Origin of the sequence: Cytobacillus stercorigallinarum (assembly GCF_014836495.1) — a bacterium.
GTDB lineage: Bacteria > Bacillota > Bacilli > Bacillales > Cytobacillaceae > Cytobacillus > Cytobacillus stercorigallinarum.
In genome coordinates this window covers 115344-173014 of the sequence record NZ_JACSQT010000001.1, presented here as the reverse complement: position 1 = coordinate 173014, position 57671 = coordinate 115344, and the positions used below count along the sequence as shown (strand labels likewise).

The window sequence follows — 57671 nt, the reverse complement described above, 5'->3', positions numbered from 1 at the left end:
AGGTGCATACCTAGCATAATAGCTCCTGTAACAAGTGTTCCAATAATCATCGCTGTATGCATCGCCTTTGAGTTTTTGTAAGACATTGCTCTGACAGCAATTTGCGGTAAACCAACAACACCAACACCAACCAAGATCCAAAAACTGGATACATATAAAGGCGTGAGTGAACCGTCCGCACCAAAAGGTGTAATCAGGTTAGGATTTTCAGCTGTTAATTTCTCCATAATATTCGGTACCCCACCACCAGCAATGATGGTGCCTACTAAAATAATAATGGTACCAATTAACATGATCATACCGAGAACTGTATCAGTGATGGCAACTGCACGAAATCCACCAATGACAACAAAAATGAGAACAGATAATGTAAAAATTAAAAGTGCTGATTGATACGACAATCCCATAAATGATTCTAATAATCGGCCACCACCAATCCACTGCGCCGACATAGAAGCAAATAGGAAAACAACTATACAAATTGACGATAAGATGACTACCCATTTACTTTGATAGCGTTCTCTTAAGAAATCATTTAAAGTAACCGCTTTTGTTTTCCTAGAGATAATCGCAAATTTTTTACCTAAGATTGCAAGTGTAAAGTAGCCTGTTACCACTTGTGACATGGACAATAACACCCAGCCAAGACCCATGTTATAAGCAATTCCAGGTCCACCGATGAAGCTTGACGCACTCCCATATGTAGCGACCATCGTCATCGCCAATAATAAACCACCAAGATTTCTTCCACCTAGAAAATATTCTTGTAAAAAATCGGGCCCATGTTTTAAATATTTTGTCGCATAAATACCAAAAAAGAATAGCGAACATAAAAAAATAATTAACGGTATAGCCACTCCCCAATTCATTGTTCTTCCTCCTCAAAAGGTACATCAGAGAATAAGAACTTCACAACCAACCAAACAATGACAGTAATCATTAGAAAACCTAACACGCAGCTATAGAAAAACCACGAAGGTAATCCTAAGATAAATTGATACTCTTCAACTGGCTTACTACCTAAACCGTAGGCAAAAGAATACCATATGAAAAAGTTGACCAGCGCAATACCGACACCGATAAGCGCTTCACGATTGGCAACTTTATATCTTGGATCAAGCTTTTTTTGCTCCATCTTCTTCTCTCCCTCTACTAAATCTTTCCCCTATCATACTATTCTAATATAAATTACGATTAATGGACATGACCTATATGCATTCGTGCCTTATCAACAATAGATCCATCACAAAAATTATTTTAACAATAAATATACGCTTATTGAATTTTTTGTTTACAAGCTCATATAAAAGGCGCTTGTCATATGACAAAACGCCTTTGTTTATTCAACTTAAATCATCTTCATTGTTTTCGTTCGTCAATTGTTGGCGACTAACTGCCCCACCGTTATATGCTTCCATTATTGAATCGCTAATGGATTGTTCTGCTTCATTTTCATCATACAATTGGTTCCATTCATTTCTTTCTTCTTTTTTCAAGATTGTTCACTCCTTTGTCATTATTTTTCTTTATTATTGTTTGAAAAATGGCTACATTTATTCATAAAAAGGGTATGTATAATAATAGATAAAGGAGGAGATTTAAATGAGTAAACATTATGAAAACATTTTAGTCGCAGTAGATGGTTCAGTAGAAGCAGATGAGGCATTTAACCAAGCAATTGAAATGGTGAAGAATAGTGATGCCACTCTCATTTTAGCTCATGTTGTTGATACTCGTACCAATGCTATTGAAGCCTATGATCACTCTACGTCTGTTAGAGCTACAGAATTTGCTGAAAACTTAATGGCACGTTATAAAGAAGTTTGTACACAGGCAAACGTTACTAAAGTAGAGTATTTAATCGAATATGGATCTCCCAAAATAATCATAACGAAAGATATCGCCAAAACAAAGCCAATCGATCTTATTATATGTGGAGCAACGGGGCTGAATGCTGTTGAACGTTTCTTAATTGGTAGTGTATCAGAATACATTACACGCCACGCCCCTTGCGATGTACTTGTGGTCAGGCCGAATAAATCCGCAAAGCAAAAAAGCGGAGAGGCAAGCGTAGCAGAGAAGCACTCATAAAAATAGCGAAGAAGAGCATGCGCACTTACGCATGCTCTTCTGTATTTAGCTTGGCTTTCGCTTTATCGATAGCGATTCTTACCTGGTCGAAGCCTGTTCCACCTGCGCTATTTCTTCTTTCAACAGCAGTATATGGATCAAGCACCCTATAAATATCTTCTTCAAATAAATCATTCACGTCTCTATATTCCTCAAGTGATAGATCCATTAAGAAACAACCTTTTTGCACGCAAGTAAGCACAAGCTTACCAACGATTTCATGCGCTTCACGGAATGGGACTCCTTTACTTGAAAGATAATCAGCTAATTCAGTTGCATTAGAGAAGTCATTCTTTGTCGCCTTCTCCATTTGCGTTGTTTTCACCTTCATTGTCTCAATCATGCCGACAAAGATTTTTAGTGAACCAACAACCGTTTTGACTGTATCAAACATGCCTTCCTTATCTTCTTGCATATCTTTGTTATAAGCAAGTGGTAAGCCTTTTAAAACAGTCAACATGCCCATAAGATTTCCGTATACTCGTCCCGTTTTGCCGCGTATTAACTCAGCCATATCCGGATTCTTCTTTTGTGGCATAATACTGCTTCCTGTTGCGAAACTATCATCTAATTCAATGAATTGGAATTCTTGACTTGACCAGAGAATGAGTTCTTCACTTAATCGGGATAGATGCATCATAAGTGTTGAACTTGTAGATAAAAATTCCAGAATAAAATCGCGATCACTCACAGCATCTAAGCTGTTTTCATAAATCCCTTCAAAACCAAGCAATTCGGCTGTTTGATAGCGATCAATCGGAAAAGTTGTTCCAGCCAATGCACCAGCTCCAAGTGGAGAAACGTTAATACGTTTCATGCTTTCTTCATAACGTTGTTTATCACGATCAAGCATCCAGAAGTATGCCATTAAGTGATGAGCAAATGAAATGGGTTGCGCTCTTTGTAAATGAGTATATCCTGGCATCACTGTTTCAACGTTCGCTTCCGCTTGTGTGAGTAATGCATTTTGCAGTTCTTCAACAAGCATAAGAATTGTTTGAACCTGCTTCTTTAAATATAAATGCATATCAGTAGCAACCTGGTCGTTACGGCTACGAGCTGTATGTAGCTTTCCACCAACAGGACCGACAAGTTCAGTTAATGCACTTTCTAAATTAAGGTGAATATCTTCAAGTTTAACTGAATATTCAATTTCCTCATTAGCAGCTTTTTCTTGTAATGTTTGCAAGCCAGATTTAATTTTTTCAGCATCCTCTTCGCTAATAATGCCATTTGCAGAAAGCATTGTCACATGAGCAATGCTTCCTTGCAAATCTTCTTGTACTAGCTCCTGATCAAAGGAGATGGATGCGCCAAATTCATCGACCCATTCTTCAGCAGATTTGGTGAATCTGCCTCCCCAAAGTTTCTTCACACTGTCACCTTCTTGTTGCCTTGCACCGCACTTTGTACTTTTGTTGGTAGACCCCATAATTTAATGAAACCGATCGCTGCATTATGATCAAATTCATCATCAGAAGTGTATGTGGCAAGTTTTTCATCGTATAAAGAATAAGGAGATTTTCTTCCTTCAACAATCGCATGGCCTTTAAATAATTTCACTCTTACTGTACCTGTTACGTATTTTTGCGACTCTTTTAAGAATGCTTGAAGAGCTGTTCTTAATTGAGAGAACCAAAGTCCGTTATAGATTAATTCAGCGACCTGCTTTTCAATAATTGGTTTAAAATGTGCTAATTCTTTTACAAGTGTTAAATCTTCCAGCTCTTTATGTGCTTTCATTAAAGTAGTAGCACCTGGCACTTCATAAATTTCACGTGATTTAATACCTACTAATCGGTTCTCCACATGGTCAATACGGCCAACGCCATGTTTTCCAGCAATGTAATTTAATTCTGTAATTAGCTGAGAAAGCATATATGATTTCCCGTTTAATGTCACAGGTACACCTTCTTCAAAACCGATTTCAATGATTTCTGGTGTATCTGGCGTATTTTCAAGACTATTTGTTAAATCATATGCATCTTCTGGTGGTGCTGCCCAAGGATCTTCGAGAATTCCGCACTCATTACTTCTTCCCCATAAGTTTTGGTCAATTGAGTATGGAGAATCTAACTGAATCGGTACAGGAATACCATTTTCTTTTGCATAAGCAATTTCTTCTTCACGAGACCATTTCCAATCACGCACTGGTGCTAAGACTTCTAAGTCAGGATTTAATCCCGCAATCGCCACTTCAAAACGGACCTGATCATTACCTTTACCCGTACAGCCGTGAGCAACAGCAACCGCACCTTCTTTTTCAGCTACTTCTACTAATTTTTTTGCAATCAACGGGCGAGAAAGCGCTGATACTAATGGATATTTATTTTCATATAAAGCATGTGCTTGTAAGGCTACAAGGGCAAATTCTTGCGCGAATTCCTCTCTTGCATCAATCACGTAAGAAGCAACTGCACCTACCTGAAGTGCTTTTTCTTTTACGAAATCAAGGTCTTTTCCTTCACCAACATCTAGACAACAAGCAACAACAGCGTAACCTTGATCTCCTAACCATTTAATTGCAACTGAAGTATCTAAACCGCCTGAATAGGCAAGAACAACTTTTGGATTTGACATTTTTTATTTCCTCCTTGAAGTAAGTACGTATAAATATTCAATAACTTATATTTTTATTCAACTGATTATGTTAATACTTTAACAACCTTTCCCTAAAATTGCAATAGGTTATCTACAATTTCTATAAAATATCCATAAATGCATAAACCCACATAAATATCCGTCCAATCGAAACAAGTGAAAGGGTAGAGAGGAAGCAAAAATTCCAGCATACATTACAAACTATTATAAAAAAAAGATAAAAACCTTATTGGCTTTTATCTTAGTTTCCTTACTCTCGTTTTTATTTATTTATAGCAATGATTGCTAAGAGATTATTGCCTTATAAATAAGGTCTATTACCTTCCCATAATTACTAATAGCTGACTGATCACCTGCAAAAACATTTGGATTCTTTTGAGGATCAATTACATGTGAGTGTCTTTTATTTGTTAGTAAACATATGCCAAGCTGATTTTCCTTATCAATGACCGTCATTGTTCCTGTCCAGCCTGTGTGACCAATGGCAGTGCTCGGTGCACTTTCACTAAAGAATTGATGCATATGATCGTCACTATTGATCCTCCAACCTAATGCAAAAGAAGAGCCAGGGGATGAAGGGGTTGTAAACTGATTGATAGTTGACTGATTAAAAAGTTCAATATTCCCGTAGCCGCCTCCATTTAACATCACTTGTAATAATACAGCCATTTCCCTACCAGTAGAAAATAGTCCAGCGTGCCCTGATACACCCGCCATACTATAAAATGCCTTCTCATCATGAACTTCGCCTTGTAATGTATGCTTCCTTATATGAGGAAAAGAAATGGCACCATCTCTTGTATTACCAAATAACTCGGTTGCGGCAAATTCATTTTGTCTTTCTCCTTTTTGTAAAGGATTATACTTAGTATGAATAAGGCCAAGGGGGTTATAGATTTCCTTTTCAACATAGTCGTCTAATGCTATATTCGTCACTTCTTCAATAATCATCCCTAATAGCATATAATCAATATCACTATATATTTGTGTTGTATGGGGCGGATGGTTCAGTGGTGTAGCTACGACCATCTTTTTAGTTAACTCTCTATCTTGAGAATATAGGACGCCTGCTTTTTTTGGATCGTGATAATGTATACTGCTTGGTAGTCCAGCAGTATGCTGCAACAGATCGGTTACTGTTATCGTTGCTTTTCCTTTTATCACATCATTGTCACTGTCTTTAAATGCTGGTAAATAATATTGGACAGATTGCTTCAAGTCAACTTTTCCTTGGGAAACCAACCGTTGCATAGCAAAATTTGTACTGAACATTTTTGTATTTGATGCGAGGTCAAAAATGGTTGTTGTTTTCATTTTTAATGGTTCCGATAATACGGAATGTCCAACATATTGTTTAGCAAAGCCATACGCTGATTCTTTAATAATTTTTCCATCCTTAATGATTACTAAAACAGCGCCTGGAAAACCACGAGATATTTCCGTTGTTATACATTCATCCACAACTTTTAAACGCTCACTACTGATACCAACATCTTCAGGCAGCCCTTTTTGCAATTGCCTATAATGTACTTTTTTTGCTTGCATGGTGTTTGTATTCGCTTTAGCATTAGAAGGGGATGGAGAAAGGCAAAGCAGAATAAATAGAAGAATCCAGAAGATATTTTTCATTACTTGCCATTCCTTTCTCAATATGATTACTTTTACTATATTCACTTGGCCAAGCAAATGGAAGGGTATATAGCTATGATTTGAAAAAGAAGATACACTTATAAATAATAAAGATTTTAGGGAGGGGGCAAACAATGCAACAACATTTTACGTTCAATCAAAGGTTATCTATTGATTTACCAACAATACAAAAGGATTGGGAGGCATTAACTTCAATTGAGCAACAACAAATTTTAGTTCATTGGGAAACCGTTCGTGGTAAAATCCCAGACCGTATAAAAAATATAGAAAGCATCATTAATAGGAAACAAGAAGAGCTCTCCAATGAAAGTGATTTTGAAACTTCTTGTAAACTCAATCACGAAATTGCCGAATTAGCCTCACAAATAAATGAATTATGGCTTTGGTTCCGGACTGACCAAGAGGTAACGCTTAAAGGTCACTTTTAATGAATAGGCCCGAACGCTAATGGTTCGGACCACTCTCTTTAATATAAATCTTTACGTAACTCTTTCACGACATGACTGATCTCAGGCAATATCAATTTGTTCATCGCTAATTTGACAGCACCAGAGGATCCAGGTGTACAAAACACCGCTTTATGTTTAATTACACCCGCTATCGCTCTCGACATCATGGCACTAGAACCGATATCCTCGGTATAACTAAGCATGCGAAATAGCTCACCGAAGCCATCAATTTTTTTATCAAACAAACGTTGCACCGTTTCAATTGTGACATCGCGTAAAGCAATACCTGTACCACCATTCGTTAATATTATATCAACATCCTCTTGGTCATATCCAGCTCGTACACTTTGTTCAATTGCCTCACTTTCGTCTTTGACAATTTCATAGGCATTCACTTTATGACCCGCTTGCTCAAGTAATGCAATCATTAATTGTCCACTTTTATCTGTTTCCTTATCTCTTGTATCACTGACTGTGATGACTTTACAGCCTACAGTTAACGAAGCCTTCATATGTTCCGTTACGCTCATCGTTTACAATCACCCTGACTTTTTTAATAAATAGCGATACTGATAATACTTATGAGCAAAGTCCGTTACATTTCTTGTTAATTGGTAATTAGTACCCGCGCCTATTGCCATACTGATGACTGGTATTCCTTGTAACGTCTTCTTTCTGAGTAAAACAATCGCTACCGCTTTAAACATTTGCTTCATCGGTTGTTCTAACCACGTAATATCTGTTAATTCTTCTTTTCCCTCATAAAAATATAAATCGTCATGCTGGTCTAAGTCCTTCATTAAGTCATCCCAAGCTTCTCCTTGGATTCTCCTTGGTAAGGTAGCGGCATGAAAGACTTTTAATGAACTCATCATTTCAAATGGTGTATTTACTTCGACACCATAAGTCATGGCAATTAACTGAACGGCTCTTAAATTGATGACAGCCATTGCCGGAATATCACTTCCTAGCATCATCAGCCCACCCGTTCCTGTCGCACCACCTTGTGCTAAAGAATACATACGGTGTCTAGCAATTTGCTGTTTAGCTATGTATGATAATTGATCAATCGTCAAAGTATGCATATCATGTAATGTATCAATATCCTTTTGGAAAATCCTACCTGAAGATAAAATTCTTTCTTTTGCATCAAGCTGTAATTGTGACCCTTGGATAAGTGCATGTAAATGAAACATCCAACTATCCATCAGAGAAAACACTTGTTTTTGTACATTTTCTGATAATAATGAAAAAGAGTATTCTAGATAATGTTCATATGAACGCTCAATATCATTCGCTTCGTAGCTATATAATTGATTTTCCCATTCACGGATTTCATTAAGTACCATTTGTTCACGTGTAGATAATGACATCTCCTTATCCTCCATTCGCTACTAGATTTTGTTAATAGTATAGCAAATTAACTAATAATAAGCACGTTGCTCTTATTAGCCAGACTGATTAGACTATCAGATTCTTTAGTGAAGGATAACTAAGTTAACGACTTGATATTCTTTATGGAAAGTGGAGAACGATCTACTGCTATCTTTCCTGGTCTTCTATCTGTTAATATAGCATTTCATTCCCTTAACTATTTTCTTCCAAATACAAAAACCGACTCCACCAAAAAGGGGAGCCGGAGCGAATGTTAATTACATTATGATATTAATTCAATCGTATCTCTTGCAATCATTACTTCTTCGTTTGTAGGAATGATGATGACTTTTACCGGACTATGCGGATAGTTTATAAACGCCTCACGACCACGGACTTTATTAAGTGCAGGATCCCAATAAACACCCATAAACTCCAGTCCCCTTAATACTCTTTCTCTTACAACATCACTGTTTTCACCGATACCAGCTGTAAAGATAATCGCATCGACACCATACATTTTCGCTGCATATGAACCGATATATTTATGAATATGGTTTGCGAATATTTCTAATGCTAATTCGGCACGATCATTGCCCTCTTCCGCCGCCGTCTCAATATCTCTTAAATCACTTGAAAAACCAGTAACACCAAGCATGCCACTTTGTTTATTTAACACATCTAACACTTCATCTGCTGACTTCTCCGTTTTTTGCATGATAAACGGAATAAGCGCAGGGTCAATATCTCCTGATCTCGTTCCCATCGTTACGCCAGCTAATGGTGTAAAGCCCATGGATGTATCAATAGACTTTCCACTTTCAATCGCTGCAATACTCGCACCATTACCTAAGTGGCAAGAAATTAATCGTAATTGCTCAAGCGGTCTCCCTAACAATTCAGCTGCTCGTTCCGATACATATTTATGTGACGTTCCGTGGAATCCATACTTTCTTATATCATACTCAGTATAATAACGATACGGAAGACTGTATAAGTAAGAACTTTCCGGCATGGATTGATGGAAGGCTGTATCAAAAACCGCTACTGCTGGAACATCTGGTAATGCCTGTTTGAATGCTAAAATCCCCGTTAAATTTGCAGGATTATGCAGCGGAGCTAAATCAGATAGTTTACTGATTTTATCCATCACTTCATCTGTAATCAACACGGATTGTGAGAAGTCTTCTCCACCGTGAACTACACGATGACCTACACCAACGATTTCGTCAAGTTCAGCAATAATTTCATGTGCTGTTAACTCATGCAAAAGTAATTGCACAGCTACTTCATGATTGGGAATCTCTAGTTCTTTTGTTCTTTTTTCACCGTTCACTACTATTGTAAAGACCGCATGTTCTAATCCAATTCTTTCTACTATTCCTTTTGTAATTACTTTTTCTTCTGGCATATCGAATAATTGAAATTTCAAAGAAGAACTACCTGCATTAATGGCCATAATTTTAGTCAAATGATTCACTTCCTTATATCTAATATTTCCTAAGTTATTTATAAAAACATCGTTTATTGATCGAAGTTTATCTCATCAAAAATTCATTTAAACATGAGTTACATCATATTTCAAGGAATTATAACAGGAAATAGAAAGTAGTTAAATTCGGAATATTGTATTAGATAAAATAGACTTCCGTATCACATAACTTAATAAGTATCATCTTTAGAATCTGCAAAAACGAAAAAGGACCTCGGCTATTTTTTACCGAAATCCTTCATCATTTTATGAACCTTTGTTTTCTTTAATCCAATTACTCACTTTTGTTAAAACACGATCAACGTCATCTGCTTTTGACAAGGAAGGCAGATTGACAAGTAATGACTCTTTCGGAGGTTTGACAGCTTTCCCTTTTTTCTGAAGGATAAATATACTTTTAGCTGCTTGTTCATTTTTGAATAAGTTCATTGGTAAATGTAATAAGCCTTGAATTATTGCGTACTTCTTCAAAAAGTCATGTAACTTTGGAGCTTGTGGACTTTCAAACAGACCGTTTGGAATTAATAAGAACAGAAATCCACCTTCTTTTACATGTTTAAAGCTTTGTTCTATAAATAAGTGATGGGCATACGCATGACCTTCATCAGCCTTAAGCTCATAATCTTGCGCGCGTAAATCGTTTGGATAATAGCCAACAGGTAAATCACTTACAACCACATCTACCTCATTGATAAATAACGGCTCTAAGCTATCTTGATTGTAGAAGCGGATTGGATGTTCCTGCCAGTTCGCATTCACATACGCAAGTTTAATCAAGAGGTCATCAATTTCCACACCTGTTGCTTCTACCATTTTACCAGATTGTGCATTCATCACTGTTGTAATGAGATTACCGGTTCCAACTGCTGGGTCTAATAAGGAAAAAGAAGATTGATCAATAAACTTATTTACTAAATACCCCATTAACAATCCTATAGAGTCTGGTGTCATTTGATGGTTAGGTTGAACATTTTCTTTCATGCCTTTAAGGATGGAAAGTTGAAATCCCTTTCTTAAATCTTCTTTTGTAAATTTACTCATATGAAAGGATTCATAACTTTTCTCAAGACGCTTCGTTGTCAGTTCACTCAGTTCCTCTTGAAGTATTGCACCTTGAAATACATTTTCTCCCGTTTCTGCTAATGCCTCAAGATATGTGATATTTAATTCTTCCTTCAATAACTCCGCCGTTTCATTTAATAATGTAAATACTTCTTCCACCGGCAAAACTTTCATTGGTCATCATCGCTCCCGTTCCTATACTATATCTCCTTATTGTACCTAGCTTTATCACCATTCTCAAGTGATGAAGTTTATTTCATATATTCTAACTATTGAATTCAATGAATGGTAGTTCTGTACTAGAGGAGGACCATGTTGTTCAGACGAAGCAGTGAATATTTTTTTTCAACGGGAGAGCTGCAAAGTGACAACTGATAGGACAGAAAATGGCAAAAGAAGGATTGTACTAAAAAAGCACAAGCCATTTCTGAAAATGATTCAGAAACTGCTCGTGCTTCATCAAATGATCCTACTTATTTTGCTGATTTTGCTGCTTCAATTGCTTCTTCATAGTTTGGATGATCTGTTCCTTCTCCAACATATTCTACATAAACCACTTGGTCATTGGAATCTACAACAAATACCGAACGAGCTAACAAACGAAGCTCTTGCATTACAACACCATACGCTTCACCAAAAGATAAATCTCTATGATCTGAAAGAGTTTGTACATTTTCTAATCCGGAAGCAGCACACCAGCGTTTTTGAGCAAATGGAAGGTCCACGCTAATGGTTAATACCTCAACATTGTTCAGTCCTGATGCTTCTTCATTAAACTTTCTTGTTTGTGCATCACAAACGCCTGTATCAACAGAAGGAACCACACTAATTAAACGGATTTTCCCTTTTGTATTAGCTAAAGTTACTTCAGATAAATCATTGGCTAAGACAGAGAACTGAGGTGCCTGATACCCAACTTTCACTTCATTTCCTAGCAGTGTAACAGGATTCCCTTTAAATGTAACTGATGCCATCATAACTTCCTCCTTTATTTATAAGTATGTACGTTTAAATGATAGCTTTTCAGAATCTTTTTTGCAATTGAAATGAATCCGATGAAAGGCAGGCATAAGGAAAAATCTGAACGATTCAAAACCTTTTACCTTTGAATATTGTTCAGATTTTTGATTGAAACATATTTGTTTAAAAGTCTAAATTACTTTTGTCTTGATGCTCTTTCTCTTGTGATGATTCTTCTTTATGTTCCTTCTTATTAAATAAATGTTGGATTTTATCAACTGCTTGAGGTGCTAAATCTAAGATTTTTTCATAAAGATGGGTGCTCTCATCTAAGTGAACCATTTTTACTTCATGAGAGTTAACTATAAGGAATGCGATTGGCGTGATAGAAACACCTCCACCGCTACCTCCTCCAAAAGGATGGCCTTTGGATTCACTATCATTACTATCTTTTTTGCTTCCATCCATCATAAACTCCGAGCCTCCAGCAGCAAAACCAAAGCCCACTTTTGAAACTGTAATAATCACACTGCCATCTGGTGTTTCCACTGGGTCACCAATGATCGTATTTACATCCACCATTTCTTTCAAGTTTTCCATTGCAGTTGTCATCAAGCCTTGTATTGGATGATCAGACATTCTCAATCGCCCCTTCTCATCTAGTATGTTTTAGGTTTATCACCTGATAAAATAGAAAGCTGGCTTGTCTTAAAATGAGCTTTGCCACCTTTCCAAAATTTAATCAGTTTAAATCCTGCAAGCATAGCATGCCCGATACGAAATTGAATCATACATATGAAAGAGGTTTGAGCGACCGCAAATTGAAACTGTGGTGAAATAGCAATATCTGGTCTAGTCTTTAATTTCATATAATGGCTTAACACACCAATTATACTGCCTTTAACAGACCAAAACCCACCAGTTAAGACACCCGTTAACGCTGCATTTCCTACACCAATAACTGTATGCCAACGCAGCTGACGAACAATGACCTTACTCATGAAATGGCGAATAATATGATAAAAAGAAACGACATGCTTTAAGAGCTCATCCATATCCTTAAAGCTGTTTAACAAATCTTCTGCAGTAATATTCTTCGAGTCCTCTTTCGTCTCTCCTCCTGATGCTGTCTTTTCTTCCTTTAACTTAATTTCTGCATTTTGCGGATCCACTTCCATCAAAGGGATATCAATTGTATACTTGAGCCATTTCCAAAATTTTAACTTTATACTGAGGTGACTTTGTTTATCGTAATAATAAAAATGAACAGTAATGGAGAGTTTAGAAAAAAATATTGCAAACATGAGAAGGAAAAAGAAAAAAATAAGACCAGCAATAATGATGAACCATACCATAATGAGCACCCCTGCCTTTCAAGCAATTAGTATGGTCATTTTTACCTTTGGTTAAACTTTCTCAAATTAACATCTCCAAATTTTATTGCTCTTTTGGTACCAATTAGCTTCGCAAAAGGGTTAACTCTACTTTCTTCTATGATTATTCTTATAGACCACTTTGGGTTGGTACAGCACCTGCTACATTTATTAAAATAAGTAACATAGTAAAAATTCAACAAGAGTTAATTATCAACTAAAACATGATGTAGGAATACCTTTCGGAGATGCCCTTTCACCAGATATTACTTATACATATCAAGCCACTGTATATAAAATTAGTAGTTACAATATAACCGGCCAACATGATCAAGCTCCGTCCCATGAAATGTATATTTTTATACCAAACTCTGATGTTTCTAATAGAATTCATGCTATTGCAAATAAAGGGATTAAGTATTTATGGCCATATGAACCAAATCACAGGTTTAATTCTCATATTAACAATAATAACGATAAAAAAAGAAAAAGCCTTATTACATTAATTAGTAAAAAGCTTTTTCTTTTTGAAAAACAATTACTACCCTTGGTGTAGAAAAATACCATGATCTTATTTTTTAAAGCTTTTACTATTTATAGTCCTCAAGATTTCGTCAACAATAAAGAATAAAACTGATATCATTACTGAAAACAAGGTGAAAAACCATAATAAAAAAAAAGGGATAATTCCTAATAGAAGATGGAACGCAAACGTAAAGAAAAAACGTGCTTCTTTAGATTTCTTTAATATTTTTTCTATGACAATCGATAAAGGTAAACCATAAAGAAAAATTCCAGCTCCAATATAAATAGAGTAAATTATAAAGTCATCAAAAAAAATGAAAAAATCGCGTGGTTCATTATATTCACCTAATAAAATATCAATCGGAACCAATAGAGTAATTATTAAGGTAGATATAAAAAATGTTAAAAGTGAGGTAACTAATTTTCTTTTTATCATTCTTTCACCTCCTTCAACAAGATAATTATAGCACTAATGGATATTATTAGTGCTTCTTTATGGTGTGAAAAGGGAAAATACAAAGAAAGAAGCATTTCAAAACGCATTTGATGGAATGAAAGCCCACCTTTATAAGGTAATTTCACTAGAGTAAGCAGGTTAATTCAACAAAGATTTCTCTGAAAATATATGGAATATATTATTGATTTGATTTTAGGGGAAGAAACAAATGGAGATTAGAAAAGCAACTTCAAATGATATAAAAGAATTAGCATCATTAATGGACCAACTTGGTTATCAGAACTCAATAGAGCAAATGAGGATTAGGTTTAATAATATTGAAGCTACTACAAACCATTATACTTTAGTTGCAATCTATAAAGAAAAAGTTGTTGGAATGGTTAGATTTCATACTGGTGTCCTTTATAACAAAGATGGTATATACGCTCGTGTAATTGCTTTTGTAGAGGTTTCCAAATTTAGAAGTAAAGGAATAGGAAGGCGTTTATTAACTGAAGCCGAAAGCATTGCAATAATTTCAGGTGCTGATGGGATTGGTTTAAATAGTGGAAATCGTACAGAACAGATAATGCACATCCATTTTATAAAAATATGGGATATGAAGCAAAAAGCATAGGATTTGTAAAAACTCTTATTTAACTAACTAACGGGGCTTTAGTTAGATAGCCCCATATTGGTCTTGCCCCTGTCAAGTAGACAATATAAAAAGCTAAGCAGTGAGCTTGGGTTAATTACATACACTGATTATTTCACATAACAAAAAGCCACCCCTTAAAGGAATGACTTTTTATATACCGAGCTATTCAATTATCTCTCATGGACAACGGTTGTATCTGCAAATAGGTCATGTATGCCCTTCTTTTTTGGATGAAAAGCTACGACAAGGTAAGGAAGCATCATCACTGTACCTGAGATGAAGCGACCAATCCACTCTCTAAAAAGAATCGTTCCCCACGAAAGCTTCCCTCCATCTATTTGTACGACTCTTAAACCGAATACCATTTTTCCTAATGTTTGCCCGAGGTATTTCGTCATAAGAACAAAATACAGATAGAAGGTCAATGTGGTTGCAATCGCAACAGCAGAAAAGTAAGACGAGTTATCTAAAGAAACATCTAAAGCTCTAAAAACAGGGTAAATCAGGATACTATTAATGCTACCAATTATTAGCCAATCTAATAAATACGCCCAAAATCTCATCCAAAACCCCGCTAAACGATACTCTTCAGTCACAGTCATCAATTCGGAAGGCACTGCTTGTTCATAACCTTCTTCTTGTTGCAGCAATTCCTTATTTTCGGATTCGTCTTGATTATGCATGCAAATAGGCCTCCTTTCTATTCAGCATATAAATACATTAGGCGTGGGGAATTCGGCTGTGTAAGAAGCTTCATTACACCTTCCATTTGCAGATCATTCCCAGCAACTTTATTTGCTGCCACACTAAGAAGTGAGCCGAAACCAACATTATCGCTATATTGAATAACTGCAGCGTTTTCTAAGCCGACATCGTTTTTCATTTTATTAATGACATCTTCTGCATAGCCTAATCCGTCAATTAATTGTTTATCTAATGCTTGACGACCATCATAAATACGACCATCTGCTAGTTCACGGACTTGATTTTCTGACATCTCCCGCCCAGAAGCAATAACCTCTACGAATCCTTGGTAAGCATTATCTATCATTTCTTGTAAAATGTTTTGTTCTTCTTTAGTCATTTCTCTCGTTTGACTCATAATGTCTTTAAATTCGCCACTTTTGATTGTATTGAATTCAACGCCTATCTTATCCGCAAGTTCGGTAATGTTTACCCCTTGCATAATGACACCTAATGAACCTGTCATTGTATCTGCACTAGCGAAGATTTTTTCCGCCGGAGCTGAAATATAATATCCACCAGACGCAGCCATAGAACCCATAGAAATATACACAGGTTTATTCGCCTCTTCTTGAATTTCAACAATTTTATCGTGAATTTGCGCGCTCTCAACAACACCCCCACCTGGTGTATTCACTTTAATTACAACACCTTTAACAGTGGTATCATCTTTCACATGGTTTAATAATTTCATAAAACGATTGTGGTTATATGTAGAAGATGCTAATAATGAGCCACTCTCACCCGTATCCTGAATCGTCCCATTTAAATTTAATACAGCAATTTTATTTAAAGACTCTCCTGTTTCAATGATTTCTTCAGTAAAAGCATCGTCGCCTGTGGCCATCAAGTTTGAAAAGGTATCTTCAAAATTCGTTGATGCCAAGGTAGACATAAAGTTAATTCCTACTGAAAATGCAAATAAAACAGCAGCAATTCCCAAAGCAGCCCATCTCTTTGCTGTCATTCCATCATTCCTCCTTTGAATTATGTATCCTCTTCCCATAGAATAAGAATTAAGATGATTAGGTTATCTCTTCTTATGATAGCAAAAAATGTCACTTCTTCAAATCATAAGCACCTTTATTCATTTTATCTTTCCAACACATTTTTTATGAAACATTAAAGGAGGTTTTTTCATGCATCAACGACTTTTATATTTCTACCATAAACAAGACACCGAAACACTTGCAATTGTAGAAAACTTAAAACAACAAGCAAGCAATCATGGCTTTACTATAGTAACAGATCCGAAAGAAGCGACCATTATTGTTAGTATTGGAGAAGATGGCGCGTTCTTACAAGCAGTAAGGAAAACGGGATTTCGTAATGATTGTCTATACGCAGGGATCTCCACACATGGGCCATTAGGTATTTACTGTGACTTTCAATTAAATGAGCCTTCGAAAATGTTAGAAGCAGCACAAAATGAAAATATTGAAGTTCGTAAATATCCCACAATCCAAGTTACAGTTGATGGGGAAACCTCTTTTCAATGCTTAAATGAGTTCTCCATCAGGTCTAGTATTATTAAAACATTAGTGATGGAAATCTATATAGATGGTCAATTATTTGAAACATTCCGTGGTGATGGAATGATCGTTTCAACTCCTACTGGTAGTACCGCTTATAATAAATCAGTCAACGGTGCGATTGTAGACCCCATGCTACCATGTTTACAAGTAAGCGAGCTTGCCTCTTTAAATAATAATAAGTATCGTACACTTGGCTCTTCATTCATTTTAGGAGAACAAAGAACTTTAACATTAAAAATCACACATGAGGGAAATGATCACCCTATCATGGGGATGGATAATGAAGCATTAAGTATTCAGCATGTCGATGAAATAGAAATCACCTTAAGTCCACACAGTATAAAAACCGTTAAATTAAAAGACAACTCTTTTTGGGAAAAAGTGAAGAGAACCTTCTTATAAAGAATGGCCAGGACAACAAAATGAACGCGATAGAGAGGTAACCAAAATGAAAGCCGTTGAAATTTTATTATCTTAAAATTTCAACGGCTTTATTCTAAAATGGGATGCAATAGTTGATATCCACCATACTTTAGCGACCTTAACGCAAGAAGATCTCGGCATAGACCTAAGAAGAGATATTAGAACCAGCCGCTTCTTCACATCCCTATTTGTTTTCCTCTAGCTATTTTACTTTCCCATAATAAAACCCACTTTGTACGGGATAAAGAATAAATAGTCAGCGAAATCCATATAAACAAAAAGGATAAGAAATGTGCTTTAGAGAAATATTCACCATATACAAACACACCTAAAACAAGCATGATCGTTGGCGCAATATATTGTAAAAACCCTACCATTGAAAGAGGAATTCGTTGGACTCCGTTAGCAAAAAGCAATAATGGTACGGCTGTTGCTACTCCAGCGCCAATCAATAAATAATCTAAACCAACGTTTCCATGAAACAGCATCTGTTTTTGCTGCCCAAACAAACTACCCATATATAGTAAAGCAATTGGCGTAATAACCATCGTTTCAAGTGTAAGGCCAATGGCTGCATCTACTTTCACTATTTTTTTCGCTAACCCGTACAGTGCGAAGCTTAAAGCAAGTAAAAAGGAAACCCAAGGAAATGAACCATATGAAACAGTTAAAATAATCACACCAATGGCCGCTAGTGCGAAAGAAACATATTGAGAAATAGATAACCGCTCTTTGAAAACGACCATCCCTAGGAGCACACTAATCAACGGATTAATATAGTATCCCATGCTAGTTTCAATCATTTGTCCATTATTTACAGCCCATATAAAGATAAACCAATTCGCACTTACTAATAGAGAAGCGATAATTAGTCCGAACAACTGCTTCTTTGTTTGCCACAGTCCTTTTACAACAGTCATAAAAGTACGCAATTTACCTAAAAATAGCAATAAAATCAGCATAAAAACAAAGCTCCAAATAACCCGGTTAGCAAGTGTTTCGCCAGCACTAACCCCGCCTATTAACTTCCAATAAATCGGCAGTATTCCCCATAACACATACGATAAACCTGCATAAATTACACCTTGCTTAACATCTTGCGCCATTTTCTATCCTCAATTCTTTCTATATTCGAAATAAAATGTATTATACGCCTAAAAGAATGGAATAGACAATAGTTTTTAAACTATTTTAACTTTTTGTATAAACAATCTCGTCTGCTACCACAGTCATTTCAATAGTGATGTTGGGGATCTCTTGCACAGGGATGCTAAAAATATCTTCTTTTAAAATCGTAAAATCCGCTACAAATCCCTCTACAATCATCCCGCGTTCATGCTCATGACTACATGCATAAGCGCTTCCTCTCGTATACAACCACACCGCATTAAAAGGTGAAAGTGTTTGGTTGATATCATAAACCGTTTCATTCGAATCATTCACGTTTGTTCTGGTAACTGCTGCATGGATACCTAACAATGGACTTAGTGGTTCAATAGGCGCATCCGATCCACCTGCACATATTACACCCTCTTGCATGAGAGTACGCCAAGCATAGCACCATTTCATATGTTCTTCCCCAATTCGTTCAATTACCCAAGGAAAATCTGAGGAAACAAAACTCGGTTGAATATCAAGAACTAATGGTTGTTTTTTCGCTCGCTCAATAAGCTCTTCCCTTAATATTTGCGCATGGATGATTCGATCTCTATCTTTAGTATGCTGCGGATGTGCCTCTATTGCTGTTAGGGCCATTTCGAATGCTTGATCCCCAATCGCATGTATGGCAACAGGCATAGAATAAGAACGAGCTTTCTCTACTAAAGCATTTAGTTCCTCTTGCGTAAATATAGCTACTCCACTTGTTTCCTTATCATCTGCATATGGATGACTTAATAAAGCGGTTCTTCCGCCAAGGGCACCATCTGCAAATATTTTCATCGCACCAAATTCTATAAATGGATGAGGAGAAATCGCCTTCGCTTGTTGTTCATCTACCACCTCATGATGAACGAGTAAGTGTGCTCTAAACGGAAGCTTGGCATCTTTTATCACCGTTTTAAAAGTTTGATAGGTCTGTTCAAAGCCACCATAATAATTTAGGTCTTCTGTATGTCCTCCTGTAAGACCTAATCGATGTGCGTCACGAATAGCGGCTTTCATAGCTTTCATCATATAAGCATCAGTTACTGACGGTATCACAGATGTAATCAATTCTTGTGCTTGATCCTTTAATAAGCCATTCGGCTGCCCATCCTCATCTTTTTCAATTACACCACCTGAAGGACAGACTGTCTTTTTTGAGATACCCGCAAGCGCCATTGCCTTTGTATTCACACTAATCGCATGCCTACATACCCGTTTAAGCATGACAGGGTGATCATTTACCCATCTGTCTATATCACTAGCAACGATAGGTTCTGCTTCATCCCAGAGATTCTCATTCCAACCCTCTCCAATAATCCACTCACCAGGGTTGGCATCTTCACTATATTCTTTTAAAGCTTGTAAGCTCGCTTCTTTTGAAGTGAATTGCGATAAATCAAGACGAATAAGTTTTTCCCCATGTCCAATTAAGTGCATATGACTATCAACAAAGCCTGGGAGCATTACACTACCCTTTAAATCCACTAACTTCGTCAACTCATGCTGATAGAGCTGTCTCAATTCAGCTTCATTACCTGTTGCAATAATTCGCCCTTCTCTTGTAAAAACAGCTTCAACGTAATCATTTGCTGTTTGCATTGTATACACTTTTCCGCCAAACCAAAGTGTTCCCATTCCCTTTGACTCCTTTTATTATTTTTTCTACAGTATAACAAAAAAGCCCATTCTTCTATATCACTCAATATAAAAAAAGACAGAAGATTTTTATTTTCTTCTGTCTCTTTTATATTAGTTGGCCGTCGTCTTTGTAGCCTCTTGTTTTCGTAACTCTTTTCTCATAATTTTGCCTGAAGTTGTTTTTGGTAAATCTTTAACAAATTCAATCTTTCTTGGATATTTATACGGTGCTGTAAGCTCTTTAACATGCTGTTGTAAACTCGGAATTAAATTAGCGTCATTTTCATCGACATCCTCTTTTAAAACGATGAAGGCTTTGACAATCAAACCTCTGACTTCATCTGGACTGCCTACAACCGCACACTCTTTAACAGATGGATGCTTCACGAGCGCATCCTCAACTTCAAACGGTCCAATGGTATAACCTGAGCTAATGATAATATCATCACCGCGTCCTTCAAACCAAAAATAACCATCTTTATCCATCTTGGCTTTATCCCCTGTTATATAATAATCTCCACGGAATTGCATGGCCGTTCTTTCAGGGTCTTTATAATAATTTTTAAATAGTGCTGGCGTATCAACATGGACAGCGATATCCCCTACTTCACCTACTGAACATGGCCTGCCGTCTTCATTAATGATCTCTACTCTGTTACCTGGTGTTGGTTTTCCCATTGAACCCGGTCTTAACCCCATGCCTTTCGTGACACCTACAAGCAGTGTATTTTCCGTCTGTCCATATCCGTCTCTCACTTCAAGCCCGAAATGCTTTTCAAAAATATCAATGACTTCTCTGTTCAAAGGTTCTCCTGCTGAAACAGCACTATGAAGCTTTGATAAATTATATTGACCAATATGATCTACCTTTGCCATTAAGCGATATTCTGTAGGTGTACAGCAAAGCACATTGACTTCATAATCCTGCAAGAGTTGTAAATACTTTTTCGGTTCAAACTTTCCGTTATAAACAAACCCTGTTGCTCCTGAGCCTAATACAGAAAGAAACGGGCTCCATATCCATTTTTGCCAACCTGGACCTGCTGTTGCCCAGACAGTGTCCCCTTCCTCAATACCAAGCCAATGTGTAGCTGCAGTTCTTAAATGAGCAAATGCCCAACCATGGGTATGAACGACACCCTTTGGATTGCCTGTTGTTCCCGAAGTATACGAAAGAAAAGCCATATCGTCTTTCTTCGTTTCTACTATTCTAAACGACTCATTTGCTCTTTCCATTTCTTCATCTAAAGAAATCCATCCTTGCGCTTTTCCTCCAATAATGAACTTTGGAAGATTTTCTGCTTCTTTTATCTCGTTGAATTCTGATACATAAGGTTCGTAACTAACAATCGCTTTGACATCACCATGATTAATACGATATTGTAAGTCTTTAGTTTTTAACATTTCTGAGCTAGGGATGACAACCATTCCTGCTTTCAGCGCAGCTAAATATGTTTGATATGCTTCTACAAGACGAGGAATGATCACTAGAACAATATCGCCTTTTTCTAACCCTTTATCTACGAAAACGTTTCCAATTCTATTCGCTTTGTTCATTAATTGCTTATATGTAATTTCCTTTTTCTCACCCTGCTCATCTTCCCATTGAATCGCCAGTTTATCACTATTTTGTGCATAGTGCTCAACCTCTGAGACTAAATTATAAACCTCTGGTGCTAATAAATCCTCTCGTTTCATCCAAAAACCTCTCCTTTTCTCTAAATCTATGCGTCATTCTAGATGTTACTAATGATTATACTAAATTATTTAAATAATTAAAATAATTTCTCTCTCTATCTCATTGATTGATTGCCAAACACAAACTTACTTCCTTCAAAAACATAGTTAAATTCTCCTTAAGCGCTCTCTTTCTTTTTTCGCTTTATATTCTCTTAAAGATGCAAAAAAATCCGAGCAATATTATTCTCATTCGTTGAATTGAATAATTACTCGGATTCTTCTTACAATATATTTTCTTTTTTAAGATAATAAATTAATGCTCGTAATTATAATTGGCATTGCAAAGACATCGATGAGAAATGCCCCTACAATTGGTACAATTAAGAATGCTTTTGGCGAAGGTCCATATTTTTCAGTAATGGCAGACATATTCGCCATCGCATTAGGTGTTGCCCCAAGACCGTGTCCTGTAAATCCACCGACCATTACAGCAGCATCATAATCTTTTCCAAATACCTTAAATAGAACAAAGATAGAGAACAACACGATAAAGACCACTTGAATAAATACAATGAATAGCATTGGAAGAGCAAGGTCAGCAATCTCCCATAGTTTAATGCTCATCAGCGCCATTGAGAGGAATATACCTAATGTAATATCGCCAATAAAATTAATTGATTTCATATCAATGATGCGTCCATTTACTTTATCTACAATATTTCTTACGATTACAGCAACAAACATCGCTCCAACATAGCTTGGTAATACAAAACCTGTTGCTTCGGAAAATAATTCTCCTAATAATGATCCAACTGTCATACAAAAAGTAATAATGAGAACTTGAACCATAAAATGATTAGTAGAAGTTGGTAAATGATCTTTATCCTCTTCTAATGTAGTGGCAATTTCACTTGCTGAATCACTTGATTGTTTAGGTGTTAATTTGTATTTATTAATTAAATACTTAACTGTTGGCCCTCCAACTAAACCACCAGCTATTAAACCAAACGTAGCAGCAGCTAATCCAGTGGATAGTGCAGACTCTATTCCTAATTCTTCAATTGTTCCACCAAATGCCGTTGCAGCACCATGTCCACCTTCCATAGAAACGGCCCCCATCATGACACCTAGTAACGGTTCAAGACCAAGTGCGGTTGCTAGAGAAATCCCAATGGCATTCTGACATAAGGCAAGTACGCCACAGGCAATCCAGTAGAAGATAAGAAGCTTACCACCTAACTTCACTAATTTAAAACTAGCCCCTAAGCCAACCGTCGTAAAAAAGGTAAGCATAAAAATGCTTTGTAGTGATGTATCTAATTCAATATTCATTAACCCTGTTTGTTTTAAAATTAAAATAAGTAAAGCAAATAATAATCCGCCCACAACTGGAGCAGGTATACAATAACGATTTAACCAAGGCACCTTTTTTATTAATATGTTACCGATTAACAAAAGGGCGACAGCAAGAAATAATGTTGAAATTGAATCTAAAGTGATGTTCATCTCTTTGTCCTCCTGTGAAATGCACTGATTGCTTCACTCACCAATTGAGCTGCAACTGCTGCTGTTTGTCCATCTCTGTCTAATGAAGGATTAACTTCGGAGATATCAAACGAAATCGTCTTATCATTATGTGTAACCCATCGAACAAGTTCCCTTACTTCAAATGGAGTTAAGCCGAATGGAGATGGCGCACTTACACCTGGTGCGTAGGCAGAATTAACAGCATCCATGCACAGTGTTAACAAGCACACATCACATTCTTTAATAAAATCATTAATTACTTGTTTGGTTTGATTTAAACCTTCTGCATGAATGGTTTCTTCTAAAATATAGGTGACACCCAGTTTGGAGGCAGTCTCGAAAAGGGAAGCTGTATTCCCCTGTTTTTGTATGCCAATGCATAAATAATTTGCATTTTCGTCTTGATCTAATATTTGTTTAAACATCGTACCCGATGAAGGCGCTTCATCATATGATCGTAAATCAAAATGTGCGTCAATATTTATAATACCTAATTTCTTCTGTTTACTTATCGATTTTCTAACACCTAAGTAATGACCGTATAGCGTCTCATGACCACCACCTAATATGATAGGTGTAGATTTTTCATTTAGAATCAAGCTAACAAAATCCCCTAATTCTGCTTGTGCTTCTTCCAACTGCTGATGATCACAAACCACATTACCAAAATCATAAATATTGGTATCAACATCATATGGAAAAGGTAATTTAGCAACTGCTTTTTTTATGGCATTTGGTCCCTCTTTTGCTCCTAGTCTACCGTTGTTTCTTCTTACCCCTTCTTCACTTTCGAAACCAATCATTCCATAGCTAGATCTTTGCATTTTACAGCTCGGGGTGAGAAGATTTTCCGTTTTAATAACCTGATGGTATCTAAAACTCTTTCGATCCTCTAAAGAGTCAATTCTGCCTATCCATTGGTCTTTCCTTCCTTGACTGTACATTGCGAACTCCCTCACTTTTATTAAATTTCTGATTTTTTAGAGTGGATATATTTAAAAGTATCGTATAAAAAAAGTATATAAAGAGTTATGCTATAATGACCAATACCAAATATATATATATCTATAGCTTTTAACTATAAGCAGGTGAAAAAATGGACATAAGGAAATTAAATTATTTTATCACAGTAGCTGAGGAGAAGAGTTTTTCTAAGGCAGCACAAATTTTACATATATCACAGCCGTCATTAAGTAATGCCATTATAAAATTAGAAAATGATTTAAAGATGGAGCTATTCAAACGAGATACAAGAAGTATATATTTGACAGATATCGGAAAGGTTTTTTATCAAAGAGCTCTACATATAGTAAGGCAATTCGAACATTTTCAACTAGAAGTGGCAGAGATGGCCGAAACTGGTGATGGTCATATTAATATTGGTATTATTGAATCTGCCAAGTTTTGGCTATTCAAAGTCATAAAGGATTTTAAAATTACCTACCCTGATATACACTTTCAATTTAATGAAGTGCTTGGCCAAAAAGAAGTTATTTCTTCCATATTAGAAGGAGATGTGCATTTTACCATTACCAATCAACCTATGCATAATCAATTAATAACTTCACATCCGCTTTATCATGAGCCCTTTATGTTAGCTGTTTATGAAACACATCCACTTGCTCGTGAAACTTCTGTAAAGCTCACTGATATTGCTAATCAAACATTTATTATTAGTCGTGAGGGTTTCCAGACCAGAGGAGATGTGCTACAAGCTTTTATGAAGGAACAGCTTTATCCAAAAATTGAATATGAAATCGAACGCTTAGAAACTGCTTGTAAAATGGTTGAAGAAGGTTTAGGTGTGACTATATTACCTAAAAGCTACTTAGATTATAACCCTACCCCTCATATTATTGGCTTGCCCATTGATTCTATTTTTCTTAATAGAACCGTTTATCTTGCTTATCTGAAAGACAGATCCATGACGCCTGCCATTCAAAAACTGTTAAACAACATACGTCAATTTGATGTTTTTTAAATAGAAAAAAGGGCGAAGTGATTACTCCGCCCTTTTGTAGCCATCATATTAAATTATTTTTGGAAACCACCTAATTGTTGTTCAGCCATTTGAACTAAACGTTTAGTGATTTCTCCACCAACTGAACCGTTAGCACGAGAAGTAGTTTCTCCACCAAGGTTTACACCAAATTCAGTTGCGATTTCGTATTTCATTTGATCAAGAGCTTGTTGTACACCAGGTACTACAAGATTATTTGAGTTGTTGTTTGCCATGTGATTTCACCTCCTTGTGAGTATAGAATGTGTAGAATCACATGGCACTATGCAATAAATATTTGGTAATTGTTGCATTTATATTACTGATTGTCATCTATTTGTAATAAAGAGCGTTAAAAAAGATCTTCCATCTCTTTTTCTATGTTTGAATTCGGCATAATAACAAGTTTTTCGGTATTTTCAACCGCTTTTTGAATATACGGCTCGAAGTCTGTATAGCTTTCAAAATGTTGAACTTTTTCAAGCTTCGGCTTCGTTTTAGGTGAAGAAGGTACAAATACAGTACAACAATCCTCAAATGGACGAATAGATATGTCATGCGTGTCAATATTCTGGGCAATATCGATAATATCTGCTTTATCCATCATAATAAGCGGCCTTAAAATCGGTGTGCTAACCACCTCATTAATAGCATACATACTTTCCATCGTTTGACTAGCAACTTGTCCAAGACTCTCACCAGTAATAATGGATAATCCTTGATATTTTTCTCGAAGAGCGTCAGTTATTCTAAGCATTAACCTTCTTGTCGTTGTCATTGTATAGTTATCAGGTATTTGTTTCTGAATCAGCTGCTGAATCTCAGTAAAAGGAACAATATGAAGTGCCACACCACCATTAATTCGAGAGAGCTTTTCCGCTAGATCAATGACTTTTTGTTTTGATCTTTCACTTGTAAATGGAGGGCTATAAAAATGAACCGCCTCGACTTCAATTCCTCTTTTCATGGATAGATAGCCTGCGACAGGGCTGTCAATCCCACCAGATAACATAAGCATACCTTTCCCGCTTGAACCAGCTGGTAATCCACCGGCGCCTTTAATATTCTCACATGAAATATAGCTTGCTTCTTTTCTCACTTCAATGACTAAATTTATACTTGGTTTCTTCACATCAACTGGGATAGTGGGCATATTTTGTAAAATATGTGCACCAAATGCTTGGTTGATACCAAAAGTATCTAATGCAAAACTTTTATCTGCTCTTTTCGCAGTAATTTTGAACGTATCGCCTTCTTGATATACCTTTTGCATTAATTGTAATGCCTTTTCCTTCATTGTTTCTAAATCTTTTTCTACCTTTAACACGGGACTAAAAGATTGGATACCAAAGACACCCTTCAATCTTTCAATAATCTCTTCATGTGGCTGGTCATTAAGCAGAACAAACATGCGATCTCTTTGCCCCTCGACCTTGATTTCAGGAAAATCATGTAAGACTCTCTTTACACTTTTTCTTAATTTATCTATAAAATTTTTACGGTTTCTTCCTTTAGTTGAAATTTCCCCATAACGAATTAATATTCTATCGTATTTCATTAAACCTTCATTACCTTTCTCAGTTGAAATATAGTATTTTTCACTGCATGAATAAATTTTTCTACTTCATCAGCAGTTGTTTGATAGCTCAAACTAACTCTCACTGCACTCAAAGCAATTTCTTCTTTTATACCCATTGCAAGTAATGTACTACTCGCATGAGCATGCTTAGATGAACACGCACTAGTAGTAGAGATATAAATATCATTCTCTTCTAAGGCATGAACAAAAACCTCTGACTTAAAACCTTTAACAGAGAAATTAAGAATATGTGGCGCTGTCGCTTTTATTGGCGTATGGATAATGACATCTTCTATCTCATCCAATGCTATTCTCATTTGATTCATTAAACTAGGGAGGTTAGAGCTAGAATTGAATTGATCATTTGTCATCCTCAACGCTTTAGCCATCGCGACAATTCCACCTGTATTTTCTGTTCCGCTCCTTAATTCACTTTCTTGGTTGCCACCAGCAAGGAGTGGTATTAAGGATACACCTTGCCGTAAATATAAAAGACCCGTACCCTTTAAACCATGAAATTTATGGCTTGACATTGTACATGCATCAATACCATATTCATATAACCCCAGAGGGACTTTACCTACTGATTGAACCGCATCTACATGAAAGAAAACCTTAGGATATTCCTTTAATAATGTTCCAATTGCTTTAATCGGTTGGATGGTACCTATTTCATTATTGACATGCATAACCGAGACAAGAATCGTTTCTTCCCTAATAGCTATCTGTAAATCATGTAAAGAAATTCTGCCATCCTCATCTACAGGTAGATACGTCACTTCAAAGCCTTCTTTTTCTAACTGCTTCATTGTCTCAATAACAGAAGGGTGTTCGATGGTTGTTGTAATTAAATGGTTGCCACGATTCTGATATTGTTTTGCAATTCCCTTAATTGCCATATTATTACCTTCCGTACCACCAGAAGTAAACAGCAATTCTTTTTCTTTTACTTTAAGCAATTGTGCTATCTGTCTTCTCGCTTGTTGCAGTAGTTTTTCAGCTTTCTCACCAACGCCATGGAGGGAGGATGGATTACCAAAAAAGGTAGAAGAAACTTTTACAAACGCATCAATTACTTCTTTATATGGTTGAGTTGTTGCACTATTATCTAGATAAATCATTACGGCTCCTCCTTGAAGAACACTTATGCAATTTTTAATCATAGCATAATTTTGGCTGAGATAGAAATGTTATTTGTATAAGAAGAAATGAAATTTTACTATTTTGTAAAAACAAATTATTACGATACACAACAAAAAAATTTTTTGTGTATTAATACAGATTTTACTTTATCATTTTGGGTATTTAATTTATAATGAAAATAATTGGTTAAAAAAAACTCCGAAAAATCTAATCCTTTCAAAGTTTACCACCGTTATTTCAATATACCCAAAATTGCAACATTTTTATAATTCGACACAGTTCGTCAAAAGCATGGTACTATAGTTTCGGTTGAAAATTTTAGTGACTATTGACGAGCGACTTAGGGGGTAAATTGTATGAATAATAACACACTTTCATTCAAACAAATCTTTTCAATAGGTTTAATGCTCTTTGCTCTATTCTTCGGAGCAGGGAATATGATCTTTCCACCATTTTTGGGACAAGAAGCTGGTACTTCCTTATGGGTTGCAATTATTGGTTTTCTGATTACTGGTGTCGGACTACCGCTCATTGCTGTGATTGCAATTGCAAAATCTGGGGATGTACAAACAATGGCAAATCGAGTTCACCCATTGTATGGATTGATCTTTACTGTGGCAATGTATTTAGTCATTGGCCCACTATTTGCTATTCCTCGTACAGGAACCGTATCTTATGAGATAGGGATATTGCCGTTTTTATCTGAAAACGCTGCCAATTCGATTTGGCCACTTTTAATATTCTCTATCGTTTTCTTTGTGATTACGACTTTATTAGCCATGAATCCAGGTAAGCTTGTAGATGTAATCGGTAACATTTTAACGCCACTACTTCTAATTATTCTAGCTGTAATTGTAATAAAAGCGATTATTTCACCGATAGGAGACCCTCAAGCTCCAACAGGCGCATATGTAGATAGTGCCTTCTTTAAAGGCTTTATCGAAGGGTACTTGACAATGGATACGATTGCCGCTCTTGTCTTTGGTATTATCGTTATCAGTTCAATAAAAGGCTTCGGTGTTACAAAGAAAGCTTCTATTACTAAGATTTGTATTGCCGCGGGACTTATTGCCGCAGCTGGTCTAGCAATTATTTATGTAGCACTTGCTTATATTGGTTCTACATCTCCAAATACATTAGGTGTACAACCAAATGGTGGAGCGTTATTATCAGTAGCCGCCCAATTTTTATTTGGCTCTGCAGGTGGTTATATTCTCGGGTTTGCGATTATTTTTGCTTGCTTAACAACAGCCGTGGGATTAATTTCATCTTGCGCAGCCTACTTTAATAAAATTGTACCACGTGTTTCTTATAAAAAGTTCGTTATAATTTTTTCAATTTTTAGTATGGCGATAGCAAATGTTGGGTTAACGCAATTAATTAATATCTCAGTACCAGTGCTAACGTTCCTTTATCCATTAGCTATTGTGCTTATTTTACTCTCACTTATAAACAATGTATTTAAAGGGGCATCTATTGTTTATATTTGTGCACTCATTCCAACAGGAATAATTAGCATAATAGATGGATTAAATGCAGCTGGCCTAGGGAGCGAAGGACTAAATCAATCGCTTTCTATCTTGCCGTTATTTAGTGTAGGTATTGGATGGCTTGTCCCTGCAATCATTGGTGCAATTGTTGGTTTTATTATCGCTCTCAATACAAACCCGAAAGAACAGTTACAAACTCAAGAAGATTAAAAAAAAAGAAATAGTCACTAAAAAAAGCGAAGGAAAAGGGGCCTTCGCTTTTTTCTTGTGTGATAGTCATTTCTTATGAGTTTTCGGTCAGTCAATCAAGGTTCTAAATCACTCATTAATCGAAAGACTAACGATTATACAAAAACCTGAAAAAAACTGATGTAGCTTTAATGACCACATCAGTTTTTTTCCTCTTCATCTATCCAATCTTTAATCTTCTCCAACGCTCCTGGTTCAACTTCTTCAATCGCGGTTGCTGCCAGTTCAAGTGCTGCTTTGTATTCATAATTCCTAAAGGCAAGTTCAGCATTCGTAAACTTTTCCTTTAATCCTAGATGACGACTTCGATATCTATTACCATACTGAATGACTTTTTCAGTTAACGAATATGTCTCTATCATATCCTCAGTGTATTCAACTGCCTTCTCTACTGATATAAAGGCTATTTCCATATAATCGTTCACAGAAGAAATATTTAATGGCTTTTCTTCAAGTCGTAAGATAACCTCTTTAATCTGATCGTTTGCTTCTTTCATTACAAATTTATATTCTTCTGGTAATCCTGGAATATTACTTTTTGATACTAAGCGTGCTACGTCACTAACCTGCTTTTTCAACTCGTTAATTTTTTCCCTTGCAACCATTTCATCTTTACGTAGTGCTTCTAATTTTTCGCTAAAACGCGTTTGTTCTTCTTTTATAATATCCAGTTCTTCTTTTACAGCTGTCAATTCTTCTTTTAAAACTGTATGAGGGACTTTTTGTTCCTTGATTTTATCTTCTAATACTTCATATTTTTTAATAGCATTCGTCAGTAGCTTCTGAAGTTTTTCCTGTGTATCACTTTCCGTATCTGGTACATGATATGTATCGGAAATAATTCGCATTTCTTCTATTAAATCCATATGTCTTTCACTGCTATCAATTAAGAGATCTTTTGCCTTGCTTTCTTCTTTAGAAACGAAGTGTTTTGCCATAACTTCCTTTTCTAACAGTTCATATAAACTATCAATTCGTTCCTTAATTTCATCTTGGAGTTCAGAAGCAGCTTTTACGTTTATCTCTTCAACTAACTCAATAATTTTTTTAACTTCTTTTTCAATTTCAATTATATTCTTCTCTACCTGAAGGTGCTCGAGTAGGTAACCTTGCTCCTTCATTTCCTCGAACCCATCCTTTAATTCTGCTAATTGATTAGGCAATTTAGTATTGACCTCAACTAACAATACAGGAATTTGATCTATATGATCGTTCATTTCTTCCATCTTTTGATTTAAAGCAAGAACTAGTTCCCGTGCTTCAAGATAATTACCTTCATTTGTTTTTTGAGTATACAACTCGAATTCATTATGTATTTCACCTAACCTGTTTTCGAGTTGTTCACCCGGCTTACCATAGGCATGACGTTGTGTTAATAACCGCTTTTTATAATTGCGATATGTATCTTTCAACGCTTCCATTTCGAGGCGGTTCTTTTCTTCGCTCCCCACTAACTCTTTTAGCTCTTTTAAAATTTGGTTGATTTGTTCCTCTACTAAGTTCAATTCCGTTTCAATCTTATTTAAGCTTTCCTTTGCTTTATTAAACCGATATTTATCTATGTATTCTTCCGCATCAAATAAAGTCGTTTCAACCTCAGGAAGCTGTGATGTGACGATTTCGTCCCAAGCACTTCGCCACTTTTCAAATAATTCTTCTGTTTGGCCTGTCATATTTAGTGCCTTCACCTTCGATAATTCATCCAAAACAGGGCGATCCATAATTTCAAGCTTCCATGTCTCTAGTCGATCCACTTCCTTGAAGTATTTCTTCTTAAAAAAATACCCTGTAAAATAAATGCATATGAAAACTATGAGTACACCAATTACATATCCCATCTGTAAAGCCCCCTGTTCTGTAACCGAACCAAATATATACTTAAACTAATCATTTTCTTGTTCATTTCAATGCTTTTATGATACCATGTAAACGACATTTTTTGACTATTATTTTAAGATTTTATTGAAATAATTGGACAAAATTTGTATAATCAATCTTTTTACATCTTCAATTGACAGAAAAACTTCTATTTTCCCGGAAAGAAAACCGATTAAAGTTAAATTCTACACGTATAAATGATTATTTTTATTTATCTCATATATCGTACTAAATAACAATTATTTCGCTATGAAAAGGAGCTTTTCACGTGAAAAAAGATGGTCATATTCATACGCCTTATTGCCCTCATGGATCAAAAGATCAAATGAAACATTATATTAATAAAGCGATAGAGCAAGGCTTTACTGATATCACTTTTACTGAGCATGCCCCTTTACCCACTAATTTTATTGATCCTACACCAGCCAAAGATAGTGCAATGAAAAATAGTGATATTGCCAATTATTTAGATGAAGTTGAACAGTTAAAACAACAATATAAAAAGGAGCTCAATATACATATCGGGTTAGAAGTGGATTATATTGAAGGGTACGAAGACGAAATAACGGCTTTTTTGAATAAAATTGGCCCAAATATCGATGACGCCATCTTGTCTGTTCATTTCTTAAAAGGAGAAACTGGTTATCATTGTTTAGACTATAGCCCTGATGTTTTCCAAGAGATGATTAATGAATACGGGTCTATTGATGCTGTCTATCAACATTATTTTCGTACAGTTCAAAAGTCCATCTTAAGCGACCTTGGTCAATATAAACCGACTAGAATGGGTCATATTACTTTAGTTAAAAAATTCCAAAAAAAATTTCCCGTTGAACAGGAATTTGAAAAGGAACTAAGTGATATTTTAAATGCAGTTAAAGAAAAGCATTACGAACTGGACTATAATGCCGCTGGGCTCATTAAACCGCTATGTTCTGAAAGCTACCCTCCGGCATCAGTCGCACAAAAAGCCAAAAGAATGGGCATTCCACTTGTGTTCGGCTCTGACGCTCATCAAGCAAAACTTGTTGGGTACGGTTGGCAGAAGTTAAATTCCCAGTTACAAAACATTTAGCAATGTTACTTGCTGTTCTTTTGACTCTTTTCTACAAACAATATGATCAACCCATGCATGAGTTTCACGTACATACTTTTCCACAAAATAACTTTCATGGGGAACAAGGTAAAGCACTTCTGTTAAGTAATGACTATTAAGAAATGGCATAGTAAGCAGACTCTTCCATTGTAGAATTAAATACGACGCCGTGTTTAGATAGAATTCTTTCGTCTTGAATCCTTGTTCAAATATTTTATTTAAATAATACTTCTCCTTCGTTAAATAAGTGGACATAATTTCTCGGACCATTTGCGAATCGATCGACATTTCTCTAATAATCAGTCTCGTTAATTGCACATTTTCAAATTGGAAATAAAGGATATTTTCAGCAACGGCCTTTAGGGATTGAGTCGCTCCTCGGTCTAAGAGATTATACCCTTTCTCAATTTCTTGAATATATGCTTCATAATATTCCGTTAAGCATTGCTCTAACAAACCATTCTTATTGCCAAAATAATAGGATATATTAGCAACATTTGTTTTTGCTTTATTGGCGATATCCCTAACAGATGTTCCATTGAACCCTTTATGGTTGAAGAGATAGATAGCTGCATCAATTATTGCCACTTTAGCATTTTCTTTCATGCGCTCTTTCGCCTCCCTATAACAAGATTTTTGTTCATATTTCCACTGTTCTTGTTATAATAAATCTATTCTTGCATAAAAGAGATTTTCCTTTTATTAATTGTCGACAAAGTCTCCCCTTTTACCCTATGTTATGGCATAATACCTTAAATACTTAAAGAAAGCATGGTGATGCATGATGTTTAACGTCGAAAATTATCAAGGAAATAAAGAAGAAAATTATCAATTAGTTATTAAGCAACTTGCTGCACTATTAGAAGGTGAAAAAAATACAGTCGCCAACTTAAGTAATGCTTCTGCGTTATTGAATCAATTTTTAGACCGCACCAATTGGGTTGGTTTTTATTTAATGGAAGATGGAGAACTTGTTCTCGGACCATTCCAAGGATTGCCTGCATGTGTAAGAATTCCAGTCGGTAGAGGTGTTTGCGGTACTGCAGCTTCTAAACAAGAAACACAAAGAATTGCAGATGTTCATGCTTTTCCTGGCCATATCGCATGTGATGCGGCTTCTCAATCGGAAATTGTCATTCCCATCGTAAAAGAAGGAACATTATTAGGTGTTTTAGATATTGATTCTCCTGAAAAAAATCGCTTTGATGAAGTAGATGAAAAAATGCTTGAAGCATTTGTAAAAGAATTAGTGAAGTTTTTATAACTGCAAGAAATGCGAACAAATGCAAGAGAGGCTACATGCATTTGTTCGCATGTTGATTAGATGATGTTATTTGCATTGATATAACGCTTCAGAGAGATCTGCTTGAATATCTTCGATCGCTTCTAACCCCACTGAAAGCCGTAATAAATTATCTTCAATCCCCATTTTTTCTCTTTCTTCTTTCGGTACGACAGCATGTGTCATCGTTGCCGGATGTTGAATTAAAGTCTCTGCATCACCTAAACTCACAGCCATTTTAATAAGACTTAGGTGATTCATCAATGCTTGCGCTTCTTTTTGCCCACCTTTAATTTTAAAAGAGATAATGCCCCCAGGTTGCTTCATTTGTTTTGCAACAATCTTAGCTTGTGGATGATCAGCAAAACCTGGATAATAAACTTGCTCAATTTTCTCATGATCTCGTAAAAAATTGGCAAGAATAGCAGCTTGTTGACTGTGTCGATCTAATCGAATAGGTAATGTCTTGATACCTCTTAATAATAACCAAGCATCAAAGGGAGATATAATACCGCCTATATCTTTTCTTGCTTGTCTCGCGATGTCGTCCATCCACTCTTTTTTCCCTGCCACAATGCCAGCAATGACATCTCCATGGCCACACAAATACTTTGTTGCACTATGAACAACAAGATCACACCCAAGTGCAATGGGGTTTTGCAAATACGGGGAACAAAAGGTGTTATCTACTACAACAGGGATTTGTTTTTCTTTACCTATGGCTGCGACCATTTCAAGGTCAACAATATCTAGTGTTGGATTAATCGGTGTTTCGATGTAAATACAAGTGGTTTCTGGTGTAATGCAATTCATTAACTCTTCTCTAGAGCTCATAGGAGAAAACTGATGTGAAATCTGGTATTTTTCTTCTAATAAATGCAATAGACCATATGTGCATCCATATACCCCTTGCGAGCATAAAATATGGTCTCCTGCTTTCGTTAATGTTAGTAAAACAGATGAAACTGCTGCCATTCCAGATCCAAAAGCTAATGCCGATTCTGCGCCTTCTAATTCTGCCATTCGTTTTTCTAAGATTTCAACAGTCGGGTTACCTAAACGTGAATAAACATACCCTGCTTCTTCAGAGGCAAACCTGCGCGCACCTTCTTCTGCACTTGAGAATGTAAATGTCGCTGTTTGAAACAATGGTGGTATTAAACTGCCGTTATAGAATTGACTATCATAACCAGAATGAATACATTTGGTCTCTATTCTTTTCTCGTTACCTTCCAAGGATATCTCCTCCAGGATTATATTTGAAAACGCTTACATAATTATAAAAATAAAAATAGACTTAATTATTATTACAAATATTCCTATAATTTAGAATATGATACAGTCTAAGAATTTTCAACAATTATTATGATTTATAGTTGTCTAACTAAACAAAGAGGGTGGTATAAGTGACAGTAACGAAATACGATTGGCAGTTTGTGATCGATAAATATCCTTTTTAGACATAGACAATCTCATTTTTAAATCCCATCAATTTCATTTCTGTTCCAACTAACCTAACCAACCTCTTAGTCTCTATCCTTTTCTAAAAAAACAACTTTATTTTTCCCTGCATTTTTCGCTTCATATAATGCTACATCCGCACGATGAAATAAGGTTGCATAGCTCTCGTCATCATTCGCTTTCCAATGAGAGACTCCACAAGAAATACTCACGCCTGGACTCGTTAATCGACTCACTTGTTCCTTTAATCTTCTAGCGATTGAAACACCGATCTTCGCATCTACATTAGGAAGATAAATCGCCAGTTCCTCGCCACCCCATCTTGCGCCCACATCACTCGTTCTAATATGATGGATAATAATTTCTGAAACTTGAATAAGGATATCGTCACCGACTTGATGACCATATTCATCATTAATCATTTTAAAATCATCAATATCGATTAATATTAACACACCTTTTTCGTCACTTTTTAGTGACTGTTCTACTTGATTATCCAAATAACTTCGTGAAAATAATTGCGTTAAGTGATCAGTTACGACTAACTTTTCTAATTCCTCTCTTAATAACGAATTCTTAAATGCAAGCGTTGTATGGTGAATTAATGCTTGCAGTAACTTAAATGAATCAAACGGAAAGTAATAAGGCATAGGATGCAAAATCACTACAAACCCCCACACCGCCCCTAAGTTTCCCATTGGTACAGCCATAAGGGAACGGTAACTAGCTTTCGTATGGGGAATCGTTAAATCACCAATAAAGAGCGCATCTTTCTTCTCTAACATCAGTTTTTGCACATGTATGACAAAGTCTTTCGATTTCTTTGCAAAGAAGAAACTTGTGCTACCACTTAAAGGAGTCCATTTTTCACCATCTTGAGACAAGAAAAAGCCCACTTCTTCTGCGTGAAATGATTTCTTTATTTGTTCGGTCATAAAATGAATCGTCTCCGTAAAACGCAGATCAGCATTTAATTGCTGCGATGTTTCATTAATAAATTGCAAATCACCAATTAATTGTTGTGACTGTTGATGTAATTGAATATTTTCAATAATCGCTCCAGTCATTTTCGCAACTAAACCAAAATACTTTTGATCAGCTTTTGGAATCGCATATACCCCTTTAGTAATCACTTGGAGAACACCATACACCCCCTGGCTCCCTATGAATGGAGCATAGAGGACAATATCGGTTGATGTTTGTTCTATCGTCACTTTGCCTGATACATACGCATCAAGTGCGAGACTGTTTTCTTCCTGATAATCTAAATCCCTCACTGGTAATTGATTGATTTCTTCATAATCATGTGTCAACAATAAATAATATTGAAAAGAAGGATATAGCCTCTGCAGAATTTCTAACATCTCACTTAATAATACGTCCAGTTTTAAAATTCTATGAAAACTAAAACGTTCGACAAATGCAAACAATTCCGTGTAATGAAGTTTTTTATCGTATAGCTCATTCATTTTACCTTTAAATAACACATAGGAATTCAAAACATCTGTTAGCTTATTCATAAATGGCTGGTTCAGCATGAGTTGTTGTTGATCCTCCATTAGCAAAACCAAATACTCTGGTATACCATCTAACCGCTGAAGTAAGAATATCAGTAAGTGTCCATCTTTACTCGTATAAACTCCCTGTTTTTTATCGGCATAAAATGGATGGTCTTCGCGATAAATCTCATCGATAGGAATAAAAGCAGGTAAAGGCAATAACTCAGCTTGAAATTCACCTTCAATGACATATGCCTTTTTCCACTCATTCACGAAATAAAATCCTGCTGCGACACATCCTAAACTAGTAGCAACTTCTTTAACAAAAATATCAAATTGATGCTTAGAAGTGCTTTCTTTATATATAAGATCTAATAACTTACTTTTTATTCTTAATAACGCTTTTACTTCCTTTTCCTTATCCATCGTTATATCACCTATATTCAACAGGGGTTTGTTTATCACCCACATTTTAGATAGAATATGTATACTTCAGAGGTATAAAAAATCGCTCCTTAAATGGCACTTATGTCTTTATCTGCGTATAAGCATTGTCATTAACTAATGACATAAGAAAATCATCACTCTTAAATATTTTTAGTATTACACTTAGCTATTTTTTTCTATACTATAGTTCTTTTAACCTAACTAAAATAGATACTTTAGAACTATATTATATCATATATTTTACAATATCAAACATTCTTTATCATCGTTTTGCTATATTCATAAGGAAATGACTCATTTTCACTTAAGTGTTTTCAACTTAAATCTTTTACATCGAAGATTAATAATTGACTCCATGTTACACTTAGCAAAATATTGACTTCTAATGATTAAAGATTGTATAATAGTCTTTGTGTAAAATATCGCAGCTTTTGTGTGTACTTTAATGTTTCATTTTGTTCCTCTAACAATCTTTGTTGATGGGGTATTGTGTAACCCTCTGCTGCGAGGGCGAAGATACTTGAAAACAAAATGTACGTAAAGCTGACCACAACTGTTTTTATTTTACCCAAATAAAAACAAAAAGGAGGAGTCATATTATGGCTCGTTATACTGGCCCAAGCTGGAAATTATCTCGTCGTCTTGGTATTTCTCTAAGCGGCACTGGTAAAGAATTAGAAAAGCGTCCTTACGCTCCTGGACAACATGGTCCTAACCAACGTAAAAAATTATCTGAGTACGGATTACAATTACAAGAGAAGCAAAAGCTTCGTCACATGTATGGTGTAAACGAACGCCAATTCCGTAACTTATTCGATAAAGCTGGTAAAATGACTGGTAAACACGGTGAAAACTTCATGATTCTTTTAGAATCTCGTTTAGACAACGTTGTTTATCGTCTAGGTTTATCTCGTACTCGTCGTCAAGCTCGTCAACTTGTGAACCACGGTCACATCTTAGTTGATGGCAAGCGTGTAGATATCCCTTCTTACCGCATGCAACCAGGTCAAACAATTACTCTTCGCGAAAAATCTCGTAACCTAGATATCGTGAAAGAAGCAGTTGAAGTTAGCAACTTTGTACCTGATTTCGTATCTTTCGATGCAGATAAACTTGAAGGTTCTTTCACTCGTTTACCAGAGCGTTCTGAACTTCCAGCAGAAATTAACGAATCTCTTATCGTTGAGTTCTACTCTCGTTAATCTGATTCAAAAAAACCCACTATATGTGGGTTTTTTTTTTATAATAGTGATAATACTCAAACAAGATGGCACCCATCTCAGATTCAATACCTTATACATATCACCTTAAAGTTAACTTATTCTTTAAAAGTTAGATTATCTAATAAATATTTTGCAATATTCTTAAATAAAGATTGTTTTTCCAAACTTTGCAAAAGATATATTGGATTAACATGTGAAGGAAGAAATTGTTTGATGTAAAACTCAAATTCTTCATAACTTGGTTTTTCATCGGAAAACAACTGTTGCTCATTAATATGGAATTTATTTAATTCTTCTATTAAGCCTTCTGCTATTTCTGGTTGACCTTTTTTATACTCGGAAAAAACCGTTTTATTTCTAATATTTAATATAACTAAAATGTCTTTGATTAAATTAGATTGCTTTTCAGTAATATCATGATCTAATAAATACATGAAATATGGATAATCATCATTTGGAACCGCCATTTTTAACAATTTTATTTGGAATTTCAATAATTTAAGTTCTTCTTCTATTTGTTGGTTCAATATTAAACAACTCCAATTAATTTCTATTACTATGAAATATGTTTATTTACATCAGTTCTTAAAACGTTCAATATTTCAGATAACTCTTAAGATTACAGCTTCATTTCCGTACAATCAACAAACAAGTCATAATCCGGGCCATTGATAGGACCGATATTGCCATACTCCTCAACAATAAGTTTTTCTTCCTCCATCGTTATTTGTCCTGACAGACATATTTACTCTTTTACTTGTTTCATTCACATAATCGTTGCTTTTTTCATTTCCTTATCACTTGTTATTCTGGTCTAACCAATAAACAAGTGATAAGGCTACATAAAATGATTAGTCTCCTATAATTAGGAAAATTTTCTCTAACATTATAGAAATAGGCACAAAAAAACACCCTAATAGGGTGCAAAACCTTGCTATATTTGGAAACAAATAGAATGGTTACATTGTTTTTGAATTAGATATATCTTTGTTACTCTTCATATAAGTTTCCCGCTTAAGATAGATTAATAGCCCCCCTATAATCCACCAACCTGCAAAAATGACCCATTCATATGGCCAGATTAATGCAGCAGGCATTCCTGGGAAGAAGAGGACAATAAAACCGATACTTAATAGAACCGCTAACCATCCAACAATATTAGAATTCCCTGCTTTGAATGGTCGAGGCATATTTGGCTCATTTTTCCGTAGTTGTAAAAAGGCAATAGAGACGATTAAATAAGCAAATAGAACTGCCAACCCACCAGCGTCTACTAACCATACAAGCATGGGACGACCTAAGAGTGGCGCTAACATGGATAGTCCACCAATAAAAAGAATCGCATTCGTTGGTGTTTTATTTTTCGGATGTAAGCGACCAAACCAAGCAGGAATCATTTCCTTCTCTGCCATTGAGCATAGAATACGACTCCCACCAATAATAAAGGCATTCCAACTCGTTAGTATCCCAGCAATTCCTCCAAGAATCAAAATGGTCGCAAAATGATCAGAACCATATATGTTTGCCATCGCATCCGCCGTTGGTAAAACTGATGTCGAAAGAATAGATTTGTCTACTGCTATTCCTACTGCTATGACTACGCCAATATAAAATATAACAGCAAAGGCGACTGACATGATTAAAAGTCGTCCAATCGATTTTGGAGGTACATTCATTTCTTCAGCTGTCTGTGGGATAACGTCAAACCCGACAAACATAAATGGAGTCATTACTAAAACAACGATAATACCTGAAACGCCCCCTACAAAAAGTGGCTCTGCATCTGCTAAACTTCCAGTCACTCCAGCACCGGCAATGAGCATGACACCAATTAAAGCAATCACAATCGTTAATACCATCTGTAAAAAGGCAGCTGATTTTACACCAAAGAAGTTAAAAATGGTGACAAATAGAGCGCCTGCTACACCTACTAAAACCCAAGAGAGATAGACATCATAATCATTGATTGTGTACATAAAACCAACTTTGTAATTAGGAAACAAATATTCTACAACAGTCGGCAAGGCAACTGCTTCAAAAGCGACGACTGATATATAGCAAAGCGCTAACCCCCAGGCAGCAATAAAAGCAGATTTACGTCCAATACCTCTTTCGGCAAAAATCATCGTTCCCCCATTTGTCGGCATCGCCGATGATAACTCGGCATAAGCAAGTCCGACAAAAGAAACTAAAATACCGCCAACAATAAAGGCAATCATTGCTCCCACAGAACCGGCAGTATGAACCCAGTTGCCTGAAAGCACAACCCACCCCCAGCCAATCATTGCACCAAAAGACAAAAACAACACATCGAATCGAGATAGGACTTTATTTTTGTTAATAAAATTCAACCCTTTCAGATTTAATCGTAATCTAATGTTTCAAAAGTTTGTATAGACACTGTTTTGATCTCTGTGAAAAACTCAACTGCGGCTTGTCCTTGTTCTCTGCTGCCTGAGCTTGATGCCTTCATTCCACCAAATGGCGCTTGCGGTTCTGCACCTCCAGTCTCTCCATTTACTTGAACCATACCTGCTTCAGCATGTTGAATAAAATGAAAGGCCTGATGAAGATTATTCGTGAAAATAGAAGCGCTTAGTCCATATTTTGAGGAATTAGCTGCTTCTAAAGCCTCCTTGTAATTCGCTACTTTCCTTAAACAAAGAACCGGGCCAAAGATTTCTTCCTTAACAATCGTCATGTCTTCTTTCACATTTTCAAAAATTGTCGGTTGAATGTAGTAACCATTATGCCAATATCCATCAGCAAGCGGCTGCCCACCGCAAACAAGCTTTGCACCTTCTTCCAGTCCTTTTTGGATATAGGATTGTACTTTTTCATATTGTCTCTTTGATACCACCGGACCAATATCTGTCACCTCTGATAATGGATTCCCTATTTTCAATTCATTGCATATATTCTTCAATATTGTTTTAAAAGAATCATAGACTGCTTCCTCAACATAAACAATGCCCGTTGCTGTACAACGTTGCCCAGACTGTTTCATTGCACCGTCTATACATGATTGTGCAGCAAAAGATAAATCACAATCAGCCAATACAATCGCGGGGTTTTTTCCGCCTAACTCGAGTTGATACTTCTTTTGCTGAGATGCAGCAGTAATCGCAATTTGATTGCCTACTTGGTTTGACCCTGTAAATGTAACTGCAGTCATGTCTTTATGACAAACTAGCGCCTCGCCAATCGTTGTGCCTGAACCATTAACCATTTGTAGCACATCTTTAGGTAACCCTGCTTGCCACAGAATTTCAGCTACTTTTATTGCTGTTAATGTTGACTCCTCTGATGGTTTCCAAACAACTGTATTTCCAAAAACCAATGCAGGGGCCATTTTCCATATTGGGATGGCGATTGGAAAATTCCATGGAGAAATAACGGCTATCGGTCCAATTGGCACTCGAGAAGAGTAGAGGGTTTTTCCTATAAACGCAGAAGGGAGATGCTCTCCAATTTGTCTCCATCCCTCTTGCCCATAATAGCGAAGAATCGCTGCTGCTCTTCCTATTTCACCTCTTGTCTCTCTTATCACCTTGCCTGTTTCTTTTGTCGCAAGTATAGCCACTTCTTCCATATTTGCTTCTAATAGATCTGCAGCTACACGTAAAATATCGCCACGTTCTATTGAAGGCTTGTTTTTCCAGTTTATAAAGGCTTGCTTAGCAGAAGTAGCCGCAATGTCTACTTCCGCCAAGGATGATTCTTCTACTTTTCCGATTAATTCATCAATATTAGCAGGGTTATAGCGCATATATGTTTTTTTATTTGTATCAACCTTCAACCTTTTAACACCTCTCCCTTGATATTTACGATCGCTTGGTCGAGGATATTAATCATTTGCTCCACTTCTGCTTCGTTTATGATGAGGGGCGGCGAGAAAACAATTGAGTCATGATCATACGTAACTGTTCGCAAAATCAACCCTAGCTTAGCGGCTTCCTTCACAATGAGTGGACTTACATATTCATCAAAACGCTCACCAGATTGACTATCTTTGACAATATCAATCCCACCTAGTAAACCAAACCCTCTTGCATTTGTCACGATTTCATGTTTTCCTTCTAAGTACTTCAGCCCTTTATATAATACTTCTCCCATTTTTTCCGCATTCTCAATAAGACCGTCTCTTTCGATGATTTCAATATTTTTCAAAGCAACATTACAGGCTACCGGGTGACCGCTATACGTATAACCATGCAACAAAGTACCTTTTGAAAGCGTCTTGAAATCATTGTGAAGGCGATTATTAAGCGCGACACCACCTAATTGGGCATATCCACTTGTTACACCTTTGGCAAAACAAAGCATATCTGGTTGAATGGCATCATGTTCAATGGCAAAGTATTTTCCCGTTCTTCCAAAGCCTGTAATGACTTCATCGATAATCATTAAGATGCCATACTCATCACATATTTTTCTTATCTCTTTAAAGTAGCCTTCTGGAGGGAGATTGACTCCGCCTGCTCCTTGAACAATTTCAGTAATAAAAGCTGCTATCGTCTCTGGCCCTTCCTCTTCTATTAATGTACGGAATTCTTCTACACTCGAATTTACATAGTGAAAATGAGGCGCATTAGCATTTGTAAAATCTCGAAACGGTTTTAACCCTGTAGCACTTGTAGCCCCCATTGCCACACCATGATACGACATTTTCCGGGAAATAATTTTTTGACGCTCTGGTTGCCCTTTTAATATCCAATAATGTCGTGCTAATTTAAATGCCGTATCGTTTGATTCGGATCCACCTGATGTAAAAAAGACAGCATTAAGATCCCCAGGTAATATTTTTGACAACTTTTCTGCTAAGCGAATCGCAGGCTCATTACTAAAAGTACTAAAATTAGATGTAAAGGCAAGTTTAGACATTTGTTCATAAGCTGCTTCAGCCATTTCCTTCACCCCATGGCCGATATTGACATTCCAAAGCGAGGACATCCCATCAATCACTTTATGTCCGTTCGAATCTGTTAAATATACGCCCTTACCCTCTGTGAAGATATGGCTCGGACCTTCCGCTTGTTGCTGTGCAATTGAGCTAGTTGGATGGATAAAATGCTTCTTATCTAATTCAGATAACTCTGTCGTTAATAATGTTGTCATAGTCAATTCCTCCATTAGGTGATTATTTTGAATAATATTATTTACTCTGCAAGTCTTATGCCAAATATATAAAACTTATTAAATCAGGAAACTTTTTTTATGATTAATTCATTTTTGATTTATTTAATCAATAAATTAATTATTAATTATATTTTGAATTATTGTATAATTAGAGAGAGCTTTATATACAAAGGAGTGTTTATATGGAAAACTCATCACTTCATTCTTTAATTGAAACGATTGTTCTCACTTCCAATAATAATATTACAATTACAAATGGCGCCGGCGAAATCTTATATTTCAATCCAAAGCATTGGACTGTTTATGGTGTAAAGCAAGAGGATTGCTTAGGTAAAACGGTTTATGAATTAGAAGCAAAAGGCGTATTTAATCCTTCGATTACAGCACTTGTAATAAAAAAGAAACAACAAGTAGAACTGATGCAGCAAACGTTAACAGGTAAAACCATTATGACCACCGCCTACCCAATTTTTGATTCTAACAATCAAATACAATTTGTAGTGAGCTATGCCCAAGATCAAACAGAAATAAATAAACTTCATCTCCAATATAAAGAGCTAGAGAGACAAATCCAGAATTATCAACAAGTCGTAAAAGCACTTAGACAACAAGAAACTGCCCAATATCGCAATAAAAAAATGGAAGAAATCAAACGAACGATTCATCGGGTAGCCAATACGAACGCAACAATCTTGTTATTAGGTGAATCTGGTGTTGGGAAAAGTATGTGGGCAAGAAAAATCCATCAGCTAAGTAACGAAAGAAACGAACCCTTAATTGAGGTAAACTGTAGTACCATTCCAGAAAGTTTATTCGAAACGGAGTTATTTGGTTATGAGCCAGGAAGCTTCACTGGGGCACATAAGCAAGGGAAAAAGGGGTTAATTGAACAGGCACATCATGGCACATTATTTTTAGATGAGATTGGAGAATTATCCTTGTCTTTACAAGTGAAATTGTTAAAAGTACTTGTAGAGAAGAAGTTTAAAAGAGTTGGTAGTAATACAGATCGGACGAGTCATTTTAGACTGATTACTGCAACAAATCGTCCATTAGAAGAAATGGTTAATAAAGGTGAATTCCGCCTTGACCTTTACTATCGTATCAATGTCATTCCGATCGAAATTCCCCCTTTAAAAAAGCGGAAAGAAGACATCGTTTTTTTAGCCAGTCATTATCTGTCCATCATGAACAATAAATATCATATGGAGAAAGAACTTCATACAGAGACTTACGAATATTTAACAGAGTATCATTGGCCAGGAAATGTGCGCGAGCTAGAGAATTTAATAGAAAGACTTGTCTTAACAGTTGATTCTATCATTATCTATCCTAGCCACCTACCCCAAGCACTCTTTAAAAACAAGCAAATGGAACCGGACATCATTGATTTACCCCTACCAAAAAATAATGAAAGCTTAAAAGCAAGGTTAGAAAGAATTGAAAAACATATCCTCTTACATACATATAAACAATATCCTTCAAGCTATAAAGTCGCTGATTTGTTAGGCATTAGCCAAGCATCTGCTGCCAGAAAGCTCAAGAAATATCGAGCAGAATAAGAATCAAGCCAATATGAGGTACATCTTCTTAAAATAAAAAAAGAGCCTTCTTAAGTTTTAGTTTAAGAAGGCTGTTCATTTTAATATTGAATTAATGTATATTTCTTCTTACCGCGACGAATAACAGTAAATTGCCCCTCTATTTTATCTTGCTCACTCAACTGATAATCAACCTCTTGCATCCGATCACCGTTAATGTAGATTGCACCGTTCGTTACGTCTTCTCTCGCTTGTCTTTTTGATGGTGATATTTTAGCCTCTACAAGCAAATCAACAATATTACCCTCGCCGTTATGTTGATAAGAAGGAACATCTTTAAATCCTTCCTTTACTTCCGCAGCGGTTAATTCTTTAATTTGTCCACTGAATAACGCTTCAGTAATCTTCAATGCTTGATTTAATGCTGTCTCACCATGTATTTGTCTCGTCATTTCTTCTGCTAATGCTTTTTGTGCTTTACGTAAATGAGGCTCTTCTTGCACAGCTACTTCCAAAGCTTCGATTTCTTCACGTGATAGGAATGTGAAGTATTTCAAGTATTTAATGACATCTGCATCTGCCGTATTTATCCAGAACTGATAAAACTCATAAGGTGACGTTTTTTCCGCATCTAACCAAATAGCTCCACCTTCTGTTTTTCCAAACTTCGTACCATCTGCTTTTGTAACAAGTGGAATGGTCATACCGTATGCTTTCGCGCCTTCTCCAACCATTTTACGGATAAGCTCAAGCCCAGTTGTAATATTTCCCCACTGATCACTGCCGCCAATTTGAATTTTACATTGGTGATTTTCATAAAGATGCTTGAAGTCCATCCCTTGTAAAATCGTATAAGTGAATTCCGTAAAAGAAATGCCTGATTCTAACCTTTTAGCAATCGTATCTTTTGCTAACATATAATTCACACCAATATGTTTACCATAATCCCTAAGGAAAGTGACAATATTCATATTCGATGTCCAGTCGTAATTATTGACTAATGTCGCTCCATTATCTCCTTCAAAATCAAAAATACGTTCTAATTGCTGTGATAAAGAGGCAACATTTTCTTGGACTTTCTCAATCGTTTGTAAAGTTCTTTCTTCTGTCGCCTTCGGATCACCAATTAATCCTGTTGCACCTCCCACTAACACAATCGGACGATGCCCAGCGTTTTGAAATCTTCTCAATGTTAAGAAGGGTAATAAATGACCAATATGCATACTATCACCAGTCGGGTCCATCCCACAATATAAGGATATTTTTTCTTTTTCTAAAAGATCCTTCATTCCTTCCTCATCTGTTTGTTGATAAATAATGCCTCTCCACTGTAAATCTTCTAATAAATTCATGCGCTTTTCCTCCTTTATTTTATAAAAGATCAATTTTTAACCAAAAAAAATACGCCCCTGCTCATCGCAGGGACGCATTTCTTTGCGCGGTACCACCCAGTTTGAGAACACCATCATTCTCCACTCTTCACTGATAACGGAAAAACCGTTTACTACTACTAGATCAATCGTTCGCAGTAAAAGCTCAGGGAGGTATTTCGCACTTCTATTTGTATCGACTCACAGCAATCCGTCGACTTTCTGAAACAGGGATAGAATGACTACTTATGACCCATCAACGCTAATATTAAATTGAATCGTAATAATGCATTTTTATCACAAAAGAATAACCAATGTCAATATGACGTTTTTTTCATCTATTTATATCATCATACTAAGAAAAATATGAATTTTGTACTTTATGACGAACCTTGTCATATTCCCTGTTGGGTTATGCTATAATGTATTTGATTTTAGGAGGGATGAACGAATGAATGAAACCTTCAGCAAGATAAAAGAAAAAGCAAAAGCCGCATTCGGTTTTTTAACTCATAATGAAACCAAAAAAGGCGCACGTATTACATATCAAGTTATATGGAACTTATTATTAATTTTTGCGATTACCGCTATTTTAGGTGGGGCATTTGCAGGTGCCACAGGTATTGGCTATTTTGCTTCTCTTGTTAAAGATGAACCCCTTCGTTCTTATGAAAATATGCAAAAGGAAATCTATAATTATGAGGAAACCTCAAAATTATATTTCGCTGGTGATGTATATTTAGGAAATGTAAGAACGGACCTTGAAAGAGAAGAAGTGAAGTTAGAAAATGTTTCACCGTATTTGCAGGATGCTGTTATTGCCACAGAGGATGAATATTTTTATGAGCATGAAGGTGTAGTGCCAAAAGCGATCCTCCGTGCACTGTTTCAAGAAGTCACAAACGCCTCTACTCAATCTGGCGGAAGTACATTAACGCAACAACTGATAAAAAACCAGATCTTAACAAACGAAGTTTCTTTTGATCGAAAAGCAAAAGAAATCTTACTCGCATTAAGGCTAGAGAATTATTTCGATAAAGAAGAGATTCTTGAAGCTTATTTAAATGTCTCTACTTTTGGCCGTAATGCGGAAGGTAGAAATATCGCTGGCGTTCAGGCTGCTGCCCAAGGTTTATTTGGTGTTGATGCTAAAGATGTGTCGATTCCGCAAGCAGCTTTCATTGCAGGTATGCCCCAGTCTCCTTTTGGTTACACACCATTCCAACAAGGTGGTGGCTTGAAGGATGAGGAGTCTCTGCAGCCAGGCATTGATCGTATGAAAGTCGTACTGAAGAGAATGTACGATGATGAAAGAATTACAGAAAAAGAATACAAAGAAGCTAGCGAGTATAATATTGTTGCTGATTTTAGAAAACCAAAAAATGATGATGCAATTGAAAAATACCCTTATTTAACTTATGAAATCCAAGACCGCGCAAAGGAACTTTTAGCATCCATCTTAGCCGAACAAGATGGCTATGAAGAAGCTGATTTAACTGGCGACCTTAAAAACGAATATCTTATTTTAGCTGATCGAGCATTAAGACAGAATGGTTATCATGTCCACTCAACTATTGATAAAGATATTTATGAAGCTTGGCAAAAAGTAGTTAAAGATTATCCTAACTACGGACCAGCCAAAAGTGCGACCTATGTAATCGATGGTGAAGAAAAAGAAGTAATGGAACCTGTAGAAGTTGGTGGACAACTGATTGAAAACAGTACAGGGAAAATTCTGAGCTTTGTTGGGGGTCGTGGCAAGGGTGTATCATTAAATGAGGATCTTAACCATGCAACCGATACTTTAAGACCAAACGGCTCAACCATGAAACCGTTACTTGTTTATGGTCCTGCATTCGAACTTGGTGCAGCACAACCAGGAAGTATTCTTCCCGATGTGCCACTGCGATTAAACCCAGGTTCAAGTGACTATTGGCCAAAAAACTATTCTTTTACCTACCATGGTTTAGTTTCAGCAAGGTATGCACTTGAACAATCTTATAACGTACCAGCCGTTAAACTTTATACCGATATTTTAAGCCAAAACCCGGCACAATATCTTGAAAAGATGGGTATAACCACCTTAACTGAAGAAGATAAAACGAATAGATCAGCTGCATTAGGTTCATTAACAAACGGTGTTTCCGTTGAAGAGAATACGAATGCATTCACTACATTTGCTAATAACGGTAAATTCGTAGATGCTTATATGATTGAAAAAATTACTGATAAAGAAGGCAATGTTATCTACGAACATGAAACGAAAGAAGTGGAAGTCTTTACACCGCAAACCGCATACTTAACAATAGATGTGATGCGTGGGGTTATTAATAATGGGACAGCCACTGCTGTTAAAAACCGTTTAAAATTCAGTGCCGATTGGGCAGGTAAGACAGGGACAGGTAATAATTTTGAAGATGCTTGGTTTGTCGCATCTAACCCAAATGTCACTGCTGGTCTATGGAGTGGCTACGATACGCCTAAGTCTCTAAAAGCAAGTGGTAGCTTATCTTATAGCGCACGTAATAATTACTTATGGGCAGATTTGATGAACGCTACTTATGATGTAAATCCTGAGCTCATGAAACCGGATAAAACCTTTAAACGGCCTGATGGTATAGTCAGTCGCTCATTCTGTGCAATTAGTGGTTTAATCCCGTCTCAAGCATGCTCTGCAGCAGGACTTGTTGATACTGACATCTTTAATGCAAAATACGTTCCATCTAGATCAGATGATAGTCTTGGCACAGGTAGAATTGTCCATATTGGAGATAGAAAGTATTTGGCACTTGAATCTACACCAGCGGAATTTTCTGAGCCTGGTATGGTTATAGATGCCGCGTATATTGAAAAACTATTTGGCATTAAAGCGAATCCAAGTGACTTATTACCGAAAAGGGATAAATGGGCTAAAGTACTCGTGGCAGCCGATAAAATGAGTGAAAATGGCAAAAAACCAGCTGCACCAAATGCTCAATCATCAGGTAACTCCATCACATGGGGGCAACACCCTGAAAATGACGTCATTGGCTATCGTGTATATAAAGACGGTAAAAAAGTAGCCAGCATTAAAGCAGGTGACTCCTTAGGCTATAAAGGTGGCAATGGTGAATACCATGTTACAGCAGTGGATATTGCCGGTAACGAATCTTCACCTTCAAGCAAAGTACAAGTTGGCAATGTGAAAAAAGAAGAAAAGCCGAAAAAAGAAGAAAAAGCAAAAGAAAACAAGCCTAAAGAGGAACAAACAGAACAGGAAACAGAAACAGATAGCAAACCAGAAGAAACACCTGAAGAGGAAAAACCTCAAGAAGAAACTGAAAATCCTCCAGCGGAAGAAGATCAACCGGATACGAGTGATGAAGAATAAACAAAGAGAAATACGATTATTCCTGATTTAGAAGTAAAAAGAGGTGCCATTCGCACCTCTTTTTTTGATTCTATAATCATAATATCTAAATAGTTTGCTTTCCATTTCTATCAATATGCCCCAAATAAATAGATTCACCTTCATCTATCATGACTTCAGACATTGCAATATTTCCAGTGTGTTTGTTAAATATAAAACATGTATTCATAGCTACTCCTCCCCTTTACTTCAAAAGCGTTAACTCAAATACAAAAAGCGAGTCAATTAGAGAGGAATACCTCAAACATTGACTCGCAACACTAACCTCATTGATCAATTAATCTTCCATTGTAGATAAGTCGCCCGTAGGTAAATCTAATTCCCAAGCCTTTAATACACGACGCATGATTTTACCACTGCGTGTTTTTGGCAGTTTGTCACGGAATTCAATTTCACGAGGTGCAGCGTGTGCCGCTAACCCCTTTTTAACGAATTGACGAATATCTTCTTTCAATTCATCTGTTGCTTCATAGCCATCGATTAGCGCAATAAAGGCTTTAATAATCTCGCCACGAACCGGATCCGGTTTTCCTATGACACCAGCTTCCGCAACAGCTGGATGTTCGATGAGCTTACTTTCTACCTCAAATGGTCCTACTCGTTCGCCTGACGTCATAATTACATCATCGACTCTCCCTTGGAACCAAAAATAACCATCTTCATCCATATAAGCGGAATCGCCTGAAACATACCAATCGCCTGGCATGAAGTATGAATCATATTTTTCTTTATTATTCCAAATTGTATGCATCATAGATGGCCAGCCTTTTTTGATAGCCAAATTACCCATACGATTTGGTGGTAATTCATTCCCTTGGTCATCAACAATAGCTGCTTTCACCCCTGGAATTGGTTTACCCATGGAGCCAGGTTTAATCGCTAGACTTGGATAATTACAGATTAATTGCGCACCTGTTTCTGTCATCCACCACGTATCATGAATACGTTTATTAAATACTTTCATGCCCCATCTCACGACTTCAGGATTCAGTGGTTCACCTACACTTAACACATGGCGTAATGAGCTTAAGTTAAACCTTTTCACCACCTCATCCCCAGCACCCATTAGCATACGGAATGCTGTTGGCGCACTATACCAAACAGTTACCCCATAATCTTCGATCGCTTGATACCATGTTTCAGGGCTAAATCGGCCTCCGACAATGAGATTAGATGTCCCTGTTAACCAAGGTCCGAAAATACCATAAGAAGTTCCTGTTACCCAACCTGGATCAGCAGTACACCAATAAACATCTTCTTCTTTTAAGTCCAGTACCCATTTCGCCGTTTGATAATGCTGGATCATTGCATTGTGAACATGTAAAACACCTTTTGGTTTACCCGTTGAACCAGAAGTATAATGTAAAATAAGACCATCAGTTGGCTCTACCCATTCAATCTCTAACTCTTTACTTGCATTTTGCATATATTTACGGAAATCTAATAATTTCCCATTTTCTTCTACATTGTCACCAACAACAAAGATATGTTTTAAGTTTGGTAGTTTATCAGCAGGTACACGATCTAAAAGTTCAGGAGTCGTAATAAGGACTTTTGCTTCACTATCCTCCAAACGGTCTGTTACCGCTCCCTCCATAAAGGCTTCAAACAGTGGCCCTACAATGGCACCTAGTTTGATTGCACCAAGAACTGAAAAGTAAAGTTCTGGTGAACGCCCCATAAAAACAAATACGCGATCTCCTTTTTCCACGTCTCCATATGCTTTTAGTACATTAGCCGCTTGGTTTGAGAAATCCTTCATTTCTTTAAAGGTATACTTTTCTTTACTCTCACCTTCACGATAATAGAGCGCTACCTTGTTTTTCTTATCACTTTCAGCATGGCGGTCAATTGCTTCGTACGCCAGATTCATTTTCCCTGTTTCGTACCAAGAAAATTGCTTTTTCGCTTCTGTCCAATCAAAACTATTATACGCTTCCTCATAATTCTTCAAATTATGGTTCCCTTGTATTACTGGCAGCGCTTCCAATTTCATGTTTATTTATCCCCCTTTAAACTTGTTTAAACTATTATAATATAAATACTTTATTTTCACAATTTTTTAAATTATAGGTCAGGTAATTATCCATAATGAATTATTAAACTGTAACTTAAAAAGGTATAATCATAAAAAGGTGATACCGTCCATGTTATTGAAACGATTTTCCCAATCACGGCTAATCTCCTTTTCTTTCATTTCATCATCAAATACTAAATGGAAAATATATGTATATTCTATCTCATCATTTGCTCAAAAGTTATACCTTTTAAAGAGATACACTTATTTGTTTGTGCAGCCACTTTTGCAGGAGAGTCAAAAGTTCAATTACTTCCTCATTTTCAACAGTCGTTCTTACTTCATAAAAGGCAGACGAAAATATTATGATTTTTGCTCTCACCACTACTTAAAAAAATCTACATATAATTTCAAATTGTCATTAAATTGATGTTTTTTATATGAAAGCGCTTCAGCAGTTTATGTATAATAGATAGTAAGATTACTTGTTTTAGGCGGTGAATGAATTGCAGCATCTGAAAACGTATAATGCGATGAAACTGAATACAGCAAACGGAGAATTAATCATTGAAGGTCCGGTTTCTGTCGACCTTCTAAAAACTTATGACTTTCATCATGATCTTGTTGCTTTCAGACCTCCAGAGCAACAAAGGAAGGCTTTAATTGAGATTGCTGAATTACCTGAAGGAAGAATCATTATTGCTAGATTTAGAGATACGATCGTAGGCTATGCGACTTATTTGTATCCAGACCCGTTAGAAAGATGGTCAGAAGGGAAAATGAATAATCTCATCGAACTAGGGGCCATAGAGGTGATTCCTGCCTTTCGTGGAACGGGAACTGGAAAAAGTATCTTACGCGTCTCTATGATGGATGATGCGATGGAAGATTATATTGTCATTACTACCGAATACTATTGGCATTGGGACTTAAAAGGAACTGGTTTAAATGTATGGGAGTATCGCAAAATCATGGAAAAGATGATGAATGCCGGTGGACTGGTATGGTTTGCTACTGATGATCCAGAAATCAGCTCTCATCCAGCTAATTGTCTAATGGCGCGTATTGGTAAACGAGTATGCACAGATTCCATTCAACAGTTTGATAAACTTCGATTTATGAATCGCTTTATGTATTAGTTTTTCTTAAAAAGGGGGATTTTAAATGATTGTTGAAGAAATGATGAAGAAGGAAATCTTTACACTTACTGAAAATCACCTCATTGCAGATGCACTCCAACTTATGCGTGATCAAAAAATCCGCCATTTGCCTATTATCGACGAAACCAATCACCTTATTGGCTTAGTAACAGATCGAGATATACGGGATGCGACGCCTTCTATACTAGATACAGTTCAATTAAAAGAAGGCCTCTCGCAACCAATTAAACGAATTATGAAAACGAATATTATTTCTGGACACCCATTAGACTTTGTAGAAGATATTGCAGCAACCCTGTACGAGCACCGCATCGGTTGTATGCCCATTCTCAATGATAATAAGTTAGTTGGCATTGTAACTCAGACAGACCTCCTTCATACTTATGTTGAATTAACAGGAGCCCATCAGCCAGGATCACAAATTGAAGTAAGAGTGCCTAATCGTACAGGCAAGCTTTTTGAAGTAACCTCGGTATTTCGCAATTTAAAAGCCAATATACTTAGTGTCCTCGTCTATCCAGATAAAGAGGATAGTAATTACAAAATTATAGTCCTTAGAGTCCAAACAATGAATCCGCTTGCTCTTGTAGACAAATTACGTGAGGAAGGACATTCTGTACTCTGGCCTATAGATCCAAGGAAGTGAACATCATGGACCGTTCTGTTTTTTTATATTCTGATGCATTACTTAACTATCGCTTTAATGCTGAGCACCCCTTTAATCAGCAACGCCTAAAATTAACTTTAGATTTACTACAATCTATCCATGCGATAAAAGACGCACAAATGATTGCACCTAGAATAGCAACAGAAGAAGAATTATTACTCATTCATGATCCAGGTTATGTTCGTGCTGTAAAGTTAGCAGGCAATGGTGAGCTTCCCCAAGAGCAGGCAGAAGGTTACGGGCTTGGAACCGAGGATACACCTATTTTCCCTCAAATGCATGAGGCCAGTAGCTTACTTGTTGGAGGCGCATTGACTGCCGCTGATTATGTCATGCAAGGGAAGGCAGAGCACGCCCTTCATTTAGGCGGGGGGCTTCATCATGGCTTTAGAGGGAAGGCATCTGGGTTTTGTATTTATAACGACAGCTCAGTGGCAATTAAATATTTACGAGAAAAGTACAATGCCCGTGTCCTTTATATTGATACGGATGCTCATCATGGCGATGGTGTACAATGGGCGTTTTATGATGATCCAAATGTATGTACATTATCTATCCATGAAACTGGTAGATACTTATTTCCCGGAACAGGGAATATTAATGAAAGAGGTCATAGTCATGGATATGGCTATTCGTTTAATATACCTTTAGACGCTTTTACAGAGGATGATTCTTGGCTACATGCTTACGAAACGTCCTTTAAAGAAGTAGCAGCGTTTTTTAAACCAGATATTATTTTTACGCAAAATGGTGCTGATGCGCATTACTATGATCCATTAACACATCTTTCAGCAACAATGAGAATATATAAAGAAATACCAAGGCTCGCTCACCAACTTGCTCATCAATATTGTGAAGGTAGATGGATTGCCGTTGGCGGTGGTGGATATGATATTTGGCGGGTCGTTCCGAGAGCTTGGTCACTTATCTGGTTGGAAATGACTGAAAATTCAAGCGGAAAAGGAGAGCTTCCCTCTGATTGGATGGAAAAGTGGCAAAAGGAATCTCCATTTAAGCTACCACATACTTGGGAGGATTCATCGGATATCTATAATCCCATTCCAAGAAAAAATGAAATCACTGAAAAAAACGCACAAACGGTGGAAAAAGCACTTTATCCCATAAGAGAATAAAAGCAAGCACCGTTAGCTTGCTTTTATTTTTACTCATCATTAGCGCTAGCCTATTCTCCAAGATTTTCAATTTCATTGTAAATGGATGTGATGTCATTTATTGTTTGCATAAATTCTTGGTCCTGAACAAACGCCTTCGTTAATGCACCTTTCTCTAAACTTTCCTCAAGTTTAACGAGTTGCGATGATAATGCTTCATTTTGTTGCACCAACTCAGCATGAAGACTATCAATTAATTCTGGTGCCTCTGTTTGTTCAATAGTATCGATGGCTTTTTGTAACTCCTCGATATTTTTTTCCAGTGATGCTGCCACGTTCTCATCCGTTATCGCTTGCTCTGCTTGTTCTGGAAAATCGTTGGCAAACTCTGTAATCTCATTCATATAATCTTCCACATCATTAACATACGCCAACGTATTTTTTGTATCTTCAATTGGCGAACATGCAGACAAGAACAACAACATACCAAGAGCAGCAACATAAACTTTTGTCTTCATCCCTTATCTACCCTTCCTTTTCTTTAACTGTTCTTTTATGATTGGCACTGCTTTTTTCTTCAAAAACTTCACGCCTTCTTTTTGAATGAGTCTCTTTAGTAATTTTTTCACAGCCATTAGTCTTCACTCCTTAATAAATGAGTTAGTGTTTCTTTTTTTAAAGCACGACAAAAACCCTTACCAAAGAAATTTGGTAAAGGTCTCGCAAACAACGAATGTTGCCAATAAAGCCGAGGGAGAGTCCCTGTATTGACGACTTTACTGTAACTGCTACTCCCCTTTAGACAAAAGGTAGTTGTATATTTAAGTTTTCCCAATTATACCATGCCCATATTTAACCTGCAACTGATTGCAACCTTCATCTGAAAAGAACAAGTCGATGACAGTAGCCCAATCAAGCTTAGCCTTCCACTCCTTGGGATGCATCCCACTTTCCTTGTAATTTGCGCAACAAGATGATTTGACCCGTATGATACGCCGTATGCAAATAAAGATGACTCAATGGCTCACTGGCATTATTCATCACTAAATCATCCGATGCTTCTAGTTTTTTTTTCCAATCATTATATAATTGATGAATCCTCTCTCTCGTGTGAGAAAAAGTTACCCCTTCAGCCAACTGAAAAGTATTTTCTTTAGCTTCATCAACTGGTTCTTCTTTGAAGCGATGCAAGTATCTTTCATTATAATAAAGAAGATGTGTCGTGATTTCATGGATACTATGAACGTCTTCGTTCGGTTTCCAATTTGCTTCTTCATCACTCAAGTTTGTTATGCTATTCAGCAAACTAACAAACCACCCATTTTCATGATGTGATGCATTTAATTGCTCGTTTAATACCTCCCTTAATTCCATCACTTTACCCCCTTTTGCATCTTATATCCAAACATCATTTTCAGCCGTCAATGATGATTTCACCTCTCCAGTATTAATCACTCCTTTCGGTTCAATTAATATGACATGGCACTCTTCTTTTGCATATGGACAATGTTCCACTCCCTGAGGGACAACGAATAAATCACCATTCTTTAATACCACATCTTCTTCTCTCATGCGAATCGTTAATTCACCTTTAACTACCAAAAATACTTCGTCTGTATCATCATGCTTGTGCCACACGAACTCACCTGAGAATTTAGCGACCTTCAATTGATAATTATTCATTTCTGCAACAACTTTTGGAGACCAAAACGTATGAAATTTTGTTAGTTTTTCTTGAATGTTAATGGGTTGATTGTTCATTTTTATGCCTCATTTCCTTGTGAAATAACTTTATTCATTTCTTTTGCTGCACTGATTGCCTTCGTATCTTTTTCAATATCTCTCGGTTTATTTCCTTCACCCAATATATATCCTAAAAACTTCATTCCCATAAAATCAAAGATGTACTGAAATTGTTGAATCATTGGTAATCCCTTGATCGTTGGCTGATCTCCACCAACAGCTATGACATAAGCTTGTTTATTTTCCATGCACTTCTTAAAGTGTTTCATTTCGGGATCCCTGAGTGTTTGGGACCAGCGATCGATAAAATTCTTCATCATACCGGACATACTATACCAGTAAATAGGTGTAGCAAATATTAACGTTTCATATGTCATTATTTCTTGAATTAATTGTTGATAATCATCATCCACTAGAGGAAAACCGCCTTCACTATGTCGATGATCCTTTATAGCATCTATTTGATAGTTAGATAAATGAAATTCCTTAACTTTCACCCCATTTATCACTTGTTTCGTCAACCATTCAGTATTCCCGCTTTTACGTGTTCCACCATATATAACTGCTATTTTCATTACGATTCACTCCTCTAGTTTCCTATCATATTAAGTTTAATCTGTTTCTATTAATAGATACAGATGATAATATAGATATCATCAATCGAAAAATACGATCAATGCTGAAGGTGAAAAAATGGATATGAAGCAATTAAAGACCTTTCAAACAGCAGCCATTACTTTGAATTTTACAAAAACTGCAAAAAT

At 36.4% G+C, this 57671-nt stretch carries 54 protein-coding genes and 1 other annotated feature (2 of these 55 cut by a window edge); of the genes, 15 read left to right on the top strand and 39 right to left on the bottom strand.

Annotated elements, in window-relative coordinates; all coding sequences use genetic code 11:
- From panF to H9655_RS00880, 3 genes are all read right to left on the bottom strand, one after another.
- Positions 1 to 869: the 5' portion of a sodium/pantothenate symporter gene (panF, locus tag H9655_RS00890; protein ID WP_191810001.1), read on the bottom strand. The gene continues 604 nt to the left of window position 1, outside the view; 869 of the gene's 1473 nt are visible here — the first part of the coding sequence; its start codon is at positions 867 to 869; the stop codon falls past the left edge of the window.
- Positions 866 to 1135 carry a YhdT family protein gene (locus H9655_RS00885; RefSeq protein WP_191809999.1) on the bottom strand — a complete coding sequence of 90 codons (270 nt, stop codon included), beginning with the start codon at positions 1133 to 1135 and terminating at the stop codon, positions 866 to 868. The genes panF and H9655_RS00885 overlap by 4 nt, the downstream gene beginning before the upstream one ends.
- Before the next feature lie 208 nt (positions 1136 to 1343).
- Complete coding sequence (locus tag H9655_RS00880) at positions 1344 to 1496, bottom strand: hypothetical protein (protein WP_191809997.1); 153 nt, start codon at positions 1494 to 1496, stop codon at positions 1344 to 1346.
- Positions 1497 to 1602: 106 nt separating this feature from the next.
- Between H9655_RS00880 and H9655_RS00875 the strand changes: the two genes are divergently transcribed.
- The gene (locus H9655_RS00875) at positions 1603 to 2091 is read left to right on the top strand and encodes a universal stress protein (protein ID WP_191809994.1); all 489 of its coding nucleotides are present in this window, start codon (positions 1603 to 1605) and stop codon (positions 2089 to 2091) included.
- 25 nt (positions 2092 to 2116) lie between these two features.
- Here the strand turns inward: H9655_RS00875 and argH are convergent, their stop codons facing one another.
- The 3 genes from argH to pbp4b all read right to left on the bottom strand — a co-directional run bounded on the left by argH (position 2117) and on the right by pbp4b (position 6360).
- Positions 2117 to 3505 (bottom strand): argininosuccinate lyase, encoded by a 1389-nt coding sequence (gene argH, locus H9655_RS00870; RefSeq protein ID WP_191809992.1) that lies wholly within the window; start codon positions 3503 to 3505, stop codon positions 2117 to 2119.
- On the bottom strand, positions 3502 to 4710 hold the full coding sequence (locus tag H9655_RS00865; protein ID WP_191809990.1) for an argininosuccinate synthase: 1209 nt from the start codon (positions 4708 to 4710) through the stop codon (positions 3502 to 3504). Before H9655_RS00865 ends, argH begins: the two co-directional genes overlap by 4 nt.
- Before the next feature lie 306 nt (positions 4711 to 5016).
- A complete protein-coding gene (gene pbp4b, locus H9655_RS00860) occupies positions 5017 to 6360 on the bottom strand; it encodes a penicillin binding protein PBP4B (RefSeq protein ID WP_191809988.1) in 1344 nt (447 codons plus the stop codon).
- Positions 6361 to 6494: 134 nt separating this feature from the next.
- On the opposite strand from pbp4b, the gene H9655_RS00855 reads away from it, so the two are divergent.
- Positions 6495 to 6809 carry a hypothetical protein gene (locus H9655_RS00855; RefSeq protein ID WP_191809986.1) on the top strand — a complete coding sequence of 105 codons (315 nt, stop codon included), beginning with the start codon at positions 6495 to 6497 and terminating at the stop codon, positions 6807 to 6809.
- Positions 6810 to 6847: 38 nt separating this feature from the next.
- On the opposite strand, the gene H9655_RS00850 is transcribed toward H9655_RS00855, so the two are convergent.
- The 8 genes from H9655_RS00850 to H9655_RS00815 form a co-directional block, all read right to left on the bottom strand.
- Positions 6848 to 7360, bottom strand: a complete 513-nt coding sequence (locus H9655_RS00850; protein ID WP_191809984.1) for a MogA/MoaB family molybdenum cofactor biosynthesis protein — start codon at positions 7358 to 7360, stop codon at positions 6848 to 6850.
- A 9-nt stretch (positions 7361 to 7369) separates the two neighbouring features.
- Entirely contained in the window at positions 7370 to 8203 is an 834-nt protein-coding gene (locus H9655_RS00845; RefSeq protein ID WP_191809982.1) for an EcsC family protein, read from the bottom strand.
- Between the two features lie 284 nt (positions 8204 to 8487).
- Complete coding sequence (locus tag H9655_RS00840) at positions 8488 to 9675, bottom strand: acetate kinase (RefSeq protein ID WP_191809980.1); 1188 nt, start codon at positions 9673 to 9675, stop codon at positions 8488 to 8490.
- 267 nt (positions 9676 to 9942) lie between these two features.
- Entirely contained in the window at positions 9943 to 10932 is a 990-nt protein-coding gene (locus tag H9655_RS00835; RefSeq protein WP_191809978.1) for a class I SAM-dependent methyltransferase, read from the bottom strand.
- Positions 10933 to 11231: 299 nt separating this feature from the next.
- Positions 11232 to 11732 carry a thiol peroxidase gene (gene tpx / locus H9655_RS00830; RefSeq protein WP_191809976.1) on the bottom strand — a complete coding sequence of 167 codons (501 nt, stop codon included), beginning with the start codon at positions 11730 to 11732 and terminating at the stop codon, positions 11232 to 11234.
- Between the two features lie 169 nt (positions 11733 to 11901).
- Entirely contained in the window at positions 11902 to 12357 is a 456-nt protein-coding gene (gene ytfJ / locus H9655_RS00825; RefSeq protein WP_191809974.1) for a GerW family sporulation protein, read from the bottom strand.
- A 20-nt stretch (positions 12358 to 12377) separates the two neighbouring features.
- Entirely contained in the window at positions 12378 to 13073 is a 696-nt protein-coding gene (locus H9655_RS00820) for a DUF2953 domain-containing protein (RefSeq protein WP_191809972.1), read from the bottom strand.
- Positions 13074 to 13662: 589 nt separating this feature from the next.
- Positions 13663 to 14052 (bottom strand): hypothetical protein, encoded by a 390-nt coding sequence (locus H9655_RS00815; RefSeq protein ID WP_191809970.1) that lies wholly within the window; start codon positions 14050 to 14052, stop codon positions 13663 to 13665.
- 229 nt (positions 14053 to 14281) lie between these two features.
- Between H9655_RS00815 and H9655_RS00810 the strand changes: the two genes are divergently transcribed.
- Entirely contained in the window at positions 14282 to 14689 is a 408-nt protein-coding gene (locus H9655_RS00810; protein WP_225230358.1) for a GNAT family N-acetyltransferase, read from the top strand.
- Between the two features lie 191 nt (positions 14690 to 14880).
- Here H9655_RS00810 and H9655_RS00805 read toward each other — a convergent pair whose 3' ends face one another.
- A complete protein-coding gene (locus H9655_RS00805; RefSeq protein WP_191809968.1) occupies positions 14881 to 15393 on the bottom strand; it encodes an RDD family protein in 513 nt (170 codons plus the stop codon).
- 17 nt (positions 15394 to 15410) lie between these two features.
- On the bottom strand, positions 15411 to 16421 hold the full coding sequence (gene sppA, locus H9655_RS00800; protein WP_191809966.1) for a signal peptide peptidase SppA: 1011 nt from the start codon (positions 16419 to 16421) through the stop codon (positions 15411 to 15413).
- A gap of 172 nt (positions 16422 to 16593) precedes the next feature.
- Between sppA and H9655_RS00795 the strand changes: the two genes are divergently transcribed.
- The gene (locus H9655_RS00795; protein WP_191809964.1) at positions 16594 to 17391 is read left to right on the top strand and encodes an NAD kinase; all 798 of its coding nucleotides are present in this window, start codon (positions 16594 to 16596) and stop codon (positions 17389 to 17391) included.
- A 197-nt stretch (positions 17392 to 17588) separates the two neighbouring features.
- Here the strand turns inward: H9655_RS00795 and rarD are convergent, their stop codons facing one another.
- From rarD to hutG, 5 genes are all read right to left on the bottom strand, one after another.
- Positions 17589 to 18518 (bottom strand): EamA family transporter RarD, encoded by a 930-nt coding sequence (gene rarD, locus H9655_RS00790; RefSeq protein WP_191809962.1) that lies wholly within the window; start codon positions 18516 to 18518, stop codon positions 17589 to 17591.
- An 85-nt stretch (positions 18519 to 18603) separates the two neighbouring features.
- Positions 18604 to 20193: an amidohydrolase gene (locus tag H9655_RS00785; RefSeq protein ID WP_191809960.1), complete on the bottom strand. Its 1590-nt coding sequence runs from the start codon at positions 20191 to 20193 to the stop codon at positions 18604 to 18606.
- Between the two features lie 114 nt (positions 20194 to 20307).
- Positions 20308 to 21894 (bottom strand): acyl-CoA synthetase MbcS, encoded by a 1587-nt coding sequence (gene mbcS, locus H9655_RS00780; protein WP_191809958.1) that lies wholly within the window; start codon positions 21892 to 21894, stop codon positions 20308 to 20310.
- Positions 21895 to 22176: 282 nt separating this feature from the next.
- Positions 22177 to 23382, bottom strand: a complete 1206-nt coding sequence (gene gltS, locus H9655_RS00775; RefSeq protein WP_191809956.1) for a sodium/glutamate symporter — start codon at positions 23380 to 23382, stop codon at positions 22177 to 22179.
- The gene (gene hutG, locus H9655_RS00770; protein ID WP_191809954.1) at positions 23379 to 24347 is read right to left on the bottom strand and encodes a formimidoylglutamase; all 969 of its coding nucleotides are present in this window, start codon (positions 24345 to 24347) and stop codon (positions 23379 to 23381) included. The genes gltS and hutG overlap by 4 nt, the downstream gene beginning before the upstream one ends.
- Positions 24348 to 24499: 152 nt before the next feature.
- Here hutG and H9655_RS00765 point away from each other — a divergent pair, with 152 nt between their 5' ends.
- Positions 24500 to 25384: a LysR family transcriptional regulator gene (locus H9655_RS00765; RefSeq protein WP_191809952.1), complete on the top strand. Its 885-nt coding sequence runs from the start codon at positions 24500 to 24502 to the stop codon at positions 25382 to 25384.
- A 53-nt stretch (positions 25385 to 25437) separates the two neighbouring features.
- Here H9655_RS00765 and H9655_RS00760 read toward each other — a convergent pair whose 3' ends face one another.
- The 3 genes from H9655_RS00760 to H9655_RS00750 all read right to left on the bottom strand — a co-directional run bounded on the left by H9655_RS00760 (position 25438) and on the right by H9655_RS00750 (position 28102).
- Entirely contained in the window at positions 25438 to 25638 is a 201-nt protein-coding gene (locus H9655_RS00760) for an alpha/beta-type small acid-soluble spore protein (protein WP_191809950.1), read from the bottom strand.
- Between the two features lie 116 nt (positions 25639 to 25754).
- Complete coding sequence (gene thiI / locus H9655_RS00755; protein WP_191809947.1) at positions 25755 to 26960, bottom strand: tRNA uracil 4-sulfurtransferase ThiI; 1206 nt, start codon at positions 26958 to 26960, stop codon at positions 25755 to 25757.
- Complete coding sequence (locus H9655_RS00750; RefSeq protein ID WP_191809945.1) at positions 26960 to 28102, bottom strand: cysteine desulfurase family protein; 1143 nt, start codon at positions 28100 to 28102, stop codon at positions 26960 to 26962. Before H9655_RS00750 ends, thiI begins: the two co-directional genes overlap by 1 nt.
- Before the next feature lie 378 nt (positions 28103 to 28480).
- Here H9655_RS00750 and brnQ point away from each other — a divergent pair, with 378 nt between their 5' ends.
- Positions 28481 to 29824 (top strand): branched-chain amino acid transport system II carrier protein, encoded by a 1344-nt coding sequence (gene brnQ, locus H9655_RS00745; RefSeq protein WP_191809943.1) that lies wholly within the window; start codon positions 28481 to 28483, stop codon positions 29822 to 29824.
- A 179-nt stretch (positions 29825 to 30003) separates the two neighbouring features.
- On the opposite strand, the gene ezrA is transcribed toward brnQ, so the two are convergent.
- Positions 30004 to 31701, bottom strand: a complete 1698-nt coding sequence (gene ezrA / locus H9655_RS00740) for a septation ring formation regulator EzrA (protein WP_191809941.1) — start codon at positions 31699 to 31701, stop codon at positions 30004 to 30006.
- A 308-nt stretch (positions 31702 to 32009) separates the two neighbouring features.
- Here ezrA and hisJ point away from each other — a divergent pair, with 308 nt between their 5' ends.
- Entirely contained in the window at positions 32010 to 32816 is an 807-nt protein-coding gene (gene hisJ / locus H9655_RS00735) for a histidinol-phosphatase HisJ (protein ID WP_191809939.1), read from the top strand.
- On the opposite strand, the gene refZ is transcribed toward hisJ, so the two are convergent.
- A complete protein-coding gene (refZ, locus tag H9655_RS00730; RefSeq protein ID WP_191809937.1) occupies positions 32802 to 33443 on the bottom strand; it encodes a forespore capture DNA-binding protein RefZ in 642 nt (213 codons plus the stop codon). The genes hisJ and refZ overlap by 15 nt on opposite strands.
- Before the next feature lie 178 nt (positions 33444 to 33621).
- Here refZ and H9655_RS00725 point away from each other — a divergent pair, with 178 nt between their 5' ends.
- Positions 33622 to 34101 (top strand): GAF domain-containing protein, encoded by a 480-nt coding sequence (locus tag H9655_RS00725; protein ID WP_191809934.1) that lies wholly within the window; start codon positions 33622 to 33624, stop codon positions 34099 to 34101.
- 66 nt (positions 34102 to 34167) lie between these two features.
- On the opposite strand, the gene megL is transcribed toward H9655_RS00725, so the two are convergent.
- Together megL and H9655_RS00715 are read right to left on the bottom strand one after the other, a co-directional pair.
- Entirely contained in the window at positions 34168 to 35355 is a 1188-nt protein-coding gene (gene megL / locus H9655_RS00720) for a methionine gamma-lyase (RefSeq protein WP_191809932.1), read from the bottom strand.
- A 290-nt stretch (positions 35356 to 35645) separates the two neighbouring features.
- Entirely contained in the window at positions 35646 to 37505 is a 1860-nt protein-coding gene (locus H9655_RS00715) for a sensor domain-containing diguanylate cyclase (RefSeq protein WP_225230357.1), read from the bottom strand.
- A gap of 620 nt (positions 37506 to 38125) precedes the next feature.
- Here H9655_RS00715 and rpsD point away from each other — a divergent pair.
- Positions 38126 to 38728: a 30S ribosomal protein S4 gene (gene rpsD / locus H9655_RS00710; RefSeq protein ID WP_095372261.1), complete on the top strand. Its 603-nt coding sequence runs from the start codon at positions 38126 to 38128 to the stop codon at positions 38726 to 38728.
- A gap of 116 nt (positions 38729 to 38844) precedes the next feature.
- On the opposite strand, the gene H9655_RS00705 is transcribed toward rpsD, so the two are convergent.
- The 4 genes from H9655_RS00705 to H9655_RS00690 all read right to left on the bottom strand — a co-directional run bounded on the left by H9655_RS00705 (position 38845) and on the right by H9655_RS00690 (position 43867).
- Positions 38845 to 39276, bottom strand: coding sequence for a hypothetical protein (locus H9655_RS00705; protein ID WP_191809930.1), 432 nt, complete (start codon positions 39274 to 39276; stop codon positions 38845 to 38847).
- Positions 39277 to 39708: 432 nt separating this feature from the next.
- Complete coding sequence (locus tag H9655_RS00700; protein ID WP_191811305.1) at positions 39709 to 41091, bottom strand: APC family permease; 1383 nt, start codon at positions 41089 to 41091, stop codon at positions 39709 to 39711.
- 20 nt (positions 41092 to 41111) lie between these two features.
- Positions 41112 to 42548: an aldehyde dehydrogenase family protein gene (locus H9655_RS00695; protein ID WP_225230355.1), complete on the bottom strand. Its 1437-nt coding sequence runs from the start codon at positions 42546 to 42548 to the stop codon at positions 41112 to 41114.
- Positions 42545 to 43867, bottom strand: coding sequence for an aminotransferase family protein (locus H9655_RS00690; protein ID WP_191809927.1), 1323 nt, complete (start codon positions 43865 to 43867; stop codon positions 42545 to 42547). Before H9655_RS00690 ends, H9655_RS00695 begins: the two co-directional genes overlap by 4 nt.
- A gap of 203 nt (positions 43868 to 44070) precedes the next feature.
- Here H9655_RS00690 and H9655_RS00685 point away from each other — a divergent pair, with 203 nt between their 5' ends.
- On the top strand, positions 44071 to 45450 hold the full coding sequence (locus tag H9655_RS00685; RefSeq protein WP_191809925.1) for a sigma-54 interaction domain-containing protein: 1380 nt from the start codon (positions 44071 to 44073) through the stop codon (positions 45448 to 45450).
- 80 nt (positions 45451 to 45530) lie between these two features.
- On the opposite strand, the gene tyrS is transcribed toward H9655_RS00685, so the two are convergent.
- Positions 45531 to 46781 carry a tyrosine--tRNA ligase gene (tyrS, locus tag H9655_RS00680; protein ID WP_191809923.1) on the bottom strand — a complete coding sequence of 417 codons (1251 nt, stop codon included), beginning with the start codon at positions 46779 to 46781 and terminating at the stop codon, positions 45531 to 45533.
- A gap of 65 nt (positions 46782 to 46846) precedes the next feature.
- Positions 46847 to 47068 (bottom strand) — a binding site (T-box leader).
- A gap of 182 nt (positions 47069 to 47250) precedes the next feature.
- On the opposite strand from tyrS, the gene H9655_RS00675 reads away from it, so the two are divergent.
- Entirely contained in the window at positions 47251 to 50169 is a 2919-nt protein-coding gene (locus H9655_RS00675; protein ID WP_191809921.1) for a transglycosylase domain-containing protein, read from the top strand.
- A gap of 85 nt (positions 50170 to 50254) precedes the next feature.
- Here H9655_RS00675 and H9655_RS22610 read toward each other — a convergent pair whose 3' ends face one another.
- On the bottom strand, positions 50255 to 50377 hold the full coding sequence (locus tag H9655_RS22610; RefSeq protein WP_263600729.1) for a hypothetical protein: 123 nt from the start codon (positions 50375 to 50377) through the stop codon (positions 50255 to 50257).
- Positions 50378 to 50485: 108 nt separating this feature from the next.
- Positions 50486 to 52204, bottom strand: coding sequence for an acetate--CoA ligase (gene acsA, locus H9655_RS00670; protein ID WP_191809919.1), 1719 nt, complete (start codon positions 52202 to 52204; stop codon positions 50486 to 50488).
- A gap of 527 nt (positions 52205 to 52731) precedes the next feature.
- Here acsA and H9655_RS00665 point away from each other — a divergent pair.
- From H9655_RS00665 to H9655_RS00655, 3 genes are read left to right on the top strand one after another with little or no spacing between them, the layout of a single operon-like run.
- Positions 52732 to 53364, top strand: coding sequence for a GNAT family N-acetyltransferase (locus tag H9655_RS00665; protein ID WP_191809917.1), 633 nt, complete (start codon positions 52732 to 52734; stop codon positions 53362 to 53364).
- A 25-nt stretch (positions 53365 to 53389) separates the two neighbouring features.
- The gene (locus H9655_RS00660) at positions 53390 to 54031 is read left to right on the top strand and encodes an acetoin utilization AcuB family protein (RefSeq protein WP_191809915.1); all 642 of its coding nucleotides are present in this window, start codon (positions 53390 to 53392) and stop codon (positions 54029 to 54031) included.
- A gap of 5 nt (positions 54032 to 54036) precedes the next feature.
- Positions 54037 to 55185, top strand: a complete 1149-nt coding sequence (locus H9655_RS00655; protein WP_191809913.1) for an acetoin utilization protein AcuC — start codon at positions 54037 to 54039, stop codon at positions 55183 to 55185.
- Between the two features lie 50 nt (positions 55186 to 55235).
- Here H9655_RS00655 and H9655_RS00650 read toward each other — a convergent pair whose 3' ends face one another.
- The 4 genes from H9655_RS00650 to H9655_RS00635 form a co-directional block, all read right to left on the bottom strand.
- Entirely contained in the window at positions 55236 to 55682 is a 447-nt protein-coding gene (locus tag H9655_RS00650; protein WP_191809911.1) for a DUF6376 family protein, read from the bottom strand.
- A 400-nt stretch (positions 55683 to 56082) separates the two neighbouring features.
- Positions 56083 to 56538 carry a DinB family protein gene (locus H9655_RS00645; RefSeq protein ID WP_191809909.1) on the bottom strand — a complete coding sequence of 152 codons (456 nt, stop codon included), beginning with the start codon at positions 56536 to 56538 and terminating at the stop codon, positions 56083 to 56085.
- A 21-nt stretch (positions 56539 to 56559) separates the two neighbouring features.
- Positions 56560 to 56925 (bottom strand): cupin domain-containing protein, encoded by a 366-nt coding sequence (locus H9655_RS00640; RefSeq protein WP_095372238.1) that lies wholly within the window; start codon positions 56923 to 56925, stop codon positions 56560 to 56562.
- Between the two features lie 2 nt (positions 56926 to 56927).
- Complete coding sequence (locus H9655_RS00635; RefSeq protein WP_095372237.1) at positions 56928 to 57482, bottom strand: flavodoxin family protein; 555 nt, start codon at positions 57480 to 57482, stop codon at positions 56928 to 56930.
- A 118-nt stretch (positions 57483 to 57600) separates the two neighbouring features.
- Between H9655_RS00635 and H9655_RS00630 the strand changes: the two genes are divergently transcribed.
- On the top strand, positions 57601 to 57671 hold the 5' portion of the coding sequence (locus H9655_RS00630) for a LysR family transcriptional regulator (RefSeq protein ID WP_191809907.1). It continues 841 nt past the right edge of the window; only the first 71 of its 912 coding nucleotides appear in the window; its start codon is at positions 57601 to 57603; its stop codon lies beyond the right edge, outside the window.

What these genes read in the sequence shown, in the direction of transcription:
- H9655_RS00715 (WP_225230357.1), bottom strand. Translation starts at nt 37,505, where the DNA reads ATGGATAAGGAAAAGGAAGTAAAAGCGTTATTAAGAATAAAAAGTAAG.
- H9655_RS00765 (WP_191809952.1), top strand. Translation starts at nt 24,500, where the DNA reads ATGGACATAAGGAAATTAAATTATTTTATCACAGTAGCTGAGGAGAAG.
- H9655_RS00795 (WP_191809964.1), top strand. Translation starts at nt 16,594, where the DNA reads ATGCATCAACGACTTTTATATTTCTACCATAAACAAGACACCGAAACA.
- H9655_RS00850 (WP_191809984.1), bottom strand. Translation starts at nt 7,360, where the DNA reads ATGAGCGTAACGGAACATATGAAGGCTTCGTTAACTGTAGGCTGTAAA.
- H9655_RS00750 (WP_191809945.1), bottom strand. Translation starts at nt 28,102, where the DNA reads ATGATTTATCTAGATAATAGTGCAACAACTCAACCATATAAAGAAGTA.
- H9655_RS22610 (WP_263600729.1), bottom strand. Translation starts at nt 50,377, where the DNA reads ATGAATACATGTTTTATATTTAACAAACACACTGGAAATATTGCAATG.
- thiI (WP_191809947.1), bottom strand. Translation starts at nt 26,960, where the DNA reads ATGAAATACGATAGAATATTAATTCGTTATGGGGAAATTTCAACTAAA.
- pbp4b (WP_191809988.1), bottom strand. Translation starts at nt 6,360, where the DNA reads ATGAAAAATATCTTCTGGATTCTTCTATTTATTCTGCTTTGCCTTTCT.
- ezrA (WP_191809941.1), bottom strand. Translation starts at nt 31,701, where the DNA reads ATGGGATATGTAATTGGTGTACTCATAGTTTTCATATGCATTTATTTT.
- H9655_RS00685 (WP_191809925.1), top strand. Translation starts at nt 44,071, where the DNA reads ATGGAAAACTCATCACTTCATTCTTTAATTGAAACGATTGTTCTCACT.
- H9655_RS00650 (WP_191809911.1), bottom strand. Translation starts at nt 55,682, where the DNA reads ATGAAGACAAAAGTTTATGTTGCTGCTCTTGGTATGTTGTTGTTCTTG.
- H9655_RS00675 (WP_191809921.1), top strand. Translation starts at nt 47,251, where the DNA reads ATGAATGAAACCTTCAGCAAGATAAAAGAAAAAGCAAAAGCCGCATTC.
- H9655_RS00760 (WP_191809950.1), bottom strand. Translation starts at nt 25,638, where the DNA reads ATGGCAAACAACAACTCAAATAATCTTGTAGTACCTGGTGTACAACAA.
- H9655_RS00645 (WP_191809909.1), bottom strand. Translation starts at nt 56,538, where the DNA reads ATGGAATTAAGGGAGGTATTAAACGAGCAATTAAATGCATCACATCAT.
- H9655_RS00835 (WP_191809978.1), bottom strand. Translation starts at nt 10,932, where the DNA reads ATGAAAGTTTTGCCGGTGGAAGAAGTATTTACATTATTAAATGAAACG.
- rarD (WP_191809962.1), bottom strand. Translation starts at nt 18,518, where the DNA reads ATGGCGCAAGATGTTAAGCAAGGTGTAATTTATGCAGGTTTATCGTAT.
- H9655_RS00845 (WP_191809982.1), bottom strand. Translation starts at nt 8,203, where the DNA reads ATGTCATTATCTACACGTGAACAAATGGTACTTAATGAAATCCGTGAA.
- H9655_RS00810 (WP_225230358.1), top strand. Translation starts at nt 14,282, where the DNA reads ATGGAGATTAGAAAAGCAACTTCAAATGATATAAAAGAATTAGCATCA.
- tyrS (WP_191809923.1), bottom strand. Translation starts at nt 46,781, where the DNA reads ATGAATTTATTAGAAGATTTACAGTGGAGAGGCATTATTTATCAACAA.
- H9655_RS00815 (WP_191809970.1), bottom strand. Translation starts at nt 14,052, where the DNA reads ATGATAAAAAGAAAATTAGTTACCTCACTTTTAACATTTTTTATATCT.
- acsA (WP_191809919.1), bottom strand. Translation starts at nt 52,204, where the DNA reads ATGAAATTGGAAGCGCTGCCAGTAATACAAGGGAACCATAATTTGAAG.
- H9655_RS00660 (WP_191809915.1), top strand. Translation starts at nt 53,390, where the DNA reads ATGATTGTTGAAGAAATGATGAAGAAGGAAATCTTTACACTTACTGAA.
- H9655_RS00820 (WP_191809972.1), bottom strand. Translation starts at nt 13,073, where the DNA reads ATGGTATGGTTCATCATTATTGCTGGTCTTATTTTTTTCTTTTTCCTT.
- hutG (WP_191809954.1), bottom strand. Translation starts at nt 24,347, where the DNA reads ATGTACAGTCAAGGAAGGAAAGACCAATGGATAGGCAGAATTGACTCT.
- H9655_RS00640 (WP_095372238.1), bottom strand. Translation starts at nt 56,925, where the DNA reads ATGAACAATCAACCCATTAACATTCAAGAAAAACTAACAAAATTTCAT.
- H9655_RS00865 (WP_191809990.1), bottom strand. Translation starts at nt 4,710, where the DNA reads ATGTCAAATCCAAAAGTTGTTCTTGCCTATTCAGGCGGTTTAGATACT.
- sppA (WP_191809966.1), bottom strand. Translation starts at nt 16,421, where the DNA reads ATGACAGCAAAGAGATGGGCTGCTTTGGGAATTGCTGCTGTTTTATTT.
- mbcS (WP_191809958.1), bottom strand. Translation starts at nt 21,894, where the DNA reads ATGAAACGAGAGGATTTATTAGCACCAGAGGTTTATAATTTAGTCTCA.
- H9655_RS00655 (WP_191809913.1), top strand. Translation starts at nt 54,037, where the DNA reads ATGGACCGTTCTGTTTTTTTATATTCTGATGCATTACTTAACTATCGC.
- H9655_RS00635 (WP_095372237.1), bottom strand. Translation starts at nt 57,482, where the DNA reads ATGAAAATAGCAGTTATATATGGTGGAACACGTAAAAGCGGGAATACT.
- rpsD (WP_095372261.1), top strand. Translation starts at nt 38,126, where the DNA reads ATGGCTCGTTATACTGGCCCAAGCTGGAAATTATCTCGTCGTCTTGGT.
- H9655_RS00785 (WP_191809960.1), bottom strand. Translation starts at nt 20,193, where the DNA reads ATGGGAACACTTTGGTTTGGCGGAAAAGTGTATACAATGCAAACAGCA.
- H9655_RS00855 (WP_191809986.1), top strand. Translation starts at nt 6,495, where the DNA reads ATGCAACAACATTTTACGTTCAATCAAAGGTTATCTATTGATTTACCA.
- gltS (WP_191809956.1), bottom strand. Translation starts at nt 23,382, where the DNA reads ATGAACATCACTTTAGATTCAATTTCAACATTATTTCTTGCTGTCGCC.
- H9655_RS00875 (WP_191809994.1), top strand. Translation starts at nt 1,603, where the DNA reads ATGAGTAAACATTATGAAAACATTTTAGTCGCAGTAGATGGTTCAGTA.
- H9655_RS00805 (WP_191809968.1), bottom strand. Translation starts at nt 15,393, where the DNA reads ATGCATAATCAAGACGAATCCGAAAATAAGGAATTGCTGCAACAAGAA.
- H9655_RS00725 (WP_191809934.1), top strand. Translation starts at nt 33,622, where the DNA reads ATGTTTAACGTCGAAAATTATCAAGGAAATAAAGAAGAAAATTATCAA.
- tpx (WP_191809976.1), bottom strand. Translation starts at nt 11,732, where the DNA reads ATGGCATCAGTTACATTTAAAGGGAATCCTGTTACACTGCTAGGAAAT.
- H9655_RS00885 (WP_191809999.1), bottom strand. Translation starts at nt 1,135, where the DNA reads ATGGAGCAAAAAAAGCTTGATCCAAGATATAAAGTTGCCAATCGTGAA.
- ytfJ (WP_191809974.1), bottom strand. Translation starts at nt 12,357, where the DNA reads ATGTCTGATCATCCAATACAAGGCTTGATGACAACTGCAATGGAAAAC.
- H9655_RS00690 (WP_191809927.1), bottom strand. Translation starts at nt 43,867, where the DNA reads ATGACAACATTATTAACGACAGAGTTATCTGAATTAGATAAGAAGCAT.
- refZ (WP_191809937.1), bottom strand. Translation starts at nt 33,443, where the DNA reads ATGAAAGAAAATGCTAAAGTGGCAATAATTGATGCAGCTATCTATCTC.
- brnQ (WP_191809943.1), top strand. Translation starts at nt 28,481, where the DNA reads ATGAATAATAACACACTTTCATTCAAACAAATCTTTTCAATAGGTTTA.